The following is a 55,419-nucleotide window of genomic DNA, read 5'->3' as shown; positions in this document are numbered from 1 at the left end:
TTGAGCCATTCGGTTTGCCGCGCCTCCTCGGGGCCGCCGCCGAAGATCATCGAATTGAGCCCAATCAGGCGCCACCCGTCCAGATCGCGTAGCCAGCAGTCGTCGCCGAAATGTCGACGAAAGCGATCGAGCCGCTCCTCATTCACCGGCTGATGCAGATTGCCCACCTCGCCGACGTCATGATTTCCCGGAACCGCCACGAACGGGACGCCGAGCGACGCCAGTTGAGTTGCGCAATAGGCTGCGTCGGCTTCCTGATCGGCGGCGTCGACCGTTACATCGCCGGTATGTATGACGAGATCTGGTTTATGATGCGCGATCCAACGCGCAAGCGGCGTCCAGTTTGCATCGAAGTGCTGCTTGCTCGGGCTGAGATGCGTATCGGAAATCTGAATGATTCGGACCATGACGCCTCTGCTGGATACCTCCTCCCGCTGTAGATCCGTCGCGCCCGCGGTCTATCGCTGGATTGACTTCGCGCCTTGTCTCTGCGCGTTGAATGATTTTGTAACAAGCGATTTGAGGTTCGGACGTTATCCTCTTTTGACGCACCCCATTTAGCAGCTTGAATTAGCGGACTATACATATGATCATAACTTGTGACAAATGTAATTTTACGGGACGTGAGCCATGGGGCACGATGAATTTGTGATCGTCGTCAGAGTGACGGGTGCCCTCGTCATAGGCGCGATGATTGGATTCGAGCGTACGTTTCACGGTCGACCGGCAGGGTTTAGAACCCATTCTCTGGTGTGCGTCGCATCAGCGATTCTGATGATCGTAACCGTCTATCAGCACCAGTGGATGACGTTCCTTGAACATGATGCGATCCGAACCGACCCGACGCGCATGGCGCAGGGGATCATGACCGGCATTGGCTTTCTGGGCGCGGGAGTCATCTTTAAGGAGGGCCTGACCGTGCGTGGACTGACAACGGCGGCGTCCATTTGGGTTACCGCGGCCATCGGTGTTCTGGTCGGAATAGGGTTCTGGTTTGCTGCCGTTGTCGGTGCCCTCGCGACTCTGATTGTGCTCGCCTTGTTCAGGTATATCGAGGCTCGGTTGCCTAGCGAGTTTTACGCCCATCATATGCTTCGGTTCGCCCGAGATCGGGTCATGGGTGAAGATGAAGTCCACAAGATGATCGGCGCTCACGGGTTTACCATCGCCAACCTGTCTTCCCGGTTAAGCGAAGGCGGGCTGCAGTTTGAATACCGCATGACGATCAAGAGCCGCGACCGGCTTAATGCAGAAAGACTTGCTAAACATCTGCGCGGTTTGCCAGAGGTAATCGAGTTTCGCATTACCCCGACGGGCGACTAGGCCACGTACCGTGGTCCGTGCTCATTGCCAGGTCCTCCCGCAATTGCGACAGCGGCTGAGCGGAACGAAAGGCGGCTCGCTGAATGGTTAGAGTTGCAACGTGGGAGGGCAATCCATACCGCTTTGAACAGGGGAGTGCAGCAGCGCAGTTGAGCGTGCGGAAGGGACGGGATGTCGCTTCGGTGCTCAACACATGCTTGGTACGTCAGCAAATCATCGGTCGGGATGAAGACAACTGGCGCGCGCCGCACAGCTGACGTGTCCGGCGAGGTCTCTCGGTGCCTTGGTATCTAGGCGATCGTCTTCAAATACAGGCTCGGATCGAAGTACTTGCTTGCTGGCGTGAAGTCCTTGATGCCGGCGTTGGCCATGAAGAAGTCTGTCGACTGCTGCAGCCAATTGGTGACCGTCCCGTCCGAGTACATCCGTTTCCAGTCCTTGGACGTGAACATCTTCTGCGCCTTGAACGACTCGTTGATGTCCGACAGCGGCGTCTGGCTGTAATGACCCTTCTGCAGCTTCTCCATCGCCTCGTTGCTGTTCGCGACGATATAGTCATTGGCATCAGCCCAGCCGCGGATCAGCTTGGCCAAGGTCTCCTTGTTGGGTTCGTAATAGTCGTTCGCCGCCGCCCAGCCGCCGATGATGGCCGCCTTGGGATAATAGGCCGACGCATCGGCGAGCATGGTCGCGCCCGGCACCTTGTCGCGGACGGTGACGTTGAAGGGCACCCAGAGCGCCACGGCAGGCACGGCGCCGGAGATGAAAGCGGTCACGGCCGCCGGCATGGTCTGGTTGACGAGCTCGACCTCCTTGGGATCGACCTTGTTGGCCCGGAGTGCCGTATCAAGGAAGACGTGCGCGGTCGTGCCCGTCGCGGTCGCGATGCGCTTGCCCTTGAGGTCCGCAAATGACTTGATGCCCTGATCGCCGCGGACCCACAGCTGCGCGGTTGCGACCTCGATGTCGTTGATGAGAAATACCTTGCCTTGGCCGCGCGCCGGGAAGTTCGAGAGGACAGCACCGGTCGCCAGCACGTCGAGGCTGCCACCGATCAGCGCCTGAAAGATTTCGAGGCCGGTGTTGAACTGCCGCAGCTCGAGATCGAGGCCCTGCTTTTCGAAGGAGCCGCGGTCCATGCCGGTCCAGATCTGGCCGTCGACGGCGACGGTGTGGAGATAACCAACGCGGACTTTTGTTTTCGCTTGCGCGATCGCCGGTGCCAAGGCCGTGAAGGTGCCGAGCGCAAGGCCTGCCGTCGTGGTCAGAAATTGCCGCCGATCCATGATGTGTCCTCCGTTTTGCTTGTTATTCCGACAATGAGACCGGACGCATCTGCGCCTGCTGGGCGCGATATTCGTCCATCACCAGCTGCCTGATATGGCTGCGCAGCTCCGCGAATTCCGGACGCTCCTGGATCGACTCGTCGCGCGGGTAAGCGAAGGGAACGTCGATGATCTCCCTGATCCGCGCCGGCCGCGCCGTCACCACCACGATGCGGGAGGCGAGGTAGATCGCCTCCTCGACGGAATGGGTGATCAGCATGACGGTCTTGCCTTCGGTCTCCAGCACCTTGAGCAGCAGGTTCTGCATGTTGGAGCGGGTCTGGGCGTCGAGCGCCCCGAACGGCTCGTCCATCAGGAGAAACTGGGGCTTCACCGCATAGGCACGCGCGATTGCGAGGCGTTGTCGCATGCCGCCGGACAGATGCTTCGGATACGAATTGGCGAAGTCGGACAGGCCCATCAGGCCGAGATAGTGATCGCAGATCGCGTCGCGCTCGGCGGTCGGGACGTGGTTGGTGCTGAGCGTCAGGCCGAAGGCGATGTTCTGCTTCACCGTCAACCAAGGGAAGACGCCATATTCCTGGAAGATGACACCGCGCTCGGGGCCGGGACCGGCGACGGGACGGCCGTCGAACAGTACCTTGCCGGTCGTCGGCTTCTGGAAGCCGGCGAGCATGCTCATCATCGTGGTCTTGCCGCAGCCGGACGGCCCGATCACCGCGATGAAGTCGCCGTCGTTGATGTCGTAGCTGACGTTCTCGACGACGTTGAGACGACCCTTCGGCGTCTCGAAGGACAGCGACACCTTGTCGAACTGCGCGCGCTTGTTCATGCGATGGCCCGATCCTGCCAGACCAACAGCCGCGCGGTGATCTTGCGCAGGATCAAATCCATGATCAGCGCGATCAGGCCGATGCAGATGATGCCGACATAGATGACGTCGAGCAGGAAGTAGGTCGAGGCATTCTGGATCATGGCACCGAGCCCGCGCTGCGCCGCGATCAGCTCGGATGCGACCAGCGTCGCCCAAGCGACGCCCAGCGCCACGCGCAGCGCCGTGAGAATGTGCGGGACGGTGAGGGGAATGATGACCTTGCGAAAGATCTCGGTCTGGTTGGCGCCGAGCGTCTGCGCCACGCGGATGTAGAGCGGCGTGATCTGGGAGACGCCCTCATACATCACGATCACGCCGGAGAAGAACGAGGCGTAGAACAGGATGACAAGCTTTGCGAGCTCGTCGACGCCGAAATAGACGATCACCAGCGGGATCAGTGCGATCGGCGGCAGCGCGCGAAAGAAGTTGATCATGGGGTCGGCGAAGGTGCGGGCGGGGCGATACCACCCGAGCAGAAATCCGACCGGCACGGCCACGAGGATGCCGAGCGCGACGCCGAGAAAGACGCGCCGGGTCGAAGCAAAGATGTCGATCAGCAGGCCTTCCTTGGCCAGAAGCTCGAAGAATTTGGCGGCGACCTGGTGCGGCGCGGGGATCAGCGAGACGTTGACGAAGCCGCTCCAGCGCACGGCGTACCAGAGCAGGATTGCACCGATCCACGGTATCAATCCGAGACCGAGGCGTCTCAGGCCAGCTCCGTTCATTCGACGCGTCCACCCAGATTGCGGTTGATGTTTTCAAACGTCATATTATAAATAGGATGACCATACAAGTGGCGCCTTTGGTCGTAGGCGTCGCAGGCTTTCCCGCATGACATCGCCGCATTTCACCATCCGAAGCGTCCAGGCCTTTGGCTATCGCTACCCGCTGACCACGCCGGTTATCACGTCCTTCGGGCGGATGAAGGATCGGCCGGCCGTCTTCGTCCGCGTCGAGGACGGCGACGACAATGTCGGCTGGGGTGAAGTGTGGTGCAATTTTCCAGCACCGGGAGCCGAACATCGTGTTCGGCTCGTCAACGAGGTGCTTGCGCCAGCTCTGGTCGGATTCACCGCCTCCGAGCCGTCCGCTGCGTTCGCGCATCTGACACGGGGAACCTCGGTGCTTGCGCTGCAATCTGGCGAAGCCGGCCCGTTTGCGCAGGCGATCGCCGGCATCGATCTCGCCGTCTGGGATCTCTTCGCGCGCCGCCAGAACGTTGCGTTGTGGAAGCTGCTCGGCGGGGCGAGGCGCACGATCAATGTCTACGCCAGCGGCATCAATCCGGTCGGGTCCGAGCAGACGGCCGAAGCGGCCCTGAGCCGCGGATACCGCGCGTTGAAGCTGAAGATCGGCTTCGATCCGGCAACCGACCGCGCCAATCTCGCCGCGCTGCGCCGTCTTGTGGGCGAAGGTCTGCTGGCCGCCGACGTCAATCAGGGCTGGACCATTGCGCAGGCATTGGAGCTCGCGCCGCAACTGGAGCACTTCGGTCTCGCCTGGCTCGAGGAGCCGATCCGCGCCGATCGTCCCCGGCGGGAATGGGCGCAATTGCGCGAGGCCATCCGCTTTCCGCTCGCGGCCGGTGAGAACATCGCGAGCCATGCCGGCTTTGCCGAGGTGCTGCGTGAGCCGGTGCTCGGTGTCGTCCAGCCGGACATCGCCAAATGGGGCGGGCTGTCGGCTTGCGCTGGCATCGCGCGCGATATCCTTGCGTCCGGAAAGATGTTCTGCCCGCACTATCTCGGCGCCGGCATCGGCCTCCTGGCATCCGCGCATCTTCTCGCCGGCGTCGGCGGCGACGGGCTGCTCGAAGTCGACAGCAACGAAAATCCGCTGCGCGACCGCTTCTGCGGTCCCGTGCTCGATGTCCACGACGGCATGATCACGCTCGGCGACGAGGCAGGTCTCGGCATCACGCCCGATCTTGCCGCCATCGAACAATACCGGACGATCTGATGTCAGCACGCGGCTACGACTACATCATCGTCGGCGCGGGCTCGGCCGGTTGCGTCGTTGCAAACCGACTGTCGGCCGATCCGTCCTGCCGCGTGCTGTTGCTGGAGGCCGGCGGGTCGGATCGAAATTTCTGGCTGAAGCTTCCGGTCGGCTATTACCGGACCATCTACAACGAGCGGTTCTCGCGCCTGTTCAGGACCGAGCCCTCGGAGGGCAGCGGCGGCCGTGCCATCGTGTGGCCGCGCGGCCGCGTGCTCGGCGGCTCGTCCTCGATCAATGGTCTGATCTTCATCCGGGGCCAGCACGAGGATTTTGACGATTGGGAGCGCCTTGGCGCCGATGGCTGGAGCTATCGCGAACTCTTGCCGTATTTCCGGCGCTACGAGCGCTACCGCGGCGGCGAGAGCCAGTTTCATGGCGGGCTCGGAGAGTTCGAGGTCTCCGATCTCCGCAACGACAACCAGGCATCGAAGGCCTGGGTCGAGGCGGGTGTGGAGTTCGGCCTGCCGCGCAATCCCGACTTCAACGGTGCCACGACGCTGGGCGTCGGCACCTACCAGCTCGGCATCGGGCGGCACTGGCGGACCAGTTCGGCCTCTGCGTTTCTGCGCCCCGTCGCCGGCCGTCCTAATCTCACCATCATCACCCATGCGCAGGTCAGCAGGGTCGTTTTCAACGGTCGCGTCGCCACCGGCGTCGAGTGGATCAGCAAGGGGCAGGTCCACAGTGCGGCGGCTGATCGTGAGATCATCCTGTCCGGCGGCGCGCTGCAGTCGCCGCAAATCCTCCAGCTCTCCGGCGTTGGTCCAGCCGATCTGCTGCGCAAGCTCGGCATTCCCGTTATTGCCGAGTCTCCGGAGGTCGGCGCCAATCTCCAGGACCATTATCAGGCCCGGCTGATCGTCCGCCTCAAGGATCGCATCTCGCTCAACGACCAGGTCCGCAATCCCGTTGAGCTTGCGAAGATGGGTCTGCAGTGGATGCTGGCGGGCAGCGGCCCGCTGACGGTCGGGGCGGGGCAGGTGGGCGGCGCAGCCTGTACGGAATACGCGGTCGGCGGACGGCCGGACGTGCAGTTCAACGTGATGCCGCTGTCGGTCGACAAGCCCGGCGAGCCCCTGCACGGCTATTCCGGCTTCACCGCCTCGGTCTGGCAGTGCCACGCAAAGTCGCGCGGACGGCTTGCGATCAGCTCAACAGATCCGTTCGAACAGCCGCGTATCGTACCAAACTATTTTGCCGAGGAGATCGACCGCAAGACCATTGTTGCAGGTCTGAAGATTCTCCGCGAGATCTATCAGCAGAGGGCGTTTCGCCCGCTCTGGGACATCGAGATGGTGCCGGGTGAGGCAGCAAGGGATGATGCCGGGCTGTGGGATTTTGCACGCAATACGGGGGGCACGGTGTTTCATTGCGTCGGGACATGTCGCATGGGCGGCGACGCGCAGGCCGTGCTCGATCCGCAGCTGCGCGTGCGCGGCGTCGAGCGGCTGCGGGTGATCGACGCCTCTGTGATGCCCCAGATCACGTCGGCCAACACCAACGCGACCAGCCTGATGATTGGCGAACGCGGTGCCGCACTGGTCATGGCTTGATCGCGCGGCCTGAATTGTGGAGGGCGAGATGGAATTGAGTTCCGATAGTCACGTCCCCAAATACGCGCAGATCGCCGACATCTTTAGGCAGCGCATCGCACGCGGCGTCTGGACCCAGGGGTTTCGCCTGCCGGCCAACGAGGAACTGGCAGCCGAGTTTGGCGTGTCGCGCGTCACGATCAGGCAGGCAGTGGAGCTGCTCGCCCGCGACGGCGTGATCGAGGCCCAGCAGGGCCGCGGCACCTTCGTCACGGGGGCCGTGCGGCAGGATCGCTGGCTCAAGGTCGAGACGACGCTCTCCGATCTCGCCGACATGTACCGCGACACTTCGCCCGAGATCATCAATATCTCGGAAAGCCGCACCAACGCGCCGCTGCTTCCCGGCGACGGCAAGCCGGCCGAAAAATATGTCTTCATGCGTCGGCTGCATTCGCGGGAGAAGCAGCCGTATTGCGTCATTTCCATCTATCTCGACGAGAAGATCTTCCGCAGGTCACCGAAGCGTTTTCGCAACGAGACCGTGATTCCGATCCTGAACGATCTGAGGGATCCCGCCATCGCCAGCGCGCGCCAGACCCTGACCATAGGTGCCGCGGACATCGAAGCCGCGCGGCTGCTGCGCGTTCCGCTGAATTCGCCGGTAGCAGAAGTCCGCCGCATCTTCACGACCGCGGACCGCACTGTAATCTATCTCGGCGAAGTCACCTATCGCGGCGACTTCGTGCGGATCGACATGGATCTGCGGCCCTAGCCCTCTCAACGCGAGAACAGTTCCTGGTTCCGGCGCTCGAGCTCCTCCCCGTAGGTGCGCAGGACGTGGGCTTCGCTCAAGGTGCCAATCGTCGCGCGATGATCGGTGCGATCGACGACCGCGAGCACATCGGCCTCGCTGCGTTCAAAGGCTTTCAGGATCTCGCGCACCGGCGTGGTCGGGAGCAGGCACTCATCCTGTTGCTGGGCCAGTGAACCCAGCTGCTCATCGTCCTGGTTGGCGACGGAATGCAGCGTCGCGGCGGGCACGATGCCCGCATAGATGCCGCTGGGATCGCGGAGCACGATCTGGCGAACCTGTGCCGGCGAGAACAGTTTTTGCGCCTCGCCGATCGGCATCGTCGTTAGCGCGTTCTCGAAGTCAGTGCGCATCAGCGAAGCCGCGCTCATCTGCCGGACCCAGCCGATGTCTTGCGGGCCGCGGATCACCTCGCCGCGCAGATGGAAGCGCCATGTGGCGAAACTGTAGCCGAACAGCTCGCGCACGATCAGCGCGCAGACCGACGACGCGACCACCGCTCCAACGGTGACAGAGAAATCGCCGGTGATCTCGAGCGCAAGACACACCATGCTGAACGGCGCGCCAAGGACGCCCGTCCCGAGTGCGGCGAGCGCCGCGATGGCAGCCGTGCCGGGTTGAAGCGCCAGCGTGGGAAGAGGGCCCGTCAGCACGATGCTGTAGAGCTGCCCGATCAGCGCGCCCAGCAACAGCGAGGCGAAGAACAGGCCGCCGCGGAAGCCGGAGCCGAGCGAGATGGCGGAGGCCAGGATCTTGAACACGATCGTGGTCGTGAGCAGAAGCCAGGTCGGATTGCTGACCAGCAGGATCTGCATCGCGCCGTGACCGGCGCCGAGCACAGTGGGCGTCAGCAAGGCGAGGCTGCCGAGCAGGAGGCCGCCGAGAATTGGGCGCAGGAAGCCCTTGAACACCGTGATGCGCTGAAAGCAGCGCTCGGAGAATGCGACGGCGAGCATCACGAGGATGCTGACGAAAGCGCAGATGATGCCGATCAGTACGGTTTGCCCTATCATCTCGACGGAGACCGGCGAGGGGAAGCCGGGCACCATCAGGAAGGACTGGTGCGTCAATTGCCGCGCGACGAGCCATGCGGTGACGGCGCTGGCGATGACCGGCACGAGACCGGCGGATGTATAGGCGCCGAGCACGACCTCGAAGGCGTAGAAGGCGCCCGCGAGCGGTGCGGAAAACGCGGCGCTGATCGCCCCCGCGGCGCCGCAGGCTACCAGCAGCCGCATGTCGTTGCGACGGGCAGCCAGGCGCTGGCCGACATGAGAGCCGAACATCGAGCAAATCTGGGTATAGCCGGCCTCCAGACCGACCGATCCGCCGAACCCGTTGGACAGCAGCGTCTGTATCGAGATCAGCAGGCTGCCGCGAAAGGACACCCGGCCGCCATAGAGCGCATTGGCCTCGATTGCGTCGGCGAGTTGCTGTCCCTTCACGCGCCGGGCGAAATATAGTCCGATTAGCGCGAGCACCAGGCCGCCGATCATCGGCACGAGCAGCGTGCGCTGCCAGGAGATCACGCCGGTGGCGCTGAGATGTGCATCGAAAGGAATGTCGAACAGCAGGGCGTGAGAAACCTGGCTGAGGCTCGAGATCGCAGCAGCCACCAGCACGCCGCTGAGCAGTCCGACGACGATCGCGACCAGCACGAGGCCGGTCTCGCGATTGCGCACGAAGTTGCGCAGGAACAACGGCAGCAGGCGGATGCCGGGAGCCGCGGCCGGCTTCGCAGGATGTGATGCGGGCGCCATCCTAGGCCGGATCCCGCGGTGGTTCGGCGCGCACGACGCGGAAGCCGATATTGCTGGACGCGGAGTCGGGCGTGTTGGAGCTTCGCGCCGCGACGCGGTAGCGATTGCAGTAGGACTCGTGGCAGAGGAAGGATCCGCCGCGCATCGACCGGTTGGGAGCAGGCTCGCGGTTCAAGGGGTCTCGTGATGGCGTGAGGCGGTGATAGCTCGGCGAAAAATAGTCCTCGCACCATTCCCAGACGTTTCCGGCGACATTGTGCAGGCCATATCCGTTGGGCACGAAACTGTGAACCGGCGCCGTACCGAAGTAGCCATCATCCACGGTGTTGCGGTCGGGGAAGCTGCCCTGCCAGATGTTGCAGCGATGCTCACCGCCCGGGTGCAGCTCGTTGCCCCAGGGGTAGGTAGCCTGGTCCAGCCCGCCGCGCGCGGCCATCTCCCATTCCGCTTCGGTCGGAAGGCGCGTGCCGGACCATCGGCAATAGGCCTGTGCGTCGTTCCAGGAGACGTGGACGACGGGATGATCGAGCCTGTCCAGGATGCTGCTCGCAGGTCCCTCCGGCTGCGCCCAATAGGCGCGCAGCACCGGGACCCACCATGGCGTTTCCTGAACGCGCGTCGTGCGGGCCGCACGTGTCTCTTCCGGCAACAGCCCGTCGAAGACAAAGCTCCAGCCGTAGCGTTCGGCATCCGTCGTGTAGCCCGTGGCCCGGACGAAGTCGCCGAATTGGAGATTGCTCACGGCGTGGCAGGCAATGGCAAACGGCGACAACGTCACCAGCCGTACCGGGCCTTCGCCGTCCTCGACGAATCCGATACCGGCGGATCCCATGTGGAAGGTTCCGCCGATCAGCGAGCTCCAGCGGCGCGGGATCGGGGTTGTACTGGGAGTGATCGCCGCGTGCGCATCCTCGCCCGTCGCCGGCCCGCTGCCGGCGGCGCGCTGGGTGCAACAGTGTGAGCGATCCCCGGTCATGTCCTATTTCTGCTTCTCTTCCTCCCAGAAGGCTGTGCCGCCTTCCGCCTTCATCAACTCCAGAATCTTCTCGCGGGGGATCACGCCGCAGCGATTGGCCCATTGCTGATACTGCGCCGTCATCTCGCGGACGCGATCCGGATGCTGCGCGGCGAGATCGTTCATCTCGGTTCGGTCCGTTTCCATGTCGTAGAGCTCCCAGGGGCCGGGATACTTCCGCACCAGCTTCCACTTGCCGACGCGGACGGCCGCATTGCCCTCGTGCTCCCAGAACAGCGGGCCACGGTTGCCATAGGCCGAGGCGAATGACGGCACCAGGCTCTCGCCTTCGCAGGGCAGGATGGCGTTGCCGTTATACTCCTTGGGATAGGTGGCGCCGGTGACGTCGAGAATGGTTGCCATCACGTCGGTGAGCTGGCTCGGATTGTGCCGCAGGCCGCCTCTCTCGGAAATGCCGCGCGGCCAGTGCACGATGAACGGGGTTGCGATGCCGCCTTCGTGGATCCAGTGCTTGTAGAGACGGAACGGCGTGTTGGAGAGGTTGGCCCAGGCGGTGCCGTAGCTCTGGTAGGTGTCCTCGGCGCCGGGCATCAGGGTCGGGTCATTGCCGAAGCGCACCGGTCTGCCGTCGCGCGTCTTCGCCTGCGCGATCATGAGCTGGTCGACCAGCTCCTTTGCCGTGACGCCTTCCGGAATGTCCTCGGCGCAGGCGCCGTTGTCGGAGAGGAAGATGATCAGCGTGTTGTCCATCTGGCCGGTCTCGTCCAGCGCCTTCAGGATGCGGCCGATGCCCTGGTCCATCCGGTCGATCTGGGCCGCGTAGACCTCCATGCAGCGCAGCGTCCATTCGCGCTGCTCCGCGTCGGTCCACGGCGGTTGGGTCGGATCGCGATCGGTCAGGCGCCAGTTCGGATGGATGATGCCGTCGTCGACCAGGCGCTTGAGGCGCTCCTCGCGCAGCCTGTCCCAGCCCGCATCGAAGCGGCCCTTGTACTTGGCGATGTCCTCGTCATGGGCATGAAGCGGCCAATGCGGCGCCGTATAGGCGACGTACTGGAAGAATGGCGCGTCGGGCTTCTGTGCCTTGTGCTGGCGGATGAAGGCGGCAGCCTGATCGCTGATCGCATCGGTGTAGAAGAACGAGGGATCCTTCACCGCCTCGTGCTCGATATTGTCGTTGCCGCGGGTGAGCGTGTTGGGATGGTAAAAGGAGCCGGCGCCGATGATGGTGCCGTAGAAGTGGTCGAAGCCGCGCTGCATCGGCCATGCGTCGGTCGGCTCCGTCAGGCTGCTGGCGATGTGCCATTTGCCGCTGAGGTAGGACGTGTAGTTCTTGCTCTTCAGGGCCTCGGCGATCGTCACGCAGCTCTTGTTGAGATTGCCGGCGTAGCCCTCGGGGCCGTTGCTGTAGGTGAGGATGCCGATGCCGGTCTGATGCGGATGCAGGCCGGTGAGCAGCGAGGCGCGCGAGGGGCTGCAGCGGGCGGTGTTGTAGAACTGCGAATAGCGCAAGCCATTCGCCGCGAGGCGATCGAGGTTCGGCGTCTGGATCTCGCCGCCGTAACAGCCGATGTCCGAAAAGCCCATGTCGTCGTTGAGGATGAGCAGGATGTTGGGGCTGTCAGGGGTCTTTGCGCCATTCGGCATGTTCTTGTCCTCGTGATTGACGTGTGGCGGTTAGTGGCGGCGCGTCAGGCTGATGCTGAGGCGGAAATATTTTGGCAAGTACACGGCGCGCAGCAGTTCGAGCGCCCGCCCGTCCTTGCCGAAGGTGACGCGCTCGATGGAGAGCAGGGGCGAGCCGACCTTGACCCCCAGCAGCTTGGCGCTGCCGGCGTCGGCGAGGTCGGCGCTGATGGTCTGCTGGGCGTCCTTGATGGCGAGACCAAGCTCGTCCTCGAAGACGCGGTACATGATGATCGAGACCAGATCGCGCTTCTCGAGCTCGAGACCGATATCCGGGGGATAGAAGGCGTGCTCGATGGCGATCGGCGTGTCGTCCGCGAGCCGCAAGCGCCGGAGCTGCCAGACGGCGCGTTCGCGCAGCTGCTCGCGAACGGCGGCGTCGTGCCGGTTGGTCATGCCCTGCTGCAGGATCGTGGCGCCGGCCTGGTAGCCGGCGTCGCGGATGGTTTCCGAGAAGCCCATGAGGTGGCCGACCCAGTTCTCGGGCTGGTTCGAGCGCAGGAAGGTGCCGCGGCCGCGCGAGCGGTCGAACATGCCTTCGTTCACGAGGGGGGCTATAGCGTTGCGGATGGTGATGCGGCTGACGCCGAAATGGCGGCCGAGTTCGGCCTCGGTCATCAGGCGGCCGGTCTCGTCGATCAACTTGCCGTCGCGCACCTGGCTGCGAATGGATTCACGGATCTGGATATGCAGGGGCGTCGATCCCTCCGCAACGACATCGCTGCCGAGCGGCGCGGGCTTCTTCTTGCGTGTTTGAATAGCCATGGTGTCAGAGCCGCATGCGTGTTGCTGGATCGAACAGATGAATGTCTTGCGGTCGGGCCGTGATCGAGATCGCGTCGCCCTCGCCGGGAATGTTGCCGTCGGCGACGCGCATGCGGATCATGGTGCCGGCGCAGTCGAGATCGAGCACGGCGGTATCGCCGAGATCCTCGATCAGGTCGACGCGCGCGCCGAGACCGCCTTCCGTCATGCGCAGGGCGCCGGGGCGAAGGCCGACCACCACGTCCCGCTCACCCGCAGTCGTGGTCGTCGTCTTCAAACGGTGGCCGGCGATGATGACGTCGCCGTCCACGTAGCGGGCGGGGACGAGGTTCATCGGGGGATTTCCGATGAAGCCGGCAATGTCGATCGAGTTCGGGCGGGCGAAAACCTCCGCGGGCGTGCCGACCTGCTGGATCTCGCCCGACATGAACACAGCCATGCGGTCCGCAAGCGTCATGGCCTCTTCCTGGTCGTGGGTGACGTAGACCGCGGTGACGCCGAGCGAGCGCTGCAGCTTCTTCAACTCGGCGCGGGTTTCCAGCCGCAGCTTCGCATCGAGGTTCGAGAGCGGCTCGTCGAGCAGAAACAGGCGAGCCTTGCGTACGATGGCGCGGGCCAGCGCGCAGCGCTGCTGCTGGCCGCCCGAGAGCTGGCCCGGCTTGCGGTCGAGCAAATGGTCGATCTTCACCTTGCGCGCCGCATCCTTCACGGCGGGCGTGATCTCGGCCTTCGGCAGCTTGGCCATCTCCAGCGGGAAGGCGATGTTCTCGGCCACCGTCATGTGCGGGTAGAGCGCGTAGCTCTGGAATACCATGGCGATGTCGCGGTCACGCGCGTCGGTCGAGGTGACGTCCTTGTCGTCGATCAGCACGCGGCCGGCGGTCGGCGCATCGAGGCCTGCGAGGATGCGCAGCGTCGTGCTCTTGCCCGAGCCGGACGGGCCGAGCAGGGCGAAGAACTCACCCGGCTTGATATCGAAATTGACGCCCTTCAGCGCGGCGAACTCGCCGTGCATCTTGACGATGTTGCGAAAACTGACCTGACCCTGGCCGCTCATCGGCGTCCTCCGCCCTTGACTGCACCGACCGTCAGGCCCTTCACGATATGCTTCTGCGCGAACACGCCGAGGACGACGACAGGCAGCATGGCGAGAACCGAGACCGCGGCGAGCTTGGCCCACAGCGTCTGCTCGACGGAGACGAAATTGAACATGGCGACCGTGACCGGGCGCACCGTGTTGCCGCTCAGCACGACGGCGAACAAAAATTCGTTCCACGCATTGAGAAACACGAACACGACTGTCACGGCGATGCCGCCACGGACCTGCGGAATGATGATCCGCCACAATGTCTTCAAGCGGCTGGCGCCATCGAGATAGGCGGCTTCCTCCATCTCGAAGGGGATGTCCTCGAAATAGGAGACCAGCAGCCAGATCGCGAAGGGCAGGGAGAACGACAGATAGATCAGGATGATGCCCTGATAGGTGTCGATCCAGCCGATGTTCCGCAGCACCAGGAAGTACGGGATGATGATGCCGACCGGCGGCAGCATCTGCGTGGCCAGCACGTAGAAGCCCGCGAACTTCTTGCCGCGAAAGCGCAGGCGCGCGAGCGCATAGGCCGCGGGCACCGCCATCAGCATGGTCACAATTGTGGTGCCGACCGAGATGATGACGCTGGAGAGAAGGTTCGGCAGGATCGATCCCGAGCCGAACAACACGTCGCGATAGGCTTCCCACGTCGGCGTGAACACCAGCTTGGGCGGATAGGCCAGCACGTCGGAATCGGTCTTGAGCGAATTCATGACGCTCCAGACGATCGGAAACGCCCAGGCGAGCAGGAAGACCGTGGAGATCGCGAGCAGGGCAATGATGCGGAGGCGCTTGGCGGTCATTTGGCCCTCCGCATCGCGAACAGGATGCCGGAGATGATGATGGTCACGACCAGCAGTGCGACCGCGAGCGCCGAGCCGTAGCCGATCGACAGCTCGGTGAAGGACTTTCGGTACGCATAGAGATTGAGGATCTCGGTCGCCGTGCCGGGGCCCCCGGCGGTGACGGTGAAGATCGCCGCGAACGCGGTCAGCGCCACCATGGTCCGCATGATGATGACCATGACGATGGCCGGGCGCAGCAGAGGCAGGGTGATGCGGCGAAAGCGTTGCCACGCGGAGGCGCGGTCGAGCCGCGCCGCCTCGTAGATGTCCTCGGGCAGCGAGGCGAGCGAGGCCAGCAGCACCATGAACGCAAAGGGCGTCCACTGCCAGGTGTGGATCGCGATCACCGAGACCATCGCAAGCGTGGGATCGCCGAGCCAGTTCTTGCTGCCGAGCCCCGCATTTATCGCGAGGAAATCGACGATGCCGAATTCCGGTGCCAGCATGAAGGTACGCCAGATCATGCCCACAACGGCCGGCGACAGCACCACGGGCAGGATGGCGATGACCCTGAACCAGCCCTGGCCGCGCTTCATGTCCATGACCAGCAGGGCGAGCGCGAGGCCAATGATGACCTGCAGCGCGACGGTCGAGCCGGTATAGACGAGGCTCACCAGCAGCGAGGTCCAGAAGCGCTCGTCGGAGAGCAGCACCTGGTAGTTCTCGAATCCGACGAAGCCGTTGGTGAACGGCATCGCCAGGTCCATCCGGAATGCGCTGGTGTAGACCAGGAAGAGCAGCGGAAACGTCGTCGTGGCGAGCAGCGCAAGAAACGCCGGTGCAAGCAGGGCCGCTGCGAACCGGCGTTCGCGCTGCGCCAGGACGCGGCCGAAATCGCTGCGAGGTGCCTCGCTCGCGATCCCGGCCGATGTCACCGCTGTCGTCGCCATGGTTCAGCCGCGCATCATCGGTTCGATGCGGCGCTGCGCATCGTCCAGTGCGGCCTTGATCGAGGCCTGGCCGGAGAGGGCCGACTGAATCGCGGTCGCCATGGTGTCGCCGATCGCCGGCCATTGCGGCACGCGCGGACGCCAGTCGACGTCGGTGTCCTCCTGCAGGGCGCCCATTGTGGCCTCGACGAAGTTCTCGCCGAAGCCGTTCATCAGCTTGATGTAGTCGGGGTCCTTCCAGACCGAGGTGCGGTTGACACCCGAGCGCTTGGTGGGACCGGCGAACTTGTGCGCGGTGCGCGCCTGGGTCTCGGCGCTCGCGGCCCACTGGATGAACAGCCACGTCGCTTTCCGCTTCTTCTCCGGCAGCGCGGAATTGATCGGAAAGCCCCAGTTCCAGATCGACGTGGTGCGCTTGCCCGACGGACCCTTGGGCCAGCGCGCATAAGCGACCTTGCCGATCACCTTGGATTTTTCGGGGTTGTTGATGACCGAAGCCGACGAGTGTGCGTCGATGTAGCTGGCGACGGTGCCTTGCGAGAAGGCGTCGGCGATATCGGGCCAGTTCCAGTTGGCTGCTGCCGTCGGCGCGTACTTCTTCATGATGTCGACGTACCAGGCGAGCGCTGCCTCGGCCTCGGGGCCATTGACGGTGAGCTTGCCGCCCTTCATCCAGTCGCCGCCGAACTCGCGGAAGATCGACGGATAGATGTACATGTTCTGGCCGGCACCGGCGACGCCGCGCAACGCTGCGCCCCAGACGCGATCGTTCGGTGTGTTCAACGCCGCGGCATTGGACATGTAGGCCTCTAGCGTGTCGGCCGGCTTCAGGCCTTTCGCGTCATAGAGGTCCTTGCGATAGACCTGAATGGTGACTTCACCGTCATAGGGCATGCCGTAGAGCTTGCCGTCGATGCCGTTGGCGCTGCGCCAGGCCGGGATGATGTCGTCGAGCTTGAACCAGGCCGGATCGGTCAGCGACTTGTCGGCGAGGTAAGTGTCGAGCGGCTCGACCCATTTGTTCGCGGCATAGAGCGCGTAATACATGGGATCGGCGGCATGGGTCGCGTAGGTCCCGGTCTTCGAGGTCAGGTCGATGACGCTCTTCTGCCGGATCTGCGCCGGCGGAATCTTCTCGAAGCGGACGTCGATGCCGGTGAGCGCCTTGAACTGCGGCGCCAGTGCAATGAGGTTTTCGAAATAGCTCGCCGGGATCACGGCGACCGTGATGGTCTCGCCGGAAACCTGCTGCCAGTCGATCTGAGCGGATTTGTAGGGCGCGAGGTCGGCGTCCTGCGCGGCAGCTTGCCGGAGAAAGGCCGGGCCAAGTGTCGCGAAAGCGGCGGCGGCGGTTCCGGTCTTGAGTAGCGTTCGTCGCGTCGGCCTGAATGACGTCATGCTGTCCTCCCGAAAATCCGGATTTATACTTCCGGTTAGTTAGGACATTTGCCCAAATGTTATAACAAGTCAACCGCGACAAATTGGGTGTCCTCCGGCCGTTTGGCGCGGAGCGTGGACCGACCGCGGACCTCGCCTCCGGGAGGCGCGATCGGGCCGAGCAGCGATGAGATGGAGTTGCCGGCTAGATGTCGCCGAGGAGCTCGAAATCTGCGCGAGCGTCGCCGGCCGTATGGATCTGGCCGCTATATCGCTGTGCGCTCAGCTCGAACGCTGCCGGCAATCGGTCGTCGATAACGAGATGGTGGCACTCGTCGAGATGGCCGCCGCGAACCGTTGCATTGCGCCCGAATTTGGTGACGTCGGCCACGAGCACGGACGTTCGTGAATTGGCGGCGATGGATTGGCGTGCCTTGACTTCATCGACATGGAAGTCGAGCAGCGAGCCGTCCGCATCGACGCCGCCGACGCCGAAGATTCCGAAGTCGGCGCGAAATCCCGAGAAGAAATGCACGGCGGCCTCGCCAATGATGTCGCGGTCGAGCGGCCGCAGCGTGCCGCCGGCGATGGTGATCTCCACGTCCGGATTATGCGAGAACGCTGCGGCCACGTTCAGGCTGTTGGTGATCACCCGCAGATCCCGTCGACGGGAAAGTGCCTGCGCGACATATTCGGGCGTCGTGCCGAGCCCGATCATCAGCGACGTCCCGTCGGGAATGAGTTTGGCGGTCGCATGCGCGATCCGCCGCTTGGCTTCGGCGTTCAGCCTGTGTCTGCTGCTGTAGGCGAGGTTCTGATTCTGGACGGGGAGGCTGACCCCACCATGCACGCGCCGAAGCAATCCTTGGTCGCAGAGCGCATTCACAAGGCGGCGGATGGTCTGCTGGGTCACCTCGAAACGCGCCGCAAGCTGCTCGATGGAAGCGAAGCCTTGCTCGCGCACGATCTCCAGTATGTGGACCTGACGTGTCGTGGCGCTCCTGGCCATGAGCCCTCCGTTCGCGACAAAAGTATCATTTGAACGGCCAAGACGCAATTTTCTGTTTCATATGGTGACACGCTATGTTCATATGAACATAATAGTCGCTACGCCGATGAATGCGCGTGGCTCAAGGGAGGACGCATGTACTGGTCTTTGACCGGCACTGTGCTGCTCCGTTGGAGCGAGCCGCCATCAGCGTAGCTGCATCATGCTGAGAGCGAACCGGCCATGTCGGCGATTACGCTGAATCATGTCTCCAAGTCGTGGGGCGCGATGCGCGCCGTCGATGACATCAGTCTGACGGCGGACGAGGGCTCGCTGCTGGTGCTGCTGGGGCCGTCCGGCTGCGGCAAGTCGACCACGTTGCGGCTGATCGCCGGGCTCGAGGAGGCCGATGCCGGCACGATCGCCATCGGCGGGGTGGACGTGACCCGCCTGTCGCCGGCGGAGCGGAAGATCTCCATGGTCTTCCAGTCCTATGCGCTGTTCCCGCATTTGAGCGTGGCCGAGAACATCATTTTCGGCCTGCGCGTGCGGCGGGTGTCGCAGGCCGAACGCGACGCCCGGCTTCGTCGCGTCGCCGACATCGTTGGTCTCGCGCATCTGCTCGATCGCAAGCCGTCGCAATTGTCGGGAGGGCAGCGCCAGCGCGTCGCGCTGGGACGCGCCATCATCGCCGAGGCGCGGGTCTGTCTCATGGACGAGCCGCTGTCCAACCTGGACGCCAAGCTGCGGCACGAGATGCGAACGGAAATCCGCGCGTTGCAGCAGCGCCTCGGCATGACGATGGTCTACGTGACCCACGATCAGACCGAAGCCATGACGATGGCGGACCGCGTCGTCCTGATGCGCGATGGCCGTATCGAGCAGAACGGCTCGCCGGAAGAGCTCTACAATAGGCCGGCGACGGCGTTTACGGCGCGTTTCATCGGCACACCGCCGATGAACCTGGTGCGTCAGGGCGATCACCTGATCGGCATCCGGCCGGAGCACATTCGCATCGTGCCCGGTGGCGATCATGCCGCGCGGGTCAAGGCCGTCGAGCATCTCGGAGCCGACAGCATCGTGCTGTGCGACATCGACGGTCAGCCGATCTCGGTGCGGCTCGATGGGTTCAGCAAGGTTCAGCCCGGCGAGGATGTCCGGCTGGCCTGGGAGGCCGGTCACGAACATCGGTTCGATCCGGCTACGGAATGCCGATTGGAAACTTCAGCCAGGGAGGGCCGGCTGGCGACCTCCGCTGGATAGCAGCGGTGGCTTCAGGCGCTCGGCGGATTACAGAGGGAGAGAGAGATGTTTGCGCGACGAACGATATTGATGGCAGCCGCACTTGCCGTGCTCTCGATGGGGGCACGTCCCGCTGCCGCGGTGGATCTGACCATGTACTATCCGGTCGCGGTCGGCGGTCCCGTCACCAAGATCATCGACGACATGGTCTCGCGCTTCGAGAAGGACAATCCGGACGTCAAAGTGACGGCAGTCTATGCCGGCAACTACACGGACACGATGACCAAAGCGATGACCGCCATGAAGGGCGGGCAGCCGCCGCAACTGTCGGTGCTGTTGTCGACCGACGTGTTCACGCTGATGGACGAAAACGCGATCGTGCCGTTTGACGACCTCGTCAGCGACAAGGCCTGGTTCAAGGAATTCTATCCCGCGTTCATGGCCAACGGCCAGGTGGACGGCAAGACCTGGAGCATCCCGTTCCAGCGTTCGACCATCGTGCTGTACTGGAACAAGGACGCCTTCAAGGAAGCCGGCCTCGATCCCGAGAAGGCGCCGGCGTCCTGGGACGAAATGGTCGAGATGTCGAAGAAGCTGGTCAAGAAGGAGGGCGCCAACACGACGCGTTGGGGCGTCGAGATCCCGACGACCGGCTACGGCTACTGGATGCTGCAGGCGCTCGCCATCGAGAACGGCCAGAAGATGATGAACGAGGCCGGCACCGAGGTGTACCTCACCGCGCCGAAGACGGTCGGCGCGCTCGACTACTGGGTCGACCTGTCGCGCAAGCACAACATCATGCCGACCGGCAGCATCGACTGGGCGACGCTCCGCACCGACTTCCTCGAAGGCAAGACGGCGATGATGTGGCACACGACGGGTAACCTCACGGCCGTCAAGGACGCCGCAAAATTCCAGTTCGGCGTGGCCATGCTGCCGGCCAAGGAGAGGCGGGGATCGCCGACCGGCGGCGGCAGCTTCTACATCTTCAAGAACGCTTCGGCCGAGCAGCAGAAGGCCGCCGTCAAGTTCATCCAGTGGATGACGGCGCCCGAACGTGCGGCGGAATGGAGCATGAAGACCGGCTACGTCGCAGTGTCGCCGGCCGCCTACAAGACCAAGGCGATGGAAGACTACGCCAAGGGCTTCCCGCAGGCGACCGTCGCGCGCGATCAGCTCGAGCATGCCGTGCCGGAGCTGTCCGTCCACGAAAACGGCCGCATCTACAAGTTCGTGAATGATGCCGTGCAGGCCGCGGTCACGGGCTCGCAGAAGCCGCAGGAAGCGCTGGCCGCCGCGCAGGCGCAGTCCGACCGCGTGCTGCGCGCCGCCAAGTAATCGCAAAGTAAAGACGTGGCGGGGTGGCGGTTCGCCGCCATCCCGCCGGCTCCAGGATGACCGATCTCGCCGCCTCATCGCCAATCCCCGAACGCCGCGCCCGGTCGCAGGCGTGGTGGAATGCCGTGAATGCGTGGCTGCTGCTGTTGCCGGCCGCGGTCCTGCTGGTTGCCTTCACGCACTGGCCGATCCTGGCGACGATCCGGCATTCGCTGTTCATCACCAAGCGGAACGGCAGCGAGGTCTTCGTCGGGACGGACAGCTACCGGGCCATGGCGGCCGATCCGATCTTCTGGAAGGCGCTGGTCAACAATTTCTGGTTCGCACTCGGCACGATCCCGACGTCGATCGCGCTCGCCCTGATCATGGCGGTCTGGGTCAATCGCAACATGCGCGGCCGCGGCTTTCTGCGGCTGGCGTACTTCACGCCGACGGTGCTGCCGATGATCGCCGTCGCCAACATCTGGCTGTTCTTCTACACGCCGGACTACGGCGCGCTCGATCAGCTGCGCGGGCTGTTCGGCCTCGGCGGCTGGAACTGGCTCGGCGATCCCTCGACGGTGATGGGCTGCCTGATCGTGATGGTGATCTGGAAGGAAGCCGGCTTCTTCATGATCTTCTATCTGGCGGCGCTGCAGCAGCTCTCGCCGGACCTCGATGAGGCCGCCTCCATCGAAGGCGCGAGCCGGTGGTACACGTTCCGCCGGATCACGTTCCCGCTGCTGATGCCGACCACGCTGTTCGTAGCCATCAACGCCGTCATCAACTCGTTCAAGCTGGTGGACCATCTGGTCATCATGACAAAGGGCGGTCCGAACAACGCCAGCACGCTGCTGCTCTATTACATTTACGAGGTCGCCTTCACGTTTCAGGACTCCTCCTACGCGGCAACGCTGACAGTCGTGCTTCTGACGCTGCTGAGCGCGATTGCGCTGCTCAAGTTCGGCTATCTCGATCGCAGGATCCACTACCAATGAGAGGCAGGACACACCCCATCGAGGCCGTCGCAGCATGGCTCCTCGCTTTGATCTGGCTCGCCCCCTTGGGCTATGCCTTCTGGAGCGCGCTGCATCCGGCGGCCTATGCCACGTCGTTCAGCCTGTCCGCGCCCTGGACGCTGGAGAATTTTGCCCGGGCCTGGAAGCAGGCGCCGTTCGGCCGGTACTACCTCAACACGGTCGTGCTGGTGACGTTCATCCTGGTCGGCCAACTCATCCTGTCGACGCTGGCCGCCTATGCCTTTGCGCGCTTCAGATTCAGGGGCAGCGGCATTGCGTTTGCCCTCGTGCTGCTCCAGCTCATGATCATGCCCGACGTCCTCATCGTCGAGAACTACCGCGCGATCGCAAAGCTTGGTTTGCTCGATACGATTCCTGCCATCGCGCTGCCATATCTGGCGAGCGCCTTTGGTATCTTCCTGTTGCGGCAGACGTTCAAGAGCGTGCCTCAGGAGCTGGTCGAGGCCGCCCGCGTCGAGGGAGCAGGCCCGCTCGTGATCCTTTGGCGGGTCTATGTGCCCTTGGCCCGGCCCACCTACATCGCGTTCGGTCTCGTCTCCGTCAGTTATCACTGGAACAACTTCCTGTGGCCGCTGATCGTCACGAATTCGGTGGAAGCGCGGCCGCTCACGGTGGGGCTCGCGGTTTTCGGCGCGCCTGAGACCGGCGTGGATTGGTCGGTGATCACGGCCGCGACCGTGATGACGATGGCGCCGCTGTTGATCGCGTTCCTGCTGTTCCAGCGTCAGTTCGTTCAGTCATTCATGCGCGCGGGTATCCGGTAATGCGGCTTCTCACCTGGAACATACAGTGCGGCAAGGGGTGCGACGGAGTCACCGATCTCTCCAGGATCGTTACCGTCGCCAGGCAGACGCTCGATGCGGACGTGTTCTGCTTCCAGGAGGTGAGCGCCAATTTTTCGAGATTTGACGATGGCGCGGATCAGAGCGCCCAGCTCGCAGCCTTGCTGCCCGGCTACTCCGCAATATTCCGGCCGGCGATCGAGACGATAGATCGCGCGGGAAGCCTCCACTGCTTCGGCAACATGACGTTGTCGCGATTGACGGTGTTGCAGATCGCCAATCACCTCCTGCCGTTTCCGGGCGCAGGTGGGGTGCGCAGCATGCGCCGTCACGCCCTGGAGGTGACGCTTCAGACCTCGTTTGGCGCGGTTCGCATCGTCAACACGCATCTCGAGTTTCATTCGGCCGATCAGCGTCACGCGCAGATCACGCGGCTGTTGGATCTGCAACAAGACGCGTCGGGGAGCCCCAGGCAGGCCAGCTCCCGGCACGATGAGCCATATGGGAGCCAGACCGTCGCGGCGTCGAGCCTGATGTGCGGCGATTTCAATTTCGACGTCGCCGATCCCCAGCACGCCCTGATCGACCGCGCCGGCCGGCCCGGCTTGAATTATCGGGATGCGTGGGCCGCCAATCGTCCGGGTCGCCCGCGGGCGCCGACATGCGGCATCTTTGATCGCGCGCAATGGCCCGACGGGCCGGACTGTCGCGACTTCATCTTCGTCACGGAGGATCTGGTCAGTCGCGTGCGCAGCATCGAGGTCAACGCAGCAACCGATGCGTCCGACCACCAACCCCTCGGGATCGAGCTGGCGGACTAGAGAATGGCGAAGTCATCAAAGCTTGTCGTTGCAAGGAAGGGCAGGGTGCTCCTCGTCAGGCGGCGGCGCGACAAACGCTGGATGTTTCCGGGCGGCCGCAGGCGTGCCGGCGAGAGTGAGAGAAAGTGCCTCCATCGCGAGATCATGGAGGAACTGCCCAAGCTCAGGCTTGGCGAGTTGAGGCTGTGGAAGGAAGTCAACGGCAAGAACCGCAGGTCCGGCCGAAGGATGAGCGATGCGATCTTCCTGGGCAAGAAGGCCTCGGGTCCCCTGAAGATCGGCGACAGGAAGGAGCTCGACCGGGCGGAATGGCGCAAGCCGCGCGGACTGAAGCTGAGCCCAACCTCGCGCTACATTCGCGACAAGCTGTTTCCGAAATAGGCAAGGGCCTGGCTGTTCGCCGTGCGGAGCAGTACAGGCAGCCTAACCAGTTGCGCGCGGGAGCATGCCCCTGGCCGTGATCTCCGCCGAGAGTTCTTCGATCGTCTTGCGCTGCTCCATCGCGGTTCTGCGGATCAGGGCAAAGGCGGCAGGTTCCGCGAGCGCATGCGAATGCATCACCTGGAGAACGGCGGCGAGCACGAGGCGACGCGACCGCAGGCGCTGCTCGAGCTTGAGAATCTGCTGCTTCAATTCGCCTGTGCGTTCGTTGCGCTCGAATGCCATCACGAGCGCTGCGTAGATGCCGGCGGACCGCAGCGGCTTGATCAGGAACGATGCCGGATCGAGCTCGAACACCAGCTTGAGGCGGCTCGGCGTTTCGGTGCCGAGCAGGGCGATGACGGGCGATCGCGCCAGGTACGCGCGTTGCGCCGGTTGCAGCAGGGGCAGGAACTCGTCGTCGATCAGCGATAGATCAGGGGCGAAGCCGACGGGCTCCGCCGGCGTCCATGCGACACCCTCGATCCCGAGACGTTCGAACTGCCGTCGCACGATGGTTGAGTCGCGCTCGTCCTTGATGGCGACGAGCGCCTTGCGTCCGCGTAGCGAAAATGAAGACGGTCTGCTCATTTCACAACCCGCAAATGTGGCGCGTTCGGCAATGCGCCGCCCGCCGAGGTGTCTTTCGACGGGCTGACGGCAACGTCGAGCTGCGTCAGGTAGGGATCAGGCTTAACAGGCGCGTCGGCTTCCCAGAAGATATCAAATTGTCCTTGCGGATTGGATATGGCAAGCCGCGGTGTAAGGACGCAATGATTGTTGCCGCCGTCGATCCACACCGGTCCTTGCGGCGAATTGTAGCGATAGCCCGCCGCGGCGCGCCGCACTTCGGCAATGTCGGACGTCCCCGCGCGCTGCAGCGCACGCGCCAGCAGATAGACCGCGACATAGGCGGACTGCCCGTCCACGGAAGGACTGCTGTCCGGGCCATAGCGCGCCTTCCAGCGCGCGACGAAGGCGCGGTTCTCCGGCAGGCGGATGCTCTCGAAATAGGCCGACGAGGTGATGCAGCCGGCCGATGCCGGCCCGACGATCGCCAGTTCCGGCTCGCACAGGCTGCAGCTCAGCATGGGTATCTCGAGGCCGGCGGCTTTGGTGCCGGCGTCAAAGGCGCGGATGAAGTCGTAGCTCGAGCTTCCGACCAGCGTGTTGAACACGATCGGCGGCTTGCGGCGGACGATCTCGTCGACGATGTGACCGACGGCGCTTTCGCCGAGCTCGAGCAGCCGTTCGGCGAGGATGTGGCCATCTGCCGCGCTGACCAGCTCACGGGTGACGCGATTGGTCTCCCAGGTCCACACATAGTTGGAGCCGACGCAGAAAAACTCCCGCGACAGATTGTCGAGCACGTAGCGGACCAGCGGCAACACGTTGTGATTGGGCGAGGCGCCGACATAGATCACGTTGTCCGAGCACTCGAAGCCCTCGTAGCGGGCGGGATACCAGAGCAGGCGATCGGTGCGCTCCACGATGGGGAGGACCTGCTTGCGCGAGGCCGAGGTGTAGCAGCCGACGATGTGCTCGACGCCGACATTGCGGATCAAATCGTCACAGACCGTGTGATATTCGGAGACGATGCCGCGGGGGTCGCGGATGTGGGGCGTGATCGAGAAGTCGAACTCGGTCTGCGTGTTGATCTCGTCGACCGCCATCATCGCACTCTTGAGGATCTCGCGGCCCATTGCCTGATAGGGCCCGGACTGCGAGCAGATGATGCCAACGGGAACAGACGGCTTTGTCATTGACGGCTTTCGATCGCGAAACGCGAAGATGAAATCATCATCGCCGATGAGAGCGCAAGGGGCTTACAGTCGGCTTGCCGTTTTGCTGCGCAGCACTCTCGAAATTTAGGCAGGCAGCATCGTTGACAACACGATGGGCAGTTACTTAGACTTTTCTCCTACAGAGCGACCTGTCGAACCTCGCGTGCGCTGATCTGGCCGATGACGTCCAGCTCTTTGCTAACCAAGTGCTTCGTTCGATCACGGCCCCTGAGCGATAGATCATAGCCGCGGCATTTGAGCCATTCGTCACCTCATTCGGGAGGGACGGGTGGCTTTTTTCGTTTGCCGCCAGGACAGCTGGCGATGCGTTCGCATCGCCAGAACGGTGACGCACGCGCCTGCCGGCGATGCGCCACGTCGAGGGAGAGGATGAGGAGCGATGGCGGCAACGGATCTCCACTATCTTGGGCTCGTCGAGATCGGACAAAAGGTCCAGGCCAAGGAATTGTCGCCAGTCGAAGTCACCAAGGCGATGCTCGGCCGGATCGACAAGCTCGACGGCAAGCTCAAGAGCTTTGCGCATGTGATGGCCGACTCGGCACTCGCGGAAGCGGCTGCGGCCGAGAAGGAGATCGCTTCCGGCAAGATCAGGGGACCGCTGCACGGCGTGCCGGTTGCTGTGAAGGATCTCTGCTGGGCCAAGGGCGCGCCGGCCGCGCATGGCATGACGATCCATCGCGACTTCCGCCCGACGGAGGACGCCACGGTGGTTGCGCGGCTGAAGGAGGCCGGCGCGATCATCCTCGGCAAGCTGCAGCAGACCGAGGGCGCCTATGCCGATCATCATCCGAAGATCGACCCGCCGAAGAACCCGTGGAACGCGGATCTCTGGCCCGGCGCATCGTCGAGCGGTTCCGGCGTGGCGACCGCGGCCGGCCTCTGCTTCGGCTCGCTCGGCACCGATACCGGCGGGTCGATCCGCTTTCCGTCCGCGGCCAATGGTGTCACCGGGCTCAAGCCGACCTGGGGACGGGTCAGCCGCTACGGCGCGTTCGAGCTGGCGGCGACGCTGGATCACATCGGCCCGATGGCGCGGAACGCGGTCGATTGCGGCGCGATCCTTCGCGTGATCGCCGGGCAAGATCCCAAGGACACGACGGCGGTTCCGCTGTCGGTACCCGATTATCTCGCCGGCCTGACCGGCGATCTGCGCGGCGTGACCATCGGCGTCGACCGGCGCTGGACCAGCGAAGGCACCGACGGCGATGCCGCCAAGGTGCTGGCCGAGGGGGTGCGGGTGGCGGCCGATCTCGGTGCGAAGATCAAGGAAATCTCCTTTCCCGATCCCAAGGCGATCATCGACGACTGGTTCCCGCTCTGCGGCATCGAAGTCGCGGTCGCGCATGAGGAGACCTACCCGGCACGCAAGGACGAGTACGGCCCGGCACTGGCGGGCCTGCTCGATCTCGGCCGGCAACAGTCCGGCATGGACTACCAGAAGATCGTGCTCCGACGCGAAGCGTTTCGCGGCGCCGTGCGTGCGCTGTTCGAGACGGTCGATCTCCTCGCGATCCCGGCCCAGGCGTTCGCCGCGCCGACGCTTGCCAAGATGGCGGCGCTCGGTGAGGACGCCTCGCTGATTGGAGGCCTGCTCCGCTTTACATGCCCGTTCGACATGACGGGGAGTCCGACCGTGACATTGCCCGGCGGCTTTGCGGCGAATGGCGGCCCGGTCGGTTTCCAGTTCGTCGGCCGTCACTTCGAAGAGGCCGGCCTCGTTCGCGCAGGCGATGCGTTCCAGCGCGTCACCGACTGGCACAAGCGTCATCCCGCGATCTGAGCCGAGGAGCCGATCTCATGTCCGAAGACTGGTTGAAGACATCCATCATGGCCAAGCGCGCCGTCGCCAAGGGCGCGACCGGCGCGACCCATAGCCTGACCATCGAGCAGCAGGGGGACTTCCATTACGTCTACGGTCCCTATGCCAAGCCGACCCTGTCGATCGACCCGGGCGGGGTGGTCGTCGTCGAAACCGAAGATGCGTTCGGCGGCGTGCTGACCAAGGAGACCGACAGCCCCATCGCCAAGCTGAACTTCCCCTATCTCAATCCGCAATGCGGGCCGATCGCGGTGAAGGGCGCCAAGAAGGGCGATTGCCTCGCGATCTACATCCGCGACGTCGAGACACGGGGCGAGCAGCCGGCCGGCACGACCTGCATCATTCCGGAGTTCGGTGGGCTGGTCGGGACCGGGTCGACGGCGCTGCTCAATCCGCCGTTGCCGGAGCGCGTGAAGAAGCTGCATGTCGACAGGAACGGCGTGCGCTGGAACGACAAGCTCACGCTGCCCTACGAGCCCTTCATCGGCACCATCGGCGTCTCGCCGGAGATCGAGGCGATCTCGTCGCTGCTGCCGGACTATCACGGCGGCAATATGGATCTGCCCGATGTTGCGCCCGGCGCGATCATTTATTTCCCGGTGCATACCGACGGCGGGATGCTCTATGTCGGCGACTGTCACGCGACGCAGGGCGACGGCGAGCTCTCCGGCGTCGCGCTCGAGCAGCGCGCGACCGTCACGCTCCAGGTGGACCTGATCAAGAACTGGAGCTTCGCCTGGCCTCGGCTCGAGACCAAGGACTTCATCATGACAATCGGCAGCGCGCGTCCGCTCGAGGATGCCGCGCGCATCGCCTATCGCGAACTGGTGCGGTGGATGGCGGCCGATTACGGCTTCGACGAGATCGACGCCTACATGCTGCTCAGCCAGGCCGGCCGCATGCGCCTCGGCAACATGGTCGACCCCAAATACACGATGGGGGCGTCCATCCTGAAGAATTACCTCAAGCCATGACACCCAGCCGCTTTCCATAGAGGGGACATCACGATGAATTCGGGACGCAAGTTACGGATGGTTTTGCTCGGCGCCATGCTCGGCACCGCGGCGTCGATGAATCTTGCCAGCGCCGCGGAGCCGCCACTGAAGGTCGGCCTGCTCGAAGACGTGTCCGGCGATCTTGCCTTCATGGGCATGCCGAAGCTGCACGGCTCGCAGCTCGCCGTCGAGGAGATCAACAAGAGCGGCGGCATTCTGGGCCGGCAGATCGAGCTGATCCACCTCGATCCCCAGGGCGATAACGCACGCTACCAGGAATTCGGCCGCCGCCTGCTCAATCGCGACAAGGTGGACGTGCTGATCGGCGGCATCACTTCGGCCTCGCGCGAGGCGCTGCGTCCGATCGTTGATCGCACCTCGACGCCGTATTTCTACACCAACCAGTACGAAGGCGGCGTCTGCGATGCCAGCATGATCAGCATGGGCGCGGTGCCCGAGCAGCAATTCTCGACGCTGATTCCCTGGATGGTCGAGAAGTTCGGCAAGAAGGTCTATGTCATCGCGGCCGACTACAATTTCGGCCAGATCTCGGCGGAGTGGAACCGCAAGATCATGAAGGATCTCGGCGGCGAGGTCGTCGGCGAGGAGTTCATCCCGCTCGGCGTGTCGCAGTTCGCGCAGACCATCCAGAACATCCAGAAGGCCAAGCCGGACTGGCTGCTGACGATCAATGTGGGCGCTGCCCAGGACTCGTTCTTCGAGCAGGCGGCTGCGGCCAACCTCAATTTGCCGATGGGCTCGTCGATCAAGGTCATGCTCGGCTTCGAGCACAAGCGGTTCAAGCCGCCGGCGCTCAACAACATGCACGCGACCGCGAACTGGTTCGAGGAGATCGATACGCCCGAGGCCACCGAGTTCAAGAAGCGCTGGCACGCCAAGTTCCCCGACGAGCTCTACATCAACGACATGGGGTACAACGCCTATAACGCGCTCTACATGTACAAGGCGCTGGTCGAGAAGGCGAAATCGATCAAGCTCGAGGACATGCGGAAAGTGATCGCGACCGGCGATGCCTGCATCGACGCGCCCGAGGGCAAGGTCTGCATCGACCCGAAGAGCCAGCACACCTCTCACCGCATGCGCCTGATCTCGGTCGGGCCGAAGCACGAGGTGAAGGTCGAGAAGGACTACGGCACGATCCAGCCTTACTGGCTTGGCGAGATCGGGTGCGATCTCACCAAGAAGAACGACAAGGACCAGTACACGCCGAGCCATCTCCCCAAGAAGTCCTGAGGCGGGCACGGATCTTGCTCGTGTTTGATGTCACGTTTCTGAACAAGACCGGCGCCGCAACGACGCGGCGTCGGGATCGGCAAGGGGACCAAGATGTCGGCTGAATTGTTCTCGCTGTTCTATCAGTTCGCCGACGTCTTCGCGTTCCTCATTCTCTCGGCCGCAGGCCTCGCCATCGTGTTCGGCATGATGGGTGTCATCAACATGGCGCATGGCGAATTCATCATGTGTGGCGCCTATGTGACCGTCGGCTTGGTGAATCTCGGCGTGCCGCTCGCGATTGCCCAGATTCTGGCCGCGTTGACGGCCGGGCTCATCGGTGTCCTCGTTGAATTCCTCGTCGTGCGGCGGTTCTACAAGCGCCCCCTGGATTCGCTGCTCGCGACCTGGGGACTGAGCCTGATCGTGACGCAGTCGATGCTCCTGATCGTCGGCTCCGCCGTGCGCGGCATCGGGACGCCCGAGGGGAGCTTTGCGATCGGCGGCTATACGTTCTCGACCTACCGCCTGGTGCTGTTCGGTTGCGCCGTGGCGGTGCTGGCCGGCCTCTACATCATCTTCATGAAGACGCGCTTTGGCGTGATCGCGCGAGCGACGATGCAGAATGCGGCGATGGCCAAGGCGCTGGGCGCACGCACCGGCCGCATCTATGCGATCAGCTTCGGGATCGGAACCGGCCTTGCCGGGCTTTGCGGCGCGCTCTACGCGCCGACCATGACGCTGATCCCGACCATGGGCGCGACCTTCGTGGTCGAGAGTTTTGTCACCGTCGTGATCGGCGGAGCGAACGTGCTGCTCGGAACGGCGCCGGCCGCGGTGTTCCTAGCAATGATCCGGATGGCGCTCAATGCGAGCTACGGCCAGATTATCGGACAGATCGGCATGCTGGTCGCCGTCATCCTGATCATCCGCGTCTTGCCCGAGGGACTCTCCAGCGTGCTGGTTCGCCGTGGACGCTAAAGGGAATCTGTGATGTTCAAGCTGCTCGAAGGCCCACAGACGCTCGGACGCGGCAAGATGTTCTGGTCGTGCTTCCTGGTCGTGCTCGCGGGCGCGCTGGCCTATCCGCTGTTCGCCCATTCCTACGACGTCGGCAATTTCGCCTACTTCCTGATCTGGATCTTCATGGCGCTCGGCCTCTGCCTGATGTGGGGCTATGGCGGCATGCTGTCCTTCGGCCAGACCTTGTTCTTCGGCATCGCCGGTTACGGCTACGGCGTGCTCGCGATCAACATGGGCGGCGGCACCGCGACGATCGCCGCGCTCGTGCTCTCCGTGGTCCTGGCGATGATCGCCGCCGGCATCCTCGGCTATTTCATGATCTGGGGCGGCATCAACGGCATCTTCTTCGGAATCGTGACGCTGTCCGCGACGCTCGTGCTCGCCTTCTTCCTCGGCCAGACGGCCGGGCCGGAATGGCATATCGGGCCGGCGCGGTTGAACGGCTTCAACGGCATGAAGGGCATGGACCCGCTGACGGTCGGCGACTTCTACATCGAGGGCTCGGCGCTCTATTACGTCATGGTCGCGCTGATCGTGATCGTCTATCTCGCGCTGCGGATGCTGGTCAACTCGGGCATCGGCAACGTCATCGTGGCGACGCGGGAGAATCCCCAGCGCGCGGAGATGCTGGGCTACGACGTCAGGAAATATCAGCTGCTGACCTTCGTGATCGGCAGCGGTCTCGCCGGCCTAAGCGGCGCGCTCTACACGTCCTGGGGACAGTTCATCACCCCGTCCAGCATCGGCTTGCCGGCCGCCGCGATGCCCATCGTGTGGGTGGCGTTCTCCGGGCGCAGCGATCTGACCGCGACCTTGATCGGGTCGTTCCTGCTGCTGTTCGGCTTCCAGACCATCACGGTCTACAGCCAGCAGGCGGCGCTGGTGCTGATGGGCGCGCTGCTGCTCGCGACCGTGATGCTGGCGCCGCAGGGCTTCGTGCTCGGCATCGGCAAGCTCGCCGCCGACTGGTGGCAGGGACGCCGGCGACGCGGCCACGTCGTGGCAGAGGCCGGCCGCTTGCAACCGGAAGAGTCCTGATCATGTCGCTGGTCGAAGTCAAAGGCGTATCGAAGCGCTTCGGCGGATTGACGGCCGTCTCCGGCGTCGACCTCACGGTCAACGCCGGGGAGATCCATTGCCTGATCGGCCCCAACGGCGCCGGCAAGAGCACGCTCTTCAAGCTGATCGTCGGCCTCTATCCGCCGACCGAGGGCAGCATCCTGTTCGACACCGTCGATATCACGGCCGAGCGCCCCTACGCGCGCGTGCAGCGAGGCATGAGCATCAAGATGCAGGCCCCGAGCGTGTTCAAGGAACTGCCGGTCCGGCAGAACATCCAGACCGCGCTGCAGGAGCGATTGTCCGGCTCGGAGCGCATCGCCGAGGAAGATCGCCTGCTGACGCTGCTCAATCTTGCGGCGGATTGCGACAAGCTGGCGGGCGCGCTGTCGCACGGCCAGCAGCAATGGCTCGAAATCGGGATGGCGCTGGCTTTGAAGCCGCAGCTCCTGCTGCTGGACGAGCCGACCGCGGGCATGTCGCCCGAGGAAACCTTCAGGACCGGCGAGTTGATCAGGTCGTTCAATGCCGAGGGCATGACGGTGCTCGTGGTCGAGCACGACATGGCTTTCGTTCGCCAGGTCGCCCAGCGCGTCACGGTGCTGCATCTCGGCAGGATTTTTGCGCGCGGCACGCTTGAAAGCATCCTGCAGGATGAGAAGGTCGCGGAAATCTATCTGGGTAAGACCCATGCGCACTGAACCGTCGTCGTCAGAGCGGATTATCGACGTCGCCGAATTATGGGCGGGATACGGCGCGACGCCGATCCTGCAGGGCGTCACCATGTCAGTCTCGCGTGGCGAGATCGTCGGCGTGATCGGCCGCAACGGCGTCGGCAAATCGACCCTGATGCGCTGCCTGATCGGGCTGCTGCAAACCTGGCGCGGCACGATCCGCTTCATGGGGCAGGACGTGACCGCGCTGGAGGCAGACGCACGGGCGAGGGCGGGCTTCGGCTACATCCCGCAAGGGCGCGACGTGTTCCCGCAAATGACGGTCGAGGAAAACCTTCAGGTCGGCGAGCTGATCGGCGGTCCCGGCGGCAAGAAGCTGCCGGAGCTGGTCTACGAATATTTCCCAAGGCTGAAGGAGCGTCGGCGACAGGCCGCGGGCACCATGTCGGGCGGCGAGCAACAGCAGCTCGCCATCGGCCGCGCGCTGATCGGTAATCCGTCCCTGATGATTCTGGACGAGCCTTCCGAAGGCATCCAGCCGTCGATCGTTCAGCACATCTGCGAAGCGCTCCGGTCGTTTCGCAACGAGCTCGGAACCACCATCATCTTCGTCGAGCAGAACCTCGACACGATCCTGGCGATCGCCGAGCGCTGTTACATCATGGAGAAGGGCAAGATCACGCGGTCGCTCGCCGGCGGCGAGGTCAACGAGGACAATGTGCGCGAACAGCTTCTGCTCTGAACGGCCTCGGGCGTGCTTTCAAGTCGTCAATAGGGAGGAAATGAACATGGATCTCGGACTCAAGGGCGCAAGGGTTCTCGTCACCGGCAGCACGAAGGGCATCGGCAGGGCGATCGCCGACACCTTTGCAGCCGAAGGCGCCAATGTCGGCATCTGCGCGCGCAACCAGGCCGACGTCGACAGCGCGGTCACCGCGATCAAGGCGAAGGGCGTCGCCGCGTTCGGCAGCTCGGTGGACGTCTCCAATGGCCCGGCGCTCAAGGCCTGGGTGGAGGATATGGCGTCCAAGCTCGGCGGCATCGATATCGTCGTCGCCAATGTCAGTGCGCTCTCGATCGAGCAGGACGAGGAGAGCTGGGAGAAGGAGTTCTCAACCGACATGATGGGCACGGTGCGGCTGGTCAATGCGGCGATGCCGCATCTGGAGAAGAGCAAGGGGGCCGCGATCGTCACCATCTCCAGCGTGTCGGGCCGCGAAGTCGATTTCGCCAGCGGTCCTTACGGGACATTCAAGGCCGCGATCATCCACTACACGCAAGGACTTGCCTTCCAGCTTGCCGGCAAGGGCATCCGCGCCAACTCGGTCTCACCGGGCAACACCTATTTCGAAGGTGGCGTCTGGAACCAGATCAAGGACGGTAATCCCGAGCTGTACAAGACCGCCCTGGCGCTGAATCCGACCGGCCGCATGGGCACGCCGCAGGAAATGGCGAATGGCGCGGTGTTTCTTGCCAGCAAGGCGGCGAGCTTCATCACCGGCACCAACCTCGTCGTCGATGGTGCGCTCACGCGCGGGGTGCAGTTCTAGACGTATCCAGCATCGCGCCATTATGAGACCGGGCCGTCGCGGCGCCGGTGAGCGAAGCCGTTTCCGACAACAACAGGGCTGTCAGATGTCAGCAGATCCAATCCACTACAAGTCGATCACCGAACTCTCCGAGCTGTTCCGTTGCGGCGAGCTTTTGCCCTCGAAGGTGACCGAGGCCATGCTGAGCCGGATCGCCAGGCTCGACGGAAAATTTCATGGTTATGCACTCGTCCTTGCCGAGCGCGCCATGGCGCAGGCGAAGCGCTGTGACGCCGAGCTTGCCAGTGGCATCTGGCGCGGGCCTCTGCACGGCGTGCCGATCGGACTGAAGGACCTCTGCTACACCAGCTTCGCGCCGACGGCAGGTGGCACCACGATCCACGCCAAGTTCGTCCCGTCGTTCAACGCGACGATCGTGGACCGGCTCGAGCAGGCCGGCGCCGTCACGCTCGGCAAGCTTAAGATGACCGAGGGGGCCTACACCAGCCATCATCCGAACGATCAGGCGCCGCTCAATCCCTGGGGCGTCGATTACTGGGTCGGCTCGTCCTCCAGCGGATCGGGCGTGGCGACCTCGGCGGGGCTCTGCTTCGGCTCGATCGGTAGCGACACCGGCGGCTCGATCCGGTTTCCATCGGCAACCTGCGGGCTGACCGGGATCAAGCCGACCTGGGGACGCGTCAGCCGCCATGGCGTCTTTCCGCTGGCCGACTCGCTCGACCATGTCGGGCCGATGTGCCGGAGCGCAGCCGACGCGGCGGCCATGCTCGGCGTCATCGCAGGGGCGGATGTCAACGATCCCACCGCCCTGCAGGCCCCCGTGCCGAACTATCTCGCGGGGATCGGTGACGGGGTCCGCGGCCTGCGGATCGGCGTCGACCGCAGCTACACCCAGAACGGCATCGATCCGCAAGTGGTCGCCGCGTTGCTCGAAGCCGAGCGGACGCTCGCCGCGCTCGGGGCCGACATCCGCGAGGTCAAGTTCCCGGCCTATGAGAAGCTCGTGAGCATGTGGATTCCGATGTGCTCGATCGAGACCGCTGAGGCGCATCTTGAGACCTATCCGTCGCGGAAGTCGGAATACGGCCCGGACCTAGCGCAGCTGATCGAGCAGGGCAGGTCGATGAGTGGCGTCGAGATCGCGCAGATCCATCACGAGCGGCTGAAATTTTGCGGCAGCCTGGCCGCCCTGTTTGGCGATATCGACCTGCTGCTGATCCCCACCATGCCCGTGCCGATCCCGACACTGACCAGGATGGGAGAGTACGGCGCCGATCCGAACGTGCTGCTCAGCATCCTGCGCTTCACCGCGGTGTTCGACTTCTCGGGCAACCCGACCATCACGCTGCCGAATGGCATGGCGTCGGACGGCTTGCCGCTCAGCATGCAGCTCGTCGGCCCGCATCTGTCGGAGGATGTGCTCGCGCGCGCCGGGCATGCCTTCCAGTCGGCGACGGATTGGCATACCCGGCGCGCTCCGATCGATTGAGCCTGTGTCGGCTCGGCTCGGGGGGACTGGACACCGCTGTCCTGACGGTATGTGAAGCATACTGTGGCAGTACAAGCGGTGGCGAGTTGCTCTACCTTTGTAAGACAATTCAGTCGATTGATCCCGATAGGTAACGAAATCGCGAGTATTACGAACGGCGTAAATTATCCTGTGAATCCAAGATCGAAAAATTGTGGCGGATATACCGTCGGGATTGGTCCGTCAGACGCGGAGATTTGTGCTTGCAAAACAACGACGAAACCTCCTGCAAAATGATAGAGTGGGGAGTAGTGCGACCGGCTGGCAACGCGCAGTTTAGGGTAGTTTAGTCGACTTCTTCTCGCCTTCTTCGCGTTGAGAATCCTGATCGGTGTGGTGCGCTTGGCTTATCGCAGCAGAAGAGCGAAATCCATTGCGAGGTCACTGATGGAGTATCGCAGCGCGCTCGATCGTACAGAAGGGCCGAGAGCTTAAAGCCCACACCAGCAGGTTTTGGAGCAAAGTGATCCGCGGGCCGTCATTCCGTGCAGCAAATCCTTTAGTTTGCGGCTGATCACCGCGAGACGATCAGGGGGCAGCAACTGCAACCGTTTCTTCGATGATCTTCGGCTGTCCACCTTCGCTGGTAAATATGGATGAGTAATAACCGTGAAACGGCCGGTCTCCTACTTTGGCTTGCCATGTTCCAGCGTTGAAAACGAAGGCTCCTTCGGGACGTGAGGTGGTTCTTTGAACCGAATAGTCATGCAGTCCGAGCTTGAGGACGTCGCTGAAACTCCCGCGAATGGCGTCCCGCCCCTGAAAGATGCCGCTTGGCGTCACCCGCACAGCGTTCTCTGCAAATGTTGCGGTCATAGTGTCCAGATCACCGCGATTGTACGCTTCTGAAAAGTGCTTGTGCATCTCGTCGATGGCAGCAGCATCAAGCGTCTCTCCCGCAATCGAGCTGCTCGGAATGGCAAGCAGCAGGCAAAGAATAAAAGCCGCTGATCTGAACGCCATGTTCCCTCCGTTGCGTGAGCTATTATCGATCTAGCGCTGGGTCCGTGCGACAACTGACCGCTGTCGCCTGACGGAGATTCTCACCTTACTGTTGAGGTACGTACGCGATACGTGGAGTGTCTGGGGTTTAAGGGTCCGTGTTGGGTCATTCGGCGACCTCGCTAGCTTGGCAGGTCTTGGAGTGAAGCGGACTAACCTGCGGTAATGCCTAATTATCGGAAGTCATGCCGAGCAAAAAACTGCTCCGCGGCCATCAAGGCGGGCTAGAGTTGTCTCCGTGGGGCATCCTGGAGGTGAAACATGCATAAGGCTTTGCTGTTTTCTGTTGCGCTTGTCAGTATGCTCGGGTTCGGCGCCCAAAATGTCGCGCGTGCCGTTTCTGCTGACCCGCATCTGATCGGCGCGATTGCTTTGTCGTCCAACGTGCACTTGGCTCGGGCAGCCGTGCGCGGCCCGCGTGGTGGGGGCGCCGTTGTTGGCCCACGAGGAGCGGCCGTTCGTGGCCCGCGCGGCGGAGCCGCCGTCGTTGGCCCGCGTGGCCGCGCAGCTGTCGTTGGTCCACGCGGCGGAGCCGCTGTCGTTGGTCGGCGCTATTACGGCGGCGTCTGGTACGGCACCGGGAGGCGCTACTGGAACGGCCGCTGGTGGCCATATGGCACAGGCACTTGCTGGCGCCGCAGTCCAATCGGTTTCGTGTGGGTCTGCGGCTAGCAGTTTTGCACTTGCCGCCTTGATCTAGGTCAAGGGTGGGTGCGTAGATGGTCATTTCCTATTTTGGTCATGAGCGCACCCGCCCGACCAGCCAAGGAAGGTCCGCGCCAAAACCTTCGTGCTTGGAAGAGGCTCTGAGTGTTGTAGCGTGCGACACCCAGCCGAAAGCGATCGGTCTCAACGTCGGCGGCAGGACGGACGTCGTGTTGGCTGGCTGGTCCGACAATACCGGCCCATCAATCTTCGTCACTGAATGCCATCTTGACCACGACTTTTTCAAGGGCTCCGCAGTCGAGCGGTACATCACGCCCAGCGTAGAAGGTTTATCGGAAATGCAATTTCCTGACGATGGACTGCCGTTGCTAGAGAAGCAGCATAACGCACGGTTTAGCCGAACTGACGCGGGGACCTTTGGCGCAGTCACGATCGGCGGACTTGTCGGCGGCTTCGCGCAACACACACAGGTCGACGCGGGGGGTATCAAGATAGAGGTTCTGATGCGTTGGCCAGACGAGATCGTTGGCGGCGCCCCCGCGTGAAGGCGGTGGGCTGCGACTAGCCTTTCTTTTGTCGAAATTCGAGCACTAGCTTTGCTTTTTGAAAAATGGAGAAGTTAAGTGGCTATGGGGACAGTAAAGTGGTTCAATTCAACGAAGGGTTATGGGTTTATACAGCCCGACAATGGCGGCAAAGACGTCTTTGTTCACATCTCGGCAGTTGAAAAGGCCGGTTTTACCTCACTCGCAGAGGGCGCCAAAGTGAGCTTCGACGTCGTAAACAATCGCGGCAAAGATTCAGCGGAAAATCTTCGTATCGGCTGAGGCGGCCCCAGGGCGCCGTGTTGATCCTCAAGCGGCGCCGCGCAGCGGCAAGGCGAGCTGCAATGCAACAGGACGGCTCGCGTTAGCTTGGACGAAGGCTTCAAGCGCGGGCGAGAGGTCCAGCCCTTCACCGGCGGCTCGGTCGGCGAGCGCGTCTGCGATGTCCTCCGTCGCGTCGCGAGACCAACCCTCGATGGCGTTGAATACGATAATCCTAACCGGATAGGCATATTGGCCGGAGAGGATGTCCTGCAGCACTGTCTCGCGGTCGGTGTCCTGCTCGTCGGCTTCTCGCCAGGCGCACCCCGCGCGTGCGCCGAAGTCTTCCAGGACCAAATAGATGTCGCGATCCAGACGATCAAGCGGGACAATCGAGGGCGACTGACGCATACTCTTACTCCGATACTACCGACCGCGGAGATACTGCCCCGGCTTCAGGGGGCTGTTGAGGGTTGGGCCGGGGCAGCTCCGCCAACTCGGCTTCGAGCCGGCGACGATTCAAGCATCAGCCCGCCCTAGTGTTCCTTTGGAACCCGGGCCCACTAGTTGCCAGCGTCCCGAATTAACGCTGATGGCCCAGGCCGATACCCAACACGAGAGCTTTTTGGCGTAGCGCGCCTGCGGAGCGCTTAGTCATCTTGGCTATTTTGACGACAGGCGTCCTAGCCTTGGAGTGCGCCTTCAGGTCTTTGATCTCGTCCTTCGTCCACTCGCGGCGAATTGCGTTTTTCTTGTTAGCCAAAACTGCGCTCCTTCAATGTTGAGGGCGCGGTCTAACACACCGAGAGTAGCGCGCAACCCCGTGCGAAGTTTCTCCCCACCCGGCACACGACCGACGTGCCGGCGACCGTCTCTATGTCAAACTCAGGAACGTAAAAATTGTCCAACGACCTTGTTGTTCAGCTTGGCGCAAAGCTGGACTAATTCCAAAGCGACATGAATCAAGCCGGTGACATCGCGGATACCGCGATGAACCGGATAGCGCAGTCGTTTGCAAGCATCAATCCAGGCCGTGGCGGCTTCGCGTTGCTTGGCACTGCTGCGGCAGGCGTAACTGGCTTGGTCGGCGGTCTTTTGGCTGCGCTGACTGAAGTTAATAGTCAGCTCGCAGCCCTGCAGAAGAATGCGGAATACACCGGGCTCACCACGGAGCGATTCCAGCAGATCCGATTCGCCGCAGGGCAGGGCGCTGTTTCTTCCGAGGAATCTGTTACCGATTTGCGAAAAGTCGCAAGCCTCCTTTCGGACGCCAAGGAAAACAGCTGCTTGGCAGTCAGCAGTGTTTTGGCTACCAACGGCGAGTCTGAACCGTAGTCTAAAACCTTCTGTTGCGAGGTTGGCACATTGATATTAGTGCGACCAGAATCAATTTCGTCAGCCAGCATGATCCGGTAAATCGCGTCGGTCTTCACAGTGTGAAGACGCTCGCCAATCTTAACCATTTCCATAATGCTCCCCTCCGGACGGTCCCACCTCCATGGACATCGCAGAGTCGCGAAGATGTTCAATCGGGCGCTTCATTGCTGCAACTTTAGTAACTGCCGTAGCGGTCAACGAATAAAGGCCCGCGTTCGGGGGGCTCACTATTTGGCGCGCCCCATCAGCGCGGGATTTCGGTCATATTGCGCCATACAGGGCGGCCTGTTGCCCTAGTGAAGCGCGCAGCAATCTCCTCCAGGGTCTCATCGTCATCTGTCAAGATGAGAACGCCCTCAATTCCGTCCTCAATCATGCCAGTCACAGCTATGGGGGCGTGGCCGAAAGGGCCAATGGTGATCTCGTGCCCTCGCTCCATGAGCGTCGCGGTGTACGAACCGGCAACATCTGCGACAGATAGGATCGCGATCTTCATTTGGGCGTCTCGACTGATTAACCGCGCGTTGAGCTGAACCCCTTTGGGGGAGCCGCTTCCTGTCGCAATTGTTCAACGATCGACGATACGTTCATCCTCTCTAGCTCATCAGAATATTTAGCCGTCGCAAATCGATTGACAATGAACGGACCCCCGTAAGCGACCCGCAGCCCTCCATAGCGAGGCATCAGGCTCGTATCTATAACAGTGCTTTGTGGAGAGCATGAAAGATCCGGCGGCGTTCCCGTTTCAGAGTTGATCTCGTTTAATCAAGATCGATGAAGCTTGGTTGCCTCTGCAGACACAATGTATTCGCCACCCTGCATCATCCCAACCACGGCGAAGACGCCGGCGCCATGGTGTTGATATAGGGGGTATGTCATCTTCAAGCCCGTGGCGCCCCAACACGAGTCCGCCAAAGCGGGCGTCCATAATGCTCATTCGCTCCAGCTCAGCAAAAAACTCATAGAAATTTAGACGATGTGGTGCGGGCGTGGAGCAGTCCGGACACGCGTTACACTCCAGTGGCACATGAGCGGAACACTCGGCGCAAGCTGTGCTGCTTGCGAGATCGATTTGGAAATCACTCAAAGCTGGTCATCTACCGTGTCACCCGAACATCGCCGTAGTCTTCCGCCATCGGCCGCTCACCGTCAAAGTCAGTATGAGCGAGTAGGGCGCCGATGCCAAACAACACCATGCCGCCAATCCAGACGAGGCAGGTTGCCGTCAGATAGGCCGACGTCCCAACGCCTATACTGCCGGTGAGCCCGAACAGCGTGCCGGCATTGAAGAGCAACCCGACAATGCACCAAAGCCAAAAAAGCACGGCAAGGAAGCCCTTTGAGATGCCGTGGTGGCTTCTGAGTCGGGGCCCTGAATCAGGCCAACGCTGGCTGCGGTGAGTGTGGCGTCGCTGTCCCTGTCATTTTTGACAGGTTCGGCCCGTCCCGAGATGGCGCATGATGGCCTAAATAGACGAGGGCCATGCTGTGCAGCGCGACTATTTTCCGATCATTCACAATGGGCAACTACAGGCGGACGATGCGGGGAGATGTTTGGCTCGGCCGATCTCGCGGGACAGTATGGCGCCCGTGTCGCACGCGATATCGGCAGCGATCCGGAGTATGATCCCGTTAGTGGCACCGTTGTAGTGGTTGTCGACGGCGCTGGGGCAGAGGTAGCGCGGTACGGGTTTGTTAGTGTATGATCTCACCGCGTCTTGGGCAGGGCGGCGCATTTGACTTTGGGCTTCGTACGCAGAGGGGACGCCGTAGTGTTACGGTCGTTAATTGTGAACCAGTTCACAAACGCACTGCGCGCTGGCCGATATACTGAAGCTGCTGGAGGATTTCAGGGGCCAGCAACCGGGCGCCGCAGGGACATCGTATTTCGAGCCCCGCGGCGTAGCTTTCGAGGGCTATGTTTAGATCGCTTTGCCTGGCCAGTATTTCGACTTCATCGAAATCCACTCGCTTGCTTCGGTTTTGGCGAACCCTCCCCCCTAATGTGCGAATCTGGACCGACCCCGGCTTTCACGGCGGCAAAACAATCTTGACCGCCTCAAGCATCAGGCTCGCCGAGGGCTAGATCACGGCCAAGCGCTGTTGCGTTCAAACTCCGATCAGGATGAAAAGGCCGATCTCGGCCAAGAAGGTCATGGCCATGAGTGCGACCGTGAGAAACATATCGCCCGCCGGTAGAGGAGTCATCGTGCGCCGCTTGCTTGGTGCGATCTCGGAAAGTGTTTGGAGGAAACATCTTTGCTATCGCGCCTCTTCCAGTTCGTCCGCGATAGCGGTGTAGCGCGCGAGCAGCCTTGCGAACACGCTGCGCTGGAGCTGACTCTTTGCAGCCTTGAGGCGCAGTTCGTGTTGGCCCGCGTTTGACACGCCGATCAAGCGGGGAGGCGCATGACCTCGTACTCCCTCGGGTTCGTTCTCATCACGCCAGTAGGCGCTCCGGCCGCAACGCTTCGACGGCGGGACGTTCTCGAACGCGCGCAGGCGCGGCTCGACCAGAATCCAAACGCGATGCGTACACGCCGCGAGACCGTCGAGCATCCGTTCGGCAGACTGAGCGGCCCCAGTGCCTGGTATGTCAGCCGATAACTGCGACGGCGGTCGTGGCAATGAGAATAATAGTCACGAGCGCTCCTGAAACGTAGAGAATGGTTCTGATGCTGCCGCCTTTGGCCGCTTTGCCGCCGCGCAAATAGACCGCAACATGGATCAGACGAATTGCGACGTAGACCCAGACGAGCGTCGCAAGCGTACCGGGTCTGACCCCCACTATCATGGCCAAAACTGCTGGGACGACAAAAGGCGGCAGCGCCTCCACCGCATTCATGTGAATGCGATCAATCCGGTACAGCAAGTTGTCGTCGTCGGCCGGCAGGACAGGTCCGGAGAGGGCGCCCGCTCTTCCTTTGGACGATCCTGAATAAATCGCCAGCAGAATGGATCCGAGGCAGAGGACAAGCACTCCGATAACACTAAACGAGTAGGCCGCCATACGGGCCTCCGCAATTACGATAGGGGCGCATGAGGTACGCGAGCATCATGGCTTACGGGCAATCCGCTCGGCGAACCGTTTCAGGTAGAGCGGCCAACCCTGTTCGCCCTCGACGCCTTCGCGCACGCCTTCCCAACCTTGACCATGACGTTCGAGGTGACGATGCTCAAGCTCCAACCTGGTCCGACCTGGCGTTTCGGGGATAAACCGTACCTCCCATTCACTGGTCTTGTCGGGATCGGTTTCGATTTGCCAGCGCGGGCTGATGTCCCAGCTGAGCAGCACGCGATTCGGTGGCTCATACGCCAACACGCGCGCCCAGCGGCATTCGGTGCCGTCGACGCCGCGATCATAGACGTGACCGCCCACCCGAGGCTCGAACACTGTCTCTGCGATGGGGACCGAGAGCAGATTGTGTTCGCGCGGTTTGAAGCTGCCGAAGTCTTCAGTGAAGACCTTGAACGCGCGCTCGATCGGCGCCTCGACCACGATCGATTGTTTGACGGAGGCGGCCGATACACGTCTGCTCATCGCTAGTCCTCCCGAGAGTTTTCGACGGCGATCTTGTAAGCCGCCAGTGTGCTGCTCCAGAACCGGTCGAGCCAAGCGCGCATCTGGCCGAGCCCCGCCGGATCGATGTGATAAATATTGCTGGCGCCCTTCGGCTCAGCGCGAACCAAACGAGATTCGCGCAGCACCTTGAGATGCTGGGAGACGGCTGACTGGGAGACCGTTAGCTCCCGAGTGATTTCAGTGACGGTGCGAGGCCGCATCCCCACTAGTTCGAATATGCGCCTGCGGGTCGGATCGCCTAGAGCTGCCAGTTGCACGTTATCTTTGACCATGCCTAACCGATGCAGGATGCCCGACCATGCCTACGAGAATTCGCCATTCGATTACCGGTCGAGCTTGTAGATTGTAATTAGTCGTAACTAATGATTAGCATGTACTGATGGTAGCGTCAACGCGCTGGTAGCGGAACTGTAAGTAATTCGAGAGGAGCAATTTTCTCTGTGAATTCAAGATCAAAAGATTGCGGCGGGTCTGCCGTCAGAATTTGCCGCTTCCTGAGATCACGCCACCGTTGCCTGTCTGACAGTCAGGCCGTCGCCGAGGATGCGCTCGCCTCTATCCATTTCACCACCTGTTGTGGCGAAATCGGGTGGAGATGGACGAAAGGCGCATCTGTGCCCAGCGCATGCTCGACGGCCGAGATCACGCAGGCCGCGGCTGGAATTGTGCCGCCTTCGCCGGCGCCTTTGACGCCGATCGGGTTGCGAGGAGACGGTGTCTCGATGTGATGGACTTCGATCGGCGGCATCTCTGACGCCAGCGGCAGGAAATAATCCGCGTAAGTGGTGGTCAGGGGCTGACCGGCTTCGTCATGGATCATGCGTTCAAACAGCGCGTTGCCAATCCCGTGGACGACCCCGCCACGAATCTGACCGTCGACAATGAGCGGATTGATCAGCTTGCCGCAGTCGTGAACCACGACGTAGCGGATGACCCGCACATCGCCGGTCTCGGGATCGATCTCGACTTCGCAGGCGTTTGCGCCGTAGGCGAATGTCAGCGCCGTCGAGTTGAAATATGCCGTCGCCGCGAGGTCCGGCTCCATGCCGCCGGGAAGACCCATTCCGACATTCCCGGCCAGGGTGCGCGCGATCTCCGACAGGCTGACGTTCAATCCGGCAACGCCTTTGACGCGTACCGCGCCGCCTTCGAGTTCAAGATCCTCCGGACCAACCTCCAGTCTATGGGAGGCGAAGGCGATCGCCTTGGCACGAACCTTCTGTGCTGCCAGCTCGACGGAAGAGCCGGCCGTCACTGCGATCCGGCTGGCAATGGTGGACATGCCGAGTGGGAATTTCGACGTATCGGCGGTCTCGACCGTCACATCGTTCAGGTCGACGCCGAGAGCGTCTGCGGCGATCTGCGCGAACGCCGTACGATGCCCTTGACCCTGGCTCGATGCGCCGGTGCTGACAATGACCTTTCCGGCCGGCGTGACCCGAACCGAAGCTCCCTCGAACGGACCGAGCCCGGTATCCTCGACACAGGATGCGATACCGAGACCGAGCAGCTTGCCGTGCTGCTCCGCGGCCGCGCGGCGCTCTTCAAAACCGGCGGCGTCGATCTTGTCGAGCACGAGATCCAGCGCGGCGATGTAGTCGCCACTGTCATAGGAAATCGGCGAACCGTCACGGGCCTTCATCCCGGTCAGGTAAGGCATCTGGTCGGCGCGAACGAAGCTGCGCCGGCGCACCTGCTCGCGGTCGATACCGAGGTGGCGCGCGATCCGATCGGCGAGCCTTTCAAGGACGAACGCAGCATTTGGCCGGCATGCGCCACGTACGGGGGACGTCGGCACCAGGTTGGTCAACACAACATCGATCGTCAGGTCGAGCGCTTCGAGCGCGTATGGGCCCGGAAAGCTGGCCAGGGCCGTTGCCGGCAGAATGAGACCGTAGGGCGCGTAGGCGCCGTTGTCGTGAACGCAATGGCCCCGGATCGCGCGCATCCGCCCGTCATTGTCGAAGGCCACATCGAGCGTCCAGACCTGTCCGCGCTGCTGCGTCGTGGCGACGAAGTGCTCCTGGCGGTCCTCGATCCATTTGACCGGCCGCCCGGTCTTGAGCGCGGCAAGCGCAACGGCGAACTCCTCCGGATAGACATTGGCCTTCGGGCCGAAGCCGCCGCCGACATCCGGCGTCATCACATGGATCTGGCTCTCATCGCGGTTGAGATAGCTCGCAAGGTGCCGCCGCACCATGTAGGGCGATTGCGAGGACGTCGAGAGAGTCAGTACGCCTGAATGCGGATCGATGCTGGCAACCACGCCGCGGCACTCCATGGAGTGGCAACCGCCGCGATGAATATCGAAGCGCTCCGTCAGGACATGGTCGGCGTTCGCAAACACCGCGCCGCAATCTGAGAAGCCGGCCTTCATGGTGGCTGCGATGTTGCTCGGCCGCCTGCTGTCGGCTCTGGGCGCTCCTGCCCTTGAGGCAAGGACAGCGTCGGCAACCGCCGGCAATTCCTCGATGTCGAGCAACACGGCGGCTGCGGCATCTTCCGCCCTTGCCCGGTCGTCGGCCAGCACGATCGCGATGGCTTCGCCGACGTGACGTACTTCCTCGACAGCCAACGGGTGATAGGTAATCGGTGTCGGCAGGAGCGGGTGCGGGGCCATAGGCGGCATCGGGCCCTGCGCAATGCCGGCGAAATCCGCCATCGTGTAGATCGCTGCGACGCCCGGCATGCCGCTCGCTTCGCTCGTGTCGACGTTCCGGATGCGGCCGTGCGCGACACTGGCCCGAACGAACGCTGCATGCAGCATGCCCGGGAATTGCATGTCATCGACATAGCGTCCCCGTCCCGCCAACAGGCGAGGATCCTCGAGACGGGTGACCGCAGCTCCAAAATAACGCGCGCTCATGTACGGCTACCCTTTGCTGCGGCGGCCGTAAGGGCCGCTTCGACTATTCCCTGGTAGCCGGTGCAGCGGCAAATATTGCCCGAGATCGCTACTCTGATGTCATGTTCGGTCGGAGATGCCGTGACGCGCAGAAAAGCTTCGAGCGACATCAGCATACCCGGCGTACAGAACCCGCATTGCAAGCCGTGATGATTGGAAAAGGCCTGTTGCAGCGGAGAGAGTTCGCCGCCCCTGGCAAGGCCCTCGACCGTTTCCACCGTGCAACCGTCGATCTGGACGGCCAGCATCAGGCACGATCGCACCGGCGCTCCATCGACGATGACCGTGCAGGCGCCGCAGACGCCGTGCTCGCATCCGAGATGTGTTCCGGTGAGTCCGAGGCCGTGGCGCAGGAAATCCGCCAGGTGCATCCTTGGATCGGCGCTGGCCTCGCGCCGGTCGCCGTTGAGCGTGAAGCTGAGTTGTCGTTCGCTCATTGACGCAGCTCCAGGCTGGTGCAGGCCTCGCGCAAGGCGCGGCCGAGCAGGGTGCCGGCGAGATGGCGGCGATAATCCGCCGTCACCTGAACGTCTTCCATCGGATCGAGCGCGCGCGCAGCGTCGAGGATTGGAGCAAGCGCGATCTGACCGGCGATCTGGCCGACGAGAGTCGCTTCGGCCTCGTAAAGGCGTCGCGGTGCCTCTTCGACTCCGAACACCAGCAGCGCTGCGCGCGTAACCCGGCTGCTGTCGTCGGCTTCGAGCAGTGCAGCGGCACCCGATATCGCAAAGTCACCGTGCCGCCGGGCGTATTCGGCGAAGCCGTAGCCGTGGCCTTTGGCCCAAGGTCTGAAACGAACTGTCTCGAGGAATTCCTGATCGTCGAGCGATGATTGCAACATGCCCTGAAACCACTCAGCGGCAGGGATGACACGCCGACCATTCGGTCCGATCGCGACGAATTCAGCATCGAGCGCGGCGCAGATCGCCGGCTGCTCGGCGGACGGGTCGAGATGGCAACAGCTGCCCCCGATAGTTCCGCGTGACCGGGTCTGGATGTGGCCAACATGCTCGAGCGCGCGGGCAAGCAGCGGCAATCGGCTCCGGATGATCGGTGAGGAGAGAATATCCGCCTGACGGGTCATGGCGCCGATTTCGATGCCATCGGCCGTTTCGCGAATACCCGCCAGCTCCGGAATGCGGTTGATGTCGATCAGGTGATCGGGCGCGATCACGCGCAGGTTCAGCATCGGCATCAGCGACTGGCCGCCGGCCAGGATCTTCGCGTTGTCGAGACTGGCGAGGAGCGTGCCGAGCTCCTCGCGTGTCTGGGGTCGGTGGTAGTGGAACGGCGGCGGTTTCATGATCAGTTCAATTCGAGAAAGCCCGAGATCGTCTTGATGAAGGCCTCGGGAGCCTGCGCCATCGGCGCGTGACCGCAGCTTGGGATTTCGATCAGCTCGGCCTTTGGAAGCGCGCGGGCGAGGGCACGCGCCATCTCGGGCGGCGTCGCGGCGTCGAGCTCGCCGACCACGACCAGCGTTGGATTGCGAATGGTCACAATGCCGGACGTCAGGTCCAGCGCGGCGAGCGCGAGGCAGGCCTCGGCGAAGAATTCCGGATTGGTCTTGAGCAGGGCATTGCGCCGCTGGGCGACGACTTCCGGATGCGCCGCGATGAAGTCTTCTGGGAATAGCCGCTTCATCGCCACATCAATGATGGCTCCCATGCCGGCCTGACGCACGCGTTCGGCCATGGCATAGAACGACTGCTTGCCGTCGGGCGAGAAGGTTAGTCCGGTGTCGGCAAGCACGAGGCGATCGAACTTGCCGCCGTGGCGGATCGCCAAGGTGCTCGCGACAAAGCCGCCGAAGCCATTGCCAAGGACGTCGGCACCCGTGCCGAGATTCAAGGCATCGAACAGCCCCGCAATGCGGTCCGCGATTTCCTCGATCGTTGCCCCTGCGGATGACGAGCCGCCGAAGCCGGGCAGATCGGGCACGATCACCCGCCGGGCTCGTGCCAGCATTGGCACGATCCGGTCGAAGATGGTGCGATCGGCAAGGAGCGAGTGCAGGAGCACAACGGGCTTCCCGGCTCCGGATTCCGCGATGTCGAGAACGCCATCGCGCACGGAAATCGACGTCATGCTTGACCTTTCAATATACACCAAGGAGTTGCTGGATCCGCGCACCGTCGGCGCGAAGCGCTTCCGCCCCGCCCATATACGCGACATAACCTGTATTCAGGACCACGACGTCGTCGGCGATCTCAAGGGCAAGCCTGATGTTCTGCTCGACCAGGACGATCGAGAGGCCGCTTTCGCGAAGGCGCCTGAGAACGGCCGCGACTTCCGTGACGATCTGCGGCGCCAAGCCCTCCGACGGTTCGTCGAAGAGGATCAACCGCGGATTGGTCATCAAGGCACGCGAGATCGCGAGCATCTGTTGTTCGCCGCCCGACAGCGAGCCGGCGAGCTGCTGCTTCCGCTCGGCCAGTCTCGGGAAAGCCTCGTACACATCGTTCAGCATCCAGTTGGACCGCTGACCCGAACGGCCGCGGCGCGCGGCGACGGTGAGATTCTCGATGACGGTGAGCGAGGGGAATATTCTCCGTCCCTGCGGAAGGAGACCAATGCCGTTCAGCGAGATCGCCTCCGGCGACAGGCCTGCGATGGATTGGCCGAACAGCTCGAGGCGCGCAGTTTTGGCGCGGACCAGGCCGACGATGGCGCTGATGCAGGTGGTCTTGCCGGCGCCGTTGCGGCCGAGCAGGCCAAGAACCTGTCCTTGCTTCACCGTGAAGGATACATCATGCAAAACGTGGCTGTCGCCGTAGAATGCATTGAGTCCGCTGATCACCAGCGCGTCAGTGCCCAAGATACACCTCCCGCGTCTTCGGATCGGCCACCACCTCGGCGCGATTTCCTTCCACGACGATCTGACCGTGCTGCATCACGGTGATGACATCGGCAAAGGCGAGCGCGACGTCCATGTCATGCTCGATCATGATGATCGTGACGTCACGCGGAATGGTTTGCAGCAGTCGCTCGACATCCCGACGCTCATCGGCCGAGAGGCCAGCCAGGGGCTCGTCCAGCAACAACAGTTTCGGCTTCTGGGCGAGCGCCATGGCGATCTCGAGCCGGCGCTTCTCGCCGTAGCTGGTATCCGCCACCGTCCGCTCGGCAAGATGTTCGAGGCCGACGAGGGCCAGGATGGTCCGCGCCTCGTCCCAAAGCGCCTTGTGCTTCCTGATGTCCGCTAGTGGACTGAAGCGAAGCTTGAGCAGGCCCAGCAGCGAAATGACGACGTTGTGAACAAGCGTGTTCTTCGGAAAGAGGGTGATGATCTGGTAGGTGCGCGCCATGCCGAGATGGGTACGCTGGTCCGCGGTCTTTCCCGTGACGTTCTCGCCGAAGATCCGGATTTCGCCGCGCGATGCGGGAAAATCGCCGGCGATGAGATTGAACAGGGTGGTTTTGCCGGCGCCGTTCGGCCCGAGCAGCAGCCGCCGTTCGCCGACCGGCACAAGCATCGAGACGTCACGCACGGCGGGCAGGCCGCCGAAGAAACGATGAAGCCCTGTCACCTCCAACGCGGGCGCGGTCATGTCGGCCGCTCCTCGGTCACGGGCAGGGGCGTCCTGGTGGGCGAACCCGGCCGCATCTTCATCGTCTCACGCAGGCGGCGCAGGCCGGGCACGATGCCTTCAGGCATGAACAGAACGATCGCCACGAAGACGACACCGAGCAGCATCAGCCAGCGCGTGATGTAGGCGCTGACGACGTTCTTAAGGATGACGACGAGGGCTGCGCCCACCACCGGACCAAACAGGGTGCCGGTCCCGCCGGCCACGACCATCAGCAGCGTTTCGGCGGATGTCGTCAGGTGAAGCGCCTGCGGACTGACGAACTGGTGGTAATAGGCGTAGAGCATGCCGGCAATTGCGCCCCAGAACCCGGCGAAGACAAAGCTCAGCCACTGGATCAGCCACACGTTGTAGCCGAGCGCACGCATGCGTCGCGGCTGATCGCGTGCGCCTTGCAAGCTTTGTCCAAGCCCCGACTGGACGAAGCGCGAGATCAACCACACCGCCAACACCAGAAAGATCAGGGTGAAATAGAAGAAAGCGGTGGGATTCATCAGGTCGATCCCGAACGGCCGTGGCCGGACCGGGCCGCCAAGCCCATTGTCACCGCCGGTAAGGCTCGCCCATCGATAGGCGATGCCCCACAGGATCTGGCCGAGCGCCAGCGTGATCATGAGGAAGCCCAGCCCGGACGCCCGAAGCGCAAGGTAGCCGAACAGCATCGCAAGGAGTGTCGTCGTCACAATTGCAATCAGCGCGCTGGCGAGCGACCCCAGCCCGGCATGCGTGCTGAGGTAGATCGTAAGGTACGCGGCGACGCCGAGATAGGATGCGTGGCCGAGCGAAATCATTCCGCCGAACCCGACCAGCACGTTGAGGCTCATCGCCAGGATCGCGGCAATCACGATCTGGGTCGCGATGTTGATGTAGTAGTCCGATGTCACCAGCCACGGCATCGCCAGAAGCGCGGCGATGGCGAGCAGGGCGAGGACCGCCTGTTGATGCGAAGCGCGAATCAAATGGCTTGCCTCCCGAACAGACCGGTGGGACGCAACGTCAGGACCAGCACCATCGGCAGGAACAGGATCATGTAGGCGAGGTCCGGAAAGAGGGCCTGGCCGTAGCTGTAGATGAAGCCGATGATCAGGCTGCCGACAAACGCGCCGAGCAGGCTGCCGACCCCGCCAAGGATCACGACAACGAGGGCTAACGGCAGCATGTCGGTGTCGAGGCCGGGATAGACCGAGAGGATAGGGCCCGCCAGCACGCCGCCAGCGCCGGCAAGCGCCGAGCCAAGACAGAACACCACCGGGAACAGAACCGATGTCCGGATTCCCATGGCGCGCGCCATGTTGAGATCGTCGACCCCGGCGCGGATCATCGCACCAAGCCGGGTGCGCTCGAGCAGGAACCACAGCGCGGCCGCCAGCGCGAACGCCACGCCGATGACAAACAGGCGATAGATCGGAAACGCCAGTTGATGGATGCGGAACGCGCCGGCGAGTTCGCGCGGCATCGGCACCGGGCGGGGATCGCCGGTCCAGATCCAGACGCAAGCGTCAGCGATGATGAACGCGATCCCAAGCGTCACCAGCACCTGTGCCAGCGGTTGCCCGGTCAAGCGGCGCAGGATCAGTCGCTCGATGACGGCGCCCAGCACGGCGATCGCGACGCCGCAGATCAGAATGGCAGTCCAGAAGCTGGCGCCGGCGGCCATGGCCGAAATCCCGACATAGGCCCCCAGCATGAAATAGGCACCGTGGGACAAGTTCACGATGCGCATGAGACCAAAGATCAGTGAAAATCCGGACGCAAGAATGAAGAGGAGAGACCCGAAGGCCAGGCCGTTCAAACCTTGAATGACCCAGAAATTCATGCGGGACTCTCTCTTCGCTCAGGCGAATTGATCTGAAGGCTAATTACTTGGCCGGCGTCCAGTCACGCGAATAGACCGGACTCTTCAGAAACTCGTCGGGCCGATAGGTCCAGAACTGGCTGACCTCCGGATAGGTCTTGATGACCGTGTTCTGCAACTTGCCGTCCTTCTTCTCGACCTTCCGGATCGTGATGTCGAGGATCGGCTGACCGTATTGGTCGAGCTTGACCTGGCCGTAGGGGCTTTCGGGCATATTGACGCTGCGCAGGGCCTTCATGAAGGCCGCCTTGTCGGAGATCTCGCCCTTCACCTGCTCGAGCGCGTTGTTGAGGAATTCGCACGCCATGTAAGCGCCCACGGTGTAGTAGCCGGGGTCGGCGTTGTAGGCCTTTTGCACGGCCGCGACGAACTTCTTGTTGGCGGGCGTATCGATCGCCGCGCTGTACCAGCCTGCGGAGATCACGCCGAGCGCTTCGTCTCCCATTCGCTTGAGGATGCCTTCATCGACGGTCGTCATCGCGCCGAGGACGGGCTTCTGCATCCCGTAGTTCTTGTATTCGCCGAGAAACTTGATGCCATTGCCGCCCGCGAACCCGGCAAAGACGGCATCCGCGGTGGGATCGATCTGGGTGATGTAGGTTCCGTATTCGGCTGCATTCAGCGGCGACCAGAGCTTCTGGATCACCTTGCCGCCGTTCTGTTCGAACGTGCGCTGGAACCCTGCGGAGAGTTCGTGGCCGAACGCAAAGTCGTCGGCGATGATCACGATGCGCTTGTACTTCAGTTCCTTGGCAGCATATTCGCCGAGCGCATGATGGGCCTGCGCCGAGGTACCGACCGCGCGCACGAACCATGGGTTGGGCTTTCGCTGCGTGAGGTCTTCCGCAGCCGCCGATGGGGAAATGATCGGAGTCTTGGTCTGGCGGATGTAGTCGTCGATTGCCAGGGCTTCGAACGCCGCCAACGGCCCGATCAGAACCTGCGCGCCATTGCGCTCGACCAGCTCCTGCGCCTTGGTCTTGGTGACGGCCGGCTGACCGGCGGTGTCGGCGGTGATGATCTGGATCTTCCGACCGGCCATCTCGCCCTTGTGCGCATCCACGCACAGCTGGAGTCCTTCCTCCATCTGCCGGCCGCCCGCGGCCAACGCGCCTGACCTGACGGTCATGAACCCGACCTTCAGCGGCTCTGCTGCTTCGGCAGCACCCGCCAAGGCCCAACCGATCAGGAACGTGGTCGAAAAGAGGGCGCCGATCCGCCGCATGTTGTACCTCCTGGAAACAGATGTTGATACATCTGATCTTGTTATTTGTTTCTCATCTGAGATGTCACGAGACGCCGGGAAGAGTCAAGAAGCTCGTAAAAATGGCCAGAGTTACCGCAAAATCGATAGCGTGGTAAAGCATCCCAAGGTATCTTGCGTGTGAGAGGCCTTATTTGGGGCAAGGTTGTGATATCTCACAAGCGGTCCCGACGGAGCATTTTCGGGCGCAATGCAAAGCAAACGGATTTACGGGCTGCTGCGGCAGCAAATTCTGACCTGTCAGTTGCCGCCAGGCCGTGAGCTGCGCGAGCAGGAGCTCGCCCAGGAATTCGATGTCAGCAAGTCCCCGGTGCGCGAGGCGCTTCAGCAACTGGTCAGCGAGGGTCTCATCATCGTCATCCCGCGCCAGGGGTACCGCGTTGCTCCGGTGTCGCTGCGGGATGCGAACGAGGTTTTCACCTTCCGCCTGGCGATGGAGCTCGCCTGCCTTGCCGAGGCGGTGAAGAACGCGTCCGAGGACGAACTCAAATCGCTCGATCGGTTTCGCGAGTTCGACGGTGACTATGAGCGCGAGTTCATCGCGTACAACCGGGATTTCCATTGCACGCTTGCACGTTGCTCGGGCAATGCGCGCATGGCGCGAACCACGTGCGATTTGATCGAAGAGACCGAACGTCTGGTCCGGATGAGCGTCGCGGCGGTGCGCGGGCCGAATGCGCACAAATTCGTCGAAGAGCACAACGCCATCATTACGGCGCTGCAGGCGCGTGATTCGCGCCGTGCGGTCAGCCTGTTACGGGCGCATGTGGGGGCCGCGGTCAAGCGCTTCAGCACGGCGCTCGAATGGACGGTAATGCAGGCCTAGCAACAATCTCACTGGCCACAACGGATTCCCCATGATCGATCGCAAGAATCGCTACGGCCTGACGGCTGCACGTATCCAGGACGCGGACGGGCGCGCGCGCCGGCCTTCGTCGCCAACCATCGATATCCACGCCCACATCGTCGTTCCGGAGGCAGCCCAGGTTGCGCGGCCGCATCTTGATATCAGCAGAATTCCGCTGGCCCATTTCGCGCATGCGGCGAGCAAGGAGATCAACGCCGGACAGGAGGAGGACCTCAGGGAGGTCATGACGACGATCGATCGGCGGCTGTCCGATCTCGACCGGATGGGGATCGACATCCAGGTCGTCGCGCCCGCACCGGGACAGTGCTACTACTCCCTAAATCCCGCAATCGCGGAATCGGCGCATCGGATCGCAAATGACGGCGTCGCCGAATTCTGCTCGCGCAAGCCTGACCGCTTTCTCGGGCTGGGCGGGGTCACGCTGCAGCAGCCCGAGCTCGCGGTGCGCGAGCTCGACTACGTCATGTCGGAGCTGAGGCTGAAAGGCGTTCAGATCCTGACCAATGTCGACGGCAGGGAGTTGTCGGACCCGGAGTATCGGCCGTTCTTTGCGCGGGCCGAGCAACTCGGCGCCCTGATCATGCTGCATCCGAATGGCTTCACCCATGGTGAGCGGTTCACGCGCTTCTATTTCAACAACGTCATCGGCAATCCGCTGGAAACGACGCTCGCGCTGCATAACCTGATCTTCAGCGGTACGTTGGCGCGCTTCCCAGGTCTCAAGCTGCTCGCGGTGCATGGTGGCGGGTATCTGCCGGCCTATTCGGGACGGATCGACCATGCCTGGGGGGCGCGGCAGGATTCTCACGCCGATCTGCCGCTACCGCCGACGACCTATCTTCGTCAGGTCTACCTCGACACAGTCGTCTTCACCTATCACCAGCTCGCTTACCTGCTCGACGTGTTCGGACCGGATCGCATCCTGATGGGGACCGACTATCCGTTTGATATGGCGGAATTCAACCCGATCGGCCACATCGCTGGCGTTCCCGGAATGGACGAGGCGACGCTTGCGCAACTTGCGGGCGGAAATGCCATACGCCTGCTGGACCTTGACCCTTAATGCGGCTAGCAGCGGAATTCGTCGGGTTCGCGGAGAACGACTTTGGTGAACCTGTGCACGGAACCGCTTCGGTCCAAGTCTCATTTCACGCTGGGCTGGAGCCGGCGATCAGTAGCGACCGTGCATTGGCGTCGCCACCGGCGCTCTTCGTCGGACGGATTCGTAGAGATTGCGCTTACGTTTTTCACGACGCTCATCGAGGCCGCGGTCGATCTTTGCACGAGTGCGGGAAGGCAAAGATGGCGACGCTGACAGCGCTGATCATTCGTTTGACTCCGATAGGTGCCGGAATCGCCAGCATTGCGAGCGGCTCGAATTCTTCGGTGAACTCAAAGTGAAAAACATGCGACAGGTATACCGTCGGAATCAGTCTGTCAGATGGGAGGCTTTATCCTTCCAAATCAACGACGAAACGTTGTCCTCAATGATTGAGTGGGAGTAGGGCAGCCGCGGCGGCACAGATGCCGAATGCATGGATCTCACGAGGCATTGAGCAACTCGGGCTTTTGAGGATATCCATCATCATCGAAGAAGCAGCCTCGCGTATCCGGCCGGCGCCCAGAAGTGCGAGAGCGTTTTCCTTGCTCCGTTCAAGATATTCTTCTCGCTTTAACATTGAAGCCTAGATCCAGGGCTATGATAAAACAGCCCGTTCTTCACTGGTTTGGCAGTCAATCCCTTTAGAGTGCCAAAAGCGGCCGAGCCCCCGACGGATGCTGCCGCGCGATGTCTGCCTTAGGGTCAACCTGAGAAGAACTCAGGTTGAGCACATTTGGTCCGCTCTGCCGTCATGAGCGGACCTCCGTAAGGCGAGGCGCGACTTCGCAGTTGGGCCGATTCTGTTGAAAAAGGCAGCTGTTGCGACGCAGAGATATCAGTGATTCAGTCTGTCTAATTGGCAGGACTGAAGATCATGATGGGGCATCGG

57 protein-coding genes (1 of these 57 only partly in view) are annotated in these 55,419 nt (G+C 62.7%); 24 read left to right on the top strand and 33 right to left on the bottom strand.

Features of this window, described 5'->3' with window-relative positions; all coding sequences use genetic code 11:
- On the bottom strand, positions 1–407 hold the 5' portion of the coding sequence (locus IVA92_RS03290) for a metallophosphoesterase (protein ID WP_247279425.1). Its footprint begins 418 nt before the window's first position; 407 of the gene's 825 nt are visible here — the first part of the coding sequence; it begins with the start codon at positions 405–407; its stop codon lies off the left edge, out of view.
- A gap of 223 nt (positions 408–630) precedes the next feature.
- On the opposite strand from IVA92_RS03290, the gene IVA92_RS03285 reads away from it, so the two are divergent.
- The gene (locus IVA92_RS03285) at positions 631–1,323 is read left to right on the top strand and encodes an MgtC/SapB family protein (protein ID WP_247279424.1); all 693 of its coding nucleotides are present in this window, start codon (positions 631–633) and stop codon (positions 1,321–1,323) included.
- 290 nt (positions 1,324–1,613) lie between these two features.
- Here IVA92_RS03285 and IVA92_RS03280 read toward each other — a convergent pair whose 3' ends face one another.
- Genes IVA92_RS03280 through IVA92_RS03270 form a run of 3 tightly spaced genes read right to left on the bottom strand, consistent with a single transcriptional unit; the run spans position 1,614 to position 4,208 of the window.
- Positions 1,614–2,609 carry an ABC transporter substrate-binding protein gene (locus IVA92_RS03280; RefSeq protein ID WP_247279423.1) on the bottom strand — a complete coding sequence of 332 codons (996 nt, stop codon included), beginning with the start codon at positions 2,607–2,609 and terminating at the stop codon, positions 1,614–1,616.
- A gap of 22 nt (positions 2,610–2,631) precedes the next feature.
- Entirely contained in the window at positions 2,632–3,441 is an 810-nt protein-coding gene (locus tag IVA92_RS03275) for an ABC transporter ATP-binding protein (RefSeq protein ID WP_247279422.1), read from the bottom strand.
- Positions 3,438–4,208 carry an ABC transporter permease gene (locus tag IVA92_RS03270; RefSeq protein WP_247279421.1) on the bottom strand — a complete coding sequence of 257 codons (771 nt, stop codon included), beginning with the start codon at positions 4,206–4,208 and terminating at the stop codon, positions 3,438–3,440. Before IVA92_RS03270 ends, IVA92_RS03275 begins: the two co-directional genes overlap by 4 nt.
- 106 nt (positions 4,209–4,314) lie before the next feature.
- Between IVA92_RS03270 and IVA92_RS03265 the strand changes: the two genes are divergently transcribed.
- From IVA92_RS03265 to IVA92_RS03255, 3 genes are read left to right on the top strand one after another with little or no spacing between them, the layout of a single operon-like run.
- Positions 4,315–5,442 carry a mandelate racemase/muconate lactonizing enzyme family protein gene (locus IVA92_RS03265; protein ID WP_247279420.1) on the top strand — a complete coding sequence of 376 codons (1,128 nt, stop codon included), beginning with the start codon at positions 4,315–4,317 and terminating at the stop codon, positions 5,440–5,442.
- The gene (locus IVA92_RS03260; protein ID WP_247279419.1) at positions 5,442–7,037 is read left to right on the top strand and encodes a GMC family oxidoreductase N-terminal domain-containing protein; all 1,596 of its coding nucleotides are present in this window, start codon (positions 5,442–5,444) and stop codon (positions 7,035–7,037) included. The genes IVA92_RS03265 and IVA92_RS03260 overlap by 1 nt, the downstream gene beginning before the upstream one ends.
- A gap of 28 nt (positions 7,038–7,065) precedes the next feature.
- Positions 7,066–7,788, top strand: coding sequence for a GntR family transcriptional regulator (locus tag IVA92_RS03255; RefSeq protein ID WP_247279418.1), 723 nt, complete (start codon positions 7,066–7,068; stop codon positions 7,786–7,788).
- Between the two features lie 5 nt (positions 7,789–7,793).
- On the opposite strand, the gene IVA92_RS03250 is transcribed toward IVA92_RS03255, so the two are convergent.
- The 9 genes from IVA92_RS03250 to IVA92_RS03210 form a co-directional block, all read right to left on the bottom strand.
- On the bottom strand, positions 7,794–9,587 hold the full coding sequence (locus tag IVA92_RS03250) for a chloride channel protein (RefSeq protein WP_247279417.1): 1,794 nt from the start codon (positions 9,585–9,587) through the stop codon (positions 7,794–7,796).
- 1 nt (position 9,588) lies between these two features.
- Positions 9,589–10,563 carry a formylglycine-generating enzyme family protein gene (locus IVA92_RS03245; protein ID WP_247279416.1) on the bottom strand — a complete coding sequence of 325 codons (975 nt, stop codon included), beginning with the start codon at positions 10,561–10,563 and terminating at the stop codon, positions 9,589–9,591.
- Positions 10,564–10,566: 3 nt separating this feature from the next.
- On the bottom strand, positions 10,567–12,210 hold the full coding sequence (locus IVA92_RS03240) for an arylsulfatase (RefSeq protein WP_063684290.1): 1,644 nt from the start codon (positions 12,208–12,210) through the stop codon (positions 10,567–10,569).
- A 30-nt stretch (positions 12,211–12,240) separates the two neighbouring features.
- The gene (locus IVA92_RS03235) at positions 12,241–13,014 is read right to left on the bottom strand and encodes a GntR family transcriptional regulator (RefSeq protein WP_063684289.1); all 774 of its coding nucleotides are present in this window, start codon (positions 13,012–13,014) and stop codon (positions 12,241–12,243) included.
- A gap of 4 nt (positions 13,015–13,018) precedes the next feature.
- Entirely contained in the window at positions 13,019–14,071 is a 1,053-nt protein-coding gene (locus IVA92_RS03230) for an ABC transporter ATP-binding protein (RefSeq protein WP_247279415.1), read from the bottom strand.
- Positions 14,068–14,907 carry a carbohydrate ABC transporter permease gene (locus IVA92_RS03225; protein ID WP_247279414.1) on the bottom strand — a complete coding sequence of 280 codons (840 nt, stop codon included), beginning with the start codon at positions 14,905–14,907 and terminating at the stop codon, positions 14,068–14,070. Before IVA92_RS03225 ends, IVA92_RS03230 begins: the two co-directional genes overlap by 4 nt.
- Positions 14,904–15,839 (bottom strand): sugar ABC transporter permease, encoded by a 936-nt coding sequence (locus IVA92_RS03220; RefSeq protein WP_183231627.1) that lies wholly within the window; start codon positions 15,837–15,839, stop codon positions 14,904–14,906. The genes IVA92_RS03225 and IVA92_RS03220 overlap by 4 nt, the downstream gene beginning before the upstream one ends.
- Positions 15,840–15,842: 3 nt before the next feature.
- Positions 15,843–17,237 (bottom strand): sugar ABC transporter substrate-binding protein, encoded by a 1,395-nt coding sequence (locus IVA92_RS03215; RefSeq protein WP_247279413.1) that lies wholly within the window; start codon positions 17,235–17,237, stop codon positions 15,843–15,845.
- Positions 17,238–17,421: 184 nt separating this feature from the next.
- On the bottom strand, positions 17,422–18,225 hold the full coding sequence (locus IVA92_RS03210) for a DeoR/GlpR family DNA-binding transcription regulator (RefSeq protein WP_247279412.1): 804 nt from the start codon (positions 18,223–18,225) through the stop codon (positions 17,422–17,424).
- Positions 18,226–18,447: 222 nt separating this feature from the next.
- Here IVA92_RS03210 and IVA92_RS03205 point away from each other — a divergent pair, with 222 nt between their 5' ends.
- From IVA92_RS03205 to IVA92_RS03180, 6 genes are read left to right on the top strand one after another with little or no spacing between them, the layout of a single operon-like run.
- Entirely contained in the window at positions 18,448–19,467 is a 1,020-nt protein-coding gene (locus IVA92_RS03205; protein ID WP_247279411.1) for an ABC transporter ATP-binding protein, read from the top strand.
- Positions 19,468–19,512: 45 nt separating this feature from the next.
- Positions 19,513–20,784 carry an ABC transporter substrate-binding protein gene (locus IVA92_RS03200; RefSeq protein ID WP_247279410.1) on the top strand — a complete coding sequence of 424 codons (1,272 nt, stop codon included), beginning with the start codon at positions 19,513–19,515 and terminating at the stop codon, positions 20,782–20,784.
- Positions 20,785–20,840: 56 nt separating this feature from the next.
- Entirely contained in the window at positions 20,841–21,761 is a 921-nt protein-coding gene (locus tag IVA92_RS03195) for a sugar ABC transporter permease (protein WP_247279488.1), read from the top strand.
- On the top strand, positions 21,758–22,567 hold the full coding sequence (locus IVA92_RS03190) for a carbohydrate ABC transporter permease (protein WP_247279409.1): 810 nt from the start codon (positions 21,758–21,760) through the stop codon (positions 22,565–22,567). Before IVA92_RS03195 ends, IVA92_RS03190 begins: the two co-directional genes overlap by 4 nt.
- Positions 22,567–23,406, top strand: a complete 840-nt coding sequence (locus IVA92_RS03185) for an endonuclease/exonuclease/phosphatase family protein (RefSeq protein WP_247279487.1) — start codon at positions 22,567–22,569, stop codon at positions 23,404–23,406. The genes IVA92_RS03190 and IVA92_RS03185 overlap by 1 nt, the downstream gene beginning before the upstream one ends.
- Before the next feature lie 3 nt (positions 23,407–23,409).
- Positions 23,410–23,787: an NUDIX hydrolase gene (locus tag IVA92_RS03180; RefSeq protein ID WP_247279408.1), complete on the top strand. Its 378-nt coding sequence runs from the start codon at positions 23,410–23,412 to the stop codon at positions 23,785–23,787.
- Positions 23,788–23,829: 42 nt separating this feature from the next.
- On the opposite strand, the gene IVA92_RS03175 is transcribed toward IVA92_RS03180, so the two are convergent.
- Positions 23,830–24,417 carry an ANTAR domain-containing protein gene (locus IVA92_RS03175; RefSeq protein ID WP_247279407.1) on the bottom strand — a complete coding sequence of 196 codons (588 nt, stop codon included), beginning with the start codon at positions 24,415–24,417 and terminating at the stop codon, positions 23,830–23,832.
- Positions 24,414–25,589, bottom strand: coding sequence for a transporter substrate-binding domain-containing protein (locus IVA92_RS03170; RefSeq protein WP_247279406.1), 1,176 nt, complete (start codon positions 25,587–25,589; stop codon positions 24,414–24,416). Before IVA92_RS03170 ends, IVA92_RS03175 begins: the two co-directional genes overlap by 4 nt.
- A 421-nt stretch (positions 25,590–26,010) precedes the next feature.
- Between IVA92_RS03170 and IVA92_RS03165 the strand changes: the two genes are divergently transcribed.
- The 9 genes from IVA92_RS03165 (at position 26,011) to IVA92_RS03125 (ending at position 35,473) form a co-directional block, all read left to right on the top strand.
- Positions 26,011–27,411, top strand: coding sequence for an amidase (locus IVA92_RS03165; RefSeq protein ID WP_247279405.1), 1,401 nt, complete (start codon positions 26,011–26,013; stop codon positions 27,409–27,411).
- Positions 27,412–27,428: 17 nt separating this feature from the next.
- Complete coding sequence (locus tag IVA92_RS03160) at positions 27,429–28,424, top strand: acetamidase/formamidase family protein (protein WP_247279404.1); 996 nt, start codon at positions 27,429–27,431, stop codon at positions 28,422–28,424.
- 57 nt (positions 28,425–28,481) lie between these two features.
- Positions 28,482–29,699 carry an urea ABC transporter substrate-binding protein gene (locus IVA92_RS03155; protein WP_247279486.1) on the top strand — a complete coding sequence of 406 codons (1,218 nt, stop codon included), beginning with the start codon at positions 28,482–28,484 and terminating at the stop codon, positions 29,697–29,699.
- A gap of 93 nt (positions 29,700–29,792) precedes the next feature.
- Entirely contained in the window at positions 29,793–30,659 is an 867-nt protein-coding gene (locus IVA92_RS03150) for an ABC transporter permease (protein ID WP_063684269.1), read from the top strand.
- A 12-nt stretch (positions 30,660–30,671) separates the two neighbouring features.
- Positions 30,672–31,739, top strand: coding sequence for a branched-chain amino acid ABC transporter permease (locus tag IVA92_RS03145; protein WP_247279403.1), 1,068 nt, complete (start codon positions 30,672–30,674; stop codon positions 31,737–31,739).
- A gap of 2 nt (positions 31,740–31,741) precedes the next feature.
- On the top strand, positions 31,742–32,461 hold the full coding sequence (locus IVA92_RS03140; protein WP_247279402.1) for an ABC transporter ATP-binding protein: 720 nt from the start codon (positions 31,742–31,744) through the stop codon (positions 32,459–32,461).
- A complete protein-coding gene (locus IVA92_RS03135) occupies positions 32,451–33,176 on the top strand; it encodes an ABC transporter ATP-binding protein (protein ID WP_247279401.1) in 726 nt (241 codons plus the stop codon). The genes IVA92_RS03140 and IVA92_RS03135 overlap by 11 nt, the downstream gene beginning before the upstream one ends.
- A gap of 46 nt (positions 33,177–33,222) precedes the next feature.
- On the top strand, positions 33,223–33,984 hold the full coding sequence (locus tag IVA92_RS03130; RefSeq protein ID WP_247279400.1) for an SDR family NAD(P)-dependent oxidoreductase: 762 nt from the start codon (positions 33,223–33,225) through the stop codon (positions 33,982–33,984).
- 85 nt (positions 33,985–34,069) lie between these two features.
- On the top strand, positions 34,070–35,473 hold the full coding sequence (locus IVA92_RS03125; protein ID WP_247279399.1) for an amidase: 1,404 nt from the start codon (positions 34,070–34,072) through the stop codon (positions 35,471–35,473).
- 567 nt (positions 35,474–36,040) lie between these two features.
- Here the strand turns inward: IVA92_RS03125 and IVA92_RS03120 are convergent.
- Positions 36,041–36,475 (bottom strand): nuclear transport factor 2 family protein, encoded by a 435-nt coding sequence (locus tag IVA92_RS03120; protein ID WP_247279398.1) that lies wholly within the window; start codon positions 36,473–36,475, stop codon positions 36,041–36,043.
- 758 nt (positions 36,476–37,233) lie between these two features.
- On the opposite strand from IVA92_RS03120, the gene IVA92_RS03115 reads away from it, so the two are divergent.
- Entirely contained in the window at positions 37,234–37,725 is a 492-nt protein-coding gene (locus tag IVA92_RS03115) for a hypothetical protein (RefSeq protein WP_247279397.1), read from the top strand.
- Between the two features lie 78 nt (positions 37,726–37,803).
- Positions 37,804–38,007 carry a cold-shock protein gene (locus IVA92_RS03110; protein ID WP_247279396.1) on the top strand — a complete coding sequence of 68 codons (204 nt, stop codon included), beginning with the start codon at positions 37,804–37,806 and terminating at the stop codon, positions 38,005–38,007.
- Positions 38,008–38,034: 27 nt separating this feature from the next.
- On the opposite strand, the gene IVA92_RS03105 is transcribed toward IVA92_RS03110, so the two are convergent.
- The gene (locus tag IVA92_RS03105; RefSeq protein WP_247279395.1) at positions 38,035–38,397 is read right to left on the bottom strand and encodes a hypothetical protein; all 363 of its coding nucleotides are present in this window, start codon (positions 38,395–38,397) and stop codon (positions 38,035–38,037) included.
- Between the two features lie 172 nt (positions 38,398–38,569).
- A complete protein-coding gene (locus IVA92_RS03100) occupies positions 38,570–38,749 on the bottom strand; it encodes a hypothetical protein (RefSeq protein WP_247279394.1) in 180 nt (59 codons plus the stop codon).
- Positions 38,750–38,943: 194 nt separating this feature from the next.
- Here IVA92_RS03100 and IVA92_RS03095 point away from each other — a divergent pair, with 194 nt between their 5' ends.
- Entirely contained in the window at positions 38,944–39,321 is a 378-nt protein-coding gene (locus IVA92_RS03095) for a hypothetical protein (RefSeq protein WP_247279393.1), read from the top strand.
- A gap of 286 nt (positions 39,322–39,607) precedes the next feature.
- Here IVA92_RS03095 and IVA92_RS03090 read toward each other — a convergent pair whose 3' ends face one another.
- From IVA92_RS03090 to IVA92_RS03020, 15 genes are all read right to left on the bottom strand, one after another.
- Positions 39,608–39,859 (bottom strand): hypothetical protein, encoded by a 252-nt coding sequence (locus IVA92_RS03090; protein ID WP_247279392.1) that lies wholly within the window; start codon positions 39,857–39,859, stop codon positions 39,608–39,610.
- 601 nt (positions 39,860–40,460) lie between these two features.
- The gene (locus IVA92_RS03085) at positions 40,461–40,658 is read right to left on the bottom strand and encodes a hypothetical protein (protein WP_247279391.1); all 198 of its coding nucleotides are present in this window, start codon (positions 40,656–40,658) and stop codon (positions 40,461–40,463) included.
- Between the two features lie 967 nt (positions 40,659–41,625).
- Positions 41,626–41,922 (bottom strand): hypothetical protein, encoded by a 297-nt coding sequence (locus IVA92_RS03080; RefSeq protein WP_247279491.1) that lies wholly within the window; start codon positions 41,920–41,922, stop codon positions 41,626–41,628.
- Positions 41,923–41,959: 37 nt separating this feature from the next.
- Entirely contained in the window at positions 41,960–42,373 is a 414-nt protein-coding gene (locus tag IVA92_RS03075) for an MAPEG family protein (RefSeq protein WP_247279390.1), read from the bottom strand.
- Between the two features lie 45 nt (positions 42,374–42,418).
- The gene (locus IVA92_RS03070; RefSeq protein ID WP_247279389.1) at positions 42,419–42,904 is read right to left on the bottom strand and encodes an SRPBCC family protein; all 486 of its coding nucleotides are present in this window, start codon (positions 42,902–42,904) and stop codon (positions 42,419–42,421) included.
- 2 nt (positions 42,905–42,906) lie between these two features.
- Positions 42,907–43,218 carry a metalloregulator ArsR/SmtB family transcription factor gene (locus IVA92_RS03065; protein WP_247279388.1) on the bottom strand — a complete coding sequence of 104 codons (312 nt, stop codon included), beginning with the start codon at positions 43,216–43,218 and terminating at the stop codon, positions 42,907–42,909.
- Between the two features lie 254 nt (positions 43,219–43,472).
- Positions 43,473–45,812, bottom strand: a complete 2,340-nt coding sequence (locus IVA92_RS03060; protein ID WP_247279387.1) for a xanthine dehydrogenase family protein molybdopterin-binding subunit — start codon at positions 45,810–45,812, stop codon at positions 43,473–43,475.
- Positions 45,809–46,288, bottom strand: a complete 480-nt coding sequence (locus IVA92_RS03055) for a (2Fe-2S)-binding protein (RefSeq protein WP_247279386.1) — start codon at positions 46,286–46,288, stop codon at positions 45,809–45,811. The genes IVA92_RS03060 and IVA92_RS03055 overlap by 4 nt, the downstream gene beginning before the upstream one ends.
- On the bottom strand, positions 46,285–47,154 hold the full coding sequence (locus IVA92_RS03050) for a xanthine dehydrogenase family protein subunit M (protein ID WP_247279385.1): 870 nt from the start codon (positions 47,152–47,154) through the stop codon (positions 46,285–46,287). The genes IVA92_RS03055 and IVA92_RS03050 overlap by 4 nt, the downstream gene beginning before the upstream one ends.
- Positions 47,155–47,156: 2 nt before the next feature.
- Positions 47,157–47,939, bottom strand: coding sequence for an alpha/beta fold hydrolase (locus IVA92_RS03045; protein ID WP_247279384.1), 783 nt, complete (start codon positions 47,937–47,939; stop codon positions 47,157–47,159).
- Positions 47,940–47,949: 10 nt separating this feature from the next.
- Positions 47,950–48,669 carry an ABC transporter ATP-binding protein gene (locus IVA92_RS03040; RefSeq protein ID WP_247279383.1) on the bottom strand — a complete coding sequence of 240 codons (720 nt, stop codon included), beginning with the start codon at positions 48,667–48,669 and terminating at the stop codon, positions 47,950–47,952.
- On the bottom strand, positions 48,659–49,402 hold the full coding sequence (locus tag IVA92_RS03035; protein WP_247279382.1) for an ABC transporter ATP-binding protein: 744 nt from the start codon (positions 49,400–49,402) through the stop codon (positions 48,659–48,661). The genes IVA92_RS03040 and IVA92_RS03035 overlap by 11 nt, the downstream gene beginning before the upstream one ends.
- A complete protein-coding gene (locus tag IVA92_RS03030) occupies positions 49,399–50,400 on the bottom strand; it encodes a branched-chain amino acid ABC transporter permease (protein WP_247279381.1) in 1,002 nt (333 codons plus the stop codon). The genes IVA92_RS03035 and IVA92_RS03030 overlap by 4 nt, the downstream gene beginning before the upstream one ends.
- Positions 50,397–51,257 (bottom strand): branched-chain amino acid ABC transporter permease, encoded by an 861-nt coding sequence (locus IVA92_RS03025; protein WP_247279380.1) that lies wholly within the window; start codon positions 51,255–51,257, stop codon positions 50,397–50,399. The genes IVA92_RS03030 and IVA92_RS03025 overlap by 4 nt, the downstream gene beginning before the upstream one ends.
- Positions 51,258–51,300: 43 nt before the next feature.
- Complete coding sequence (locus tag IVA92_RS03020) at positions 51,301–52,521, bottom strand: ABC transporter substrate-binding protein (RefSeq protein WP_247279379.1); 1,221 nt, start codon at positions 52,519–52,521, stop codon at positions 51,301–51,303.
- Positions 52,522–52,750: 229 nt separating this feature from the next.
- Here IVA92_RS03020 and IVA92_RS03015 point away from each other — a divergent pair, with 229 nt between their 5' ends.
- Together IVA92_RS03015 and IVA92_RS03010 are read left to right on the top strand one after the other, a co-directional pair.
- Positions 52,751–53,386, top strand: coding sequence for a GntR family transcriptional regulator (locus IVA92_RS03015; protein ID WP_128933814.1), 636 nt, complete (start codon positions 52,751–52,753; stop codon positions 53,384–53,386).
- A gap of 31 nt (positions 53,387–53,417) precedes the next feature.
- Positions 53,418–54,491 carry an amidohydrolase family protein gene (locus tag IVA92_RS03010; RefSeq protein ID WP_247279378.1) on the top strand — a complete coding sequence of 358 codons (1,074 nt, stop codon included), beginning with the start codon at positions 53,418–53,420 and terminating at the stop codon, positions 54,489–54,491.
- Positions 54,492–55,419: the final 928 nt, after the last annotated feature.

This window comes from Bradyrhizobium sp. 154 (genome assembly GCF_023073875.1).
Classification (GTDB): domain Bacteria; phylum Pseudomonadota; class Alphaproteobacteria; order Rhizobiales; family Xanthobacteraceae; genus Bradyrhizobium.
This window is presented reverse-complemented; position numbering and strand designations above follow the sequence as displayed.

Coding starts and splice junctions, on each gene's coding strand:
- IVA92_RS03080 (WP_247279491.1), bottom strand. CDS start 41,922: ATGCTCGACGGTCTCGCGGCGTGTACGCATCGCGTTTGGATTCTGGTC.
- IVA92_RS03025 (WP_247279380.1), bottom strand. CDS start 51,257: ATGAATTTCTGGGTCATTCAAGGTTTGAACGGCCTGGCCTTCGGGTCT.
- IVA92_RS03165 (WP_247279405.1), top strand. CDS start 26,011: ATGGCGGCAACGGATCTCCACTATCTTGGGCTCGTCGAGATCGGACAA.
- IVA92_RS03070 (WP_247279389.1), bottom strand. CDS start 42,904: ATGAGCAGACGTGTATCGGCCGCCTCCGTCAAACAATCGATCGTGGTC.
- IVA92_RS03255 (WP_247279418.1), top strand. CDS start 7,066: ATGGAATTGAGTTCCGATAGTCACGTCCCCAAATACGCGCAGATCGCC.
- IVA92_RS03240 (WP_063684290.1), bottom strand. CDS start 12,210: ATGCCGAATGGCGCAAAGACCCCTGACAGCCCCAACATCCTGCTCATC.
- IVA92_RS03220 (WP_183231627.1), bottom strand. CDS start 15,839: ATGGCGACGACAGCGGTGACATCGGCCGGGATCGCGAGCGAGGCACCT.
- IVA92_RS03095 (WP_247279393.1), top strand. CDS start 38,944: ATGAATCAAGCCGGTGACATCGCGGATACCGCGATGAACCGGATAGCG.
- IVA92_RS03160 (WP_247279404.1), top strand. CDS start 27,429: ATGTCCGAAGACTGGTTGAAGACATCCATCATGGCCAAGCGCGCCGTC.
- IVA92_RS03045 (WP_247279384.1), bottom strand. CDS start 47,939: ATGACGTCGATTTCCGTGCGCGATGGCGTTCTCGACATCGCGGAATCC.
- IVA92_RS03035 (WP_247279382.1), bottom strand. CDS start 49,402: ATGACCGCGCCCGCGTTGGAGGTGACAGGGCTTCATCGTTTCTTCGGC.
- IVA92_RS03185 (WP_247279487.1), top strand. CDS start 22,567: ATGCGGCTTCTCACCTGGAACATACAGTGCGGCAAGGGGTGCGACGGA.
- IVA92_RS03230 (WP_247279415.1), bottom strand. CDS start 14,071: ATGAGCGGCCAGGGTCAGGTCAGTTTTCGCAACATCGTCAAGATGCAC.
- IVA92_RS03125 (WP_247279399.1), top strand. CDS start 34,070: ATGTCAGCAGATCCAATCCACTACAAGTCGATCACCGAACTCTCCGAG.
- IVA92_RS03050 (WP_247279385.1), bottom strand. CDS start 47,154: ATGAAACCGCCGCCGTTCCACTACCACCGACCCCAGACACGCGAGGAG.
- IVA92_RS03010 (WP_247279378.1), top strand. CDS start 53,418: ATGATCGATCGCAAGAATCGCTACGGCCTGACGGCTGCACGTATCCAG.
- IVA92_RS03275 (WP_247279422.1), bottom strand. CDS start 3,441: ATGAACAAGCGCGCGCAGTTCGACAAGGTGTCGCTGTCCTTCGAGACG.
- IVA92_RS03055 (WP_247279386.1), bottom strand. CDS start 46,288: ATGAGCGAACGACAACTCAGCTTCACGCTCAACGGCGACCGGCGCGAG.
- IVA92_RS03115 (WP_247279397.1), top strand. CDS start 37,234: ATGGTCATTTCCTATTTTGGTCATGAGCGCACCCGCCCGACCAGCCAA.
- IVA92_RS03140 (WP_247279402.1), top strand. CDS start 31,742: ATGTCGCTGGTCGAAGTCAAAGGCGTATCGAAGCGCTTCGGCGGATTG.
- IVA92_RS03225 (WP_247279414.1), bottom strand. CDS start 14,907: ATGACCGCCAAGCGCCTCCGCATCATTGCCCTGCTCGCGATCTCCACG.
- IVA92_RS03150 (WP_063684269.1), top strand. CDS start 29,793: ATGTCGGCTGAATTGTTCTCGCTGTTCTATCAGTTCGCCGACGTCTTC.
- IVA92_RS03200 (WP_247279410.1), top strand. CDS start 19,513: ATGTTTGCGCGACGAACGATATTGATGGCAGCCGCACTTGCCGTGCTC.
- IVA92_RS03260 (WP_247279419.1), top strand. CDS start 5,442: ATGTCAGCACGCGGCTACGACTACATCATCGTCGGCGCGGGCTCGGCC.
- IVA92_RS03075 (WP_247279390.1), bottom strand. CDS start 42,373: ATGGCGGCCTACTCGTTTAGTGTTATCGGAGTGCTTGTCCTCTGCCTC.
- IVA92_RS03060 (WP_247279387.1), bottom strand. CDS start 45,812: ATGAGCGCGCGTTATTTTGGAGCTGCGGTCACCCGTCTCGAGGATCCT.
- IVA92_RS03180 (WP_247279408.1), top strand. CDS start 23,410: ATGGCGAAGTCATCAAAGCTTGTCGTTGCAAGGAAGGGCAGGGTGCTC.
- IVA92_RS03130 (WP_247279400.1), top strand. CDS start 33,223: ATGGATCTCGGACTCAAGGGCGCAAGGGTTCTCGTCACCGGCAGCACG.
- IVA92_RS03215 (WP_247279413.1), bottom strand. CDS start 17,237: ATGACGTCATTCAGGCCGACGCGACGAACGCTACTCAAGACCGGAACC.
- IVA92_RS03265 (WP_247279420.1), top strand. CDS start 4,315: ATGACATCGCCGCATTTCACCATCCGAAGCGTCCAGGCCTTTGGCTAT.
- IVA92_RS03105 (WP_247279395.1), bottom strand. CDS start 38,397: ATGCGTCAGTCGCCCTCGATTGTCCCGCTTGATCGTCTGGATCGCGAC.
- IVA92_RS03135 (WP_247279401.1), top strand. CDS start 32,451: ATGCGCACTGAACCGTCGTCGTCAGAGCGGATTATCGACGTCGCCGAA.
- IVA92_RS03190 (WP_247279409.1), top strand. CDS start 21,758: ATGAGAGGCAGGACACACCCCATCGAGGCCGTCGCAGCATGGCTCCTC.
- IVA92_RS03175 (WP_247279407.1), bottom strand. CDS start 24,417: ATGAGCAGACCGTCTTCATTTTCGCTACGCGGACGCAAGGCGCTCGTC.
- IVA92_RS03195 (WP_247279488.1), top strand. CDS start 20,841: ATGACCGATCTCGCCGCCTCATCGCCAATCCCCGAACGCCGCGCCCGG.
- IVA92_RS03250 (WP_247279417.1), bottom strand. CDS start 9,587: ATGGCGCCCGCATCACATCCTGCGAAGCCGGCCGCGGCTCCCGGCATC.
- IVA92_RS03065 (WP_247279388.1), bottom strand. CDS start 43,218: ATGGTCAAAGATAACGTGCAACTGGCAGCTCTAGGCGATCCGACCCGC.
- IVA92_RS03020 (WP_247279379.1), bottom strand. CDS start 52,521: ATGCGGCGGATCGGCGCCCTCTTTTCGACCACGTTCCTGATCGGTTGG.
- IVA92_RS03090 (WP_247279392.1), bottom strand. CDS start 39,859: ATGAAGATCGCGATCCTATCTGTCGCAGATGTTGCCGGTTCGTACACC.
- IVA92_RS03235 (WP_063684289.1), bottom strand. CDS start 13,014: ATGGCTATTCAAACACGCAAGAAGAAGCCCGCGCCGCTCGGCAGCGAT.
- IVA92_RS03145 (WP_247279403.1), top strand. CDS start 30,672: ATGTTCAAGCTGCTCGAAGGCCCACAGACGCTCGGACGCGGCAAGATG.
- IVA92_RS03285 (WP_247279424.1), top strand. CDS start 631: ATGGGGCACGATGAATTTGTGATCGTCGTCAGAGTGACGGGTGCCCTC.
- IVA92_RS03120 (WP_247279398.1), bottom strand. CDS start 36,475: ATGGCGTTCAGATCAGCGGCTTTTATTCTTTGCCTGCTGCTTGCCATT.
- IVA92_RS03170 (WP_247279406.1), bottom strand. CDS start 25,589: ATGACAAAGCCGTCTGTTCCCGTTGGCATCATCTGCTCGCAGTCCGGG.
- IVA92_RS03155 (WP_247279486.1), top strand. CDS start 28,482: ATGGTTTTGCTCGGCGCCATGCTCGGCACCGCGGCGTCGATGAATCTT.
- IVA92_RS03245 (WP_247279416.1), bottom strand. CDS start 10,563: ATGACCGGGGATCGCTCACACTGTTGCACCCAGCGCGCCGCCGGCAGC.
- IVA92_RS03205 (WP_247279411.1), top strand. CDS start 18,448: ATGTCGGCGATTACGCTGAATCATGTCTCCAAGTCGTGGGGCGCGATG.
- IVA92_RS03210 (WP_247279412.1), bottom strand. CDS start 18,225: ATGGCCAGGAGCGCCACGACACGTCAGGTCCACATACTGGAGATCGTG.
- IVA92_RS03280 (WP_247279423.1), bottom strand. CDS start 2,609: ATGGATCGGCGGCAATTTCTGACCACGACGGCAGGCCTTGCGCTCGGC.
- IVA92_RS03270 (WP_247279421.1), bottom strand. CDS start 4,208: ATGAACGGAGCTGGCCTGAGACGCCTCGGTCTCGGATTGATACCGTGG.
- IVA92_RS03015 (WP_128933814.1), top strand. CDS start 52,751: ATGCAAAGCAAACGGATTTACGGGCTGCTGCGGCAGCAAATTCTGACC.